We start from the raw sequence: 56862 nt of genomic DNA, 5'->3' as shown, positions 1-56862 counted from the left end.
CTCCACGAAGCTTCTCCACCTCACCAAGATCCACAGACCGCAGCATGCACCGCCACGACCACAAGATCAAATCAACCTAACGAAGTACTACTAGGGGTTGATGAACAGATGATTTGGCCGGCGGTGGTTCGGTCGACTGTCAAGACCGGCCACGATCGTGAGGTTTTCGCCGTCTACCCGTACCGGTCAGCCTGTCCCCAGGACGTGTGGGGGCAGCTGATCGCGGGGGCCTCGGCGGACGTCTTCCTTGCCGGATACACGAACTACTTCGTGTGGTTGGAGCAGCCGGCGATCCTGCAGACACTTCGCCGCAAGGCTGCTGAGGGCTGTCGCATCCGGTTTCTCATGGGCGACCCCTCGTCGGAGACGACCGTCCAGCGGGAGCGCGTCGAGGACGTTGCGCTGACCGTGTCCACGCGGATCCGGATCACCCTGGAGCATCTCGCCAAGCTGGCGGACGTGACAGGGGTGGAGGCACGGTTCAGCGCTCCCGAGGACGGTCCCAACCATGTCGGTCTCAGCGTCTTCCGCTTTGATCACGACGCACTGGTGACCCCGCACCTGGCACGCGTCGTCGGCCACGACTCACCTATGATGCATCTCCGACGCCAACACGACGACGGCCTTTTCGATCGGTTCGCCGCACACGCTGAGGAACTCTGGGAGCGCGGCGTCCCGACGTTCTAGCCGCTCAGGTCGGGTGGCAGCACGCGCTGACCTCCGGCCCGGGGCACGGCGTCCCGAACTGCCCCTCCTCCGACGAAGCGGCCCGCCCCGGGAATCGGATCCCGGGGCGGGCCGTCGGTCCTCGGCGCGTCGGCACCGCCGTGCGGGGCGCCGAGGACCGGCACGGTGTCAGGCGACGGGCGGGAACGCCTCGGCGTCGGGCTTGAGCAGCTGACCGGGCGCGGGCGCCTTCTGGTTCACCAGGTAGTCGGTGACCAGCACGTTGAGCGCCTTGCTGCGGCCGACCGCGCAGTGCTCGACCACGTCGACGGAGACCAGCACGGCGTTGCCGAGCTGCCGCTGCATCCGCTGCGAGAACTGGTAGTTGGTCGCCGGGTCGTAGAGGTTGCCGATCACCATGACCGGGGTGGCGGTCCGGCGGTTCCACGGGCCTGTGAAGCGCTCGGCGTCACGTGCCGGGGCCGGCCAGCTGGAGCAGGTGGGGCCGTCGAAGGCCTGGTAGCGGCCGAAGGTCGGGGACTCCTTCTCCCAGGCCCGGGCGAGACCGACGAACACCCGCGGGTTGGACGGGTACGGCTTGTCCTGGCAGTTGACGCCGTAGTACGAGTCGTCCGACGAGTACGGGGTCTCCGGCAGGGCCTCGCGCAGCGCGTTCGGGGCGGTCACCGCGAGCACGTTGGCCGCCTCGGAGCCGGCCGGGGCGGCGGCTGCCGCCAGGCCGTTCACGGCGGGCGCCCGGAGCACGTCGTCCAGCGCCTGGATCGACTGGGCGAGCGGCGCCTGGAGGCGCTGCGCGTAGAGCGAGCTCGCCACCTGGCTGGTGAAGCTGGAGAGGGTCACCTGGGAGCCGTTCGGCAGCGTGACCGGGCTGGTGCGCAGGTGGTCGCGGATCGCGTCGAACCTGGCCCGGGTGTCGCCCGCACCGAAGGCGCAGCGCGGCGCGCCCGCGGCCTCGCAGCGCTTGAGGAACTGGTCCAGGGCGAGTTCGAAGCCGGCGGCACGCTGCTTGTCGTACTCGACGCCGTCGCGCATGCGCAGGTTGGGGTCGACGTTGCCGTCGACGATCACCGCGCGCACCTTGTTCGGGTACATGCCCGCGTAGGTGGCGCCGATCAGGGTGCCGTAGGAGAAACCGGCGAAGGTCAGCTTGGCGTCGCCGACGGCCCGGCGCATCCGGTCGAGGTCCCGGACGACGTTGATGGTGGACATGTGCTCGATCAGCGGGCCCGCGTTGCGGGAGCAGGCGTCGCTGTAGTCCTCGGTGGCGTCGATGGTCTCGTTTATCTCGGCCCTGGTGACGGGTACGCCGACCATCCGGTCGTTGACGGCGGCGGCCTCCTCGTCGGTGGTGAAGCACTTGAGCGGGTTGCTGCGCGCGACCCCGCGCGGGTCGAACCCGACCAGGTCGAAGCGGTCCTGCACGTCCTTGCCGAACCGGGTCGTGGTCGCCCACAGGTAGCCGCTGCCGCCCGGGCCGCCGGGGTTGAGGAACAGCGAGCCGATCCGCTTGGCCGGGTCGCCCGCCCGGCGGCGCATCATGGCGATGCCGACGGTCTCGCCGTCGGGGTGGTCGTAGTCGATCGGCACCGGGTAGACGGCGCAGTCGTAGATCTTGGGATCCGGCTGCGTCGGGTCGGGGTTGCAGGGCTTCCAGTCGACCGATGCCACCTTGGCCTCGGCATTCGGGCCGGGATCCGGCGCGGCCACGGCTGCGGCGGCGCTGCCTGCGACGAGGGCGAGGGCACTGGCGACCGCCAGGGCCGCGCTGGTGAGACGGGACACGAAACCTCCTCAGGTTCTACAAACCCGCACAGCCTGTCAGCCCTCGGTCAAGAGGGGAAGACCACGAACGGCAGAAGATTCTTCCGGTTGTCCGTCGACACGGCGTCAATCTCCTCTTGGATCGCCCGATTGACGGGACATCACGCGGTGTTGCCCTCACGCGGTGTCGCCCTCACACCGCGCCGTGGCCGGTCCTGCCGCTCTGCACCGCCGCGCCGGCCGGGTACACCCTCGTCGGCTACCGGCCGGCGAACGACGTCCGGGCGCCGCTGCTCGCCTTCCACACCTTGGTCGTGCTGCGACCGCCCGGCAGGGCGGCGGCCGGAGCGGCGATCGTCGCGGCCGCCCGGACGGCCGGCGCGGTCACCGCCGTGTCGCTCCGGTTCTCCCTGGCGCAGACCGCGATCCGTCTGGGCGTGGTCCGGACGTTCGGCGAGCGGACCGGTCAACTCGCCTTACGGGAAAGACAGTTGTCCGAGCTGACCGGCAGGTTGCGGGAGGAGCGGGCGGCCCGCGCCTGGCACGCCGTCACCGAGGAACGGGTCCGGACCGCCCGCGAGCTGCACGACGTGGTGGCGCACCACCTGTCGGCGATCTCCGTCCAGGCCGGGCTCGCCGAGTAGGTCGTCGACTCCGACCCGGCGACCGCGCGGGCCTCGCTCACCACCATCGGCAGCACAGGCCGGGAGACCCTGGAGAAGATGCGGGGCCTGTTGCACGTCCTGCGGATCGCCCCCGACCCGAGCGACGGCCGGGGACCGCCGAGCCTCCGCCGGAGGTGTCGCCCGCGCCGCCCCCGCCGGGCGCGCCGGGCGCCCCGCCCACCCTGGGCGCACCCGACGTACCGCGCGAGCCGTACGGCCCCGCGCCCGGACCGGCCCGGCTGCCCGAACTCGTCGAGCGCACCCGGGCGATGGGCCTCGCGGTGGAGCTGAATGCGGTCGGCACACCGCACCCGCTCGCGCCCGCCGTCAACCCATCGGTCCAGGAAGCGGGTTCACGCCTCACCGACCGGCGGCGGCCGGAGCAGGCACCGGGCCGGCCGGTACCGGGCCCGTCCGCCACGGGCGGTCCCGCTCCGCCCGGCGCACGGCCGGGCCCATCGCGCAGCCGGCCGCCAGGAAGATCCCGCCGAGCAGCAGCCAGCCCGGCGCGCCCCCGTCCAGCAGCAGCGTCGTCAGCAGCAGCGGACCGGCCGTCCGCGCCACCGCGACGCCCGTCCCGAAGAAGCCCTGGTACTGGCCGAGCCGGTCGGCCGGCGCCAGGTCGAAGCCGATCTGCCAGGACCCGGCCGACTGCTTCATCTCGCCGAGCACCAGGAGTGCCGTCGCCGCCACCAGCAGCACCGCCGTCGCCCCGACCGGAACGCCGGCCGCCGTCACCGCGAACACCGCGCAGGACGCGAGCAGGATCGCCCCCGACCGGCGGACGGCACGGACGGCCGACCGGAGACCGGTCACGGCCCGCGCCGTGCGGACCTGGAAGAGCGTCACGCCCACGGTGTCGAGCACGAAGAGCACCGGCCCGAGCCAGCCGAGCCGTGGCTCCCGCTCCGCGATCCAGAGCGGGAGCACCAGGCTCAGCAGCGGCATCCGCAGCAGCAGCACGGTGTTGACCAGCGTCACCACGGCGTACCGGCGGTCGGCCAGCACCGCGAGCCCGGGCCCGTCGCGGCCCGCCCGGCCGGCCTCCGGCACGGCCTGCGGAACGGCCTCCGGCACGACCTCCGGCAGGCGGCGCAGCACCAGTCCCGCCACCAGGAAGCCCAGTGCGGTGAGCGCGAACGCGGCAAGGAAGGCCGTCCTGGTGCCGACGGTCAGCGCGACGCCGCCGAGTGCGGCACCGACCGCCAACCCGGCGTTGAGCGTCGACTGGAGCCGGGCGAGCACCCCGGTCCGCTCCTCCCCGGGGACGAGCCCGCCGATCAGTGCCTGACGGGCGGCGGCGAGTCCCGACTGCGCCGTCGCGTAGAGGCAGGCCGCGCCGAGGAACGGCAGGAAGGAGCGGACGACCAGGAAGGAGGCGACGACGGCCGCGGTGGCGAAGGCGAGCGTCACCGCGACGCCGCGCGGCCCGCGCCGGTCGGCGAGGTGGCCGAGCGGAACGCCGGCCAGCGACCCGATCCCCCAGGCCACCGCGAGGCCGAGGCCGAGCCGGGTCGGCGAGAGGCCGACGATCCGGGTGAAGTACAGCGCCGAGCTCGTGTAGTACGCGCCGTCGCCGATCGCACTGACCAGCTGGGCTGCGGCGAGGATCCGTCGGGGTCCGACGGCCGGAAGGGGGCGAGGTTTCACGATGCTCCTGGAAGGCGGTCCCGGTCGTTCGACCTCAGGCTAGGGCGCCGGCGGACCACCCGGCAGCGCCAATGACCGTGCGGTTCCCTGGGCCACTTGGCGACCGGCGGACCTGGGAGCTGTGCCTCCGCCGACGCCCCGACCACCCGCGCCGGACCCCCTGCGCCGACCCCCGTGCCCGACCGCCGGCGCGTGTCGGACGGTGCGCGGGGACCGGCGCCGACCGCACCCGCGCCCGCCCCGGGAACGCACGTGCGCCCCCGCCCGAGCATCACCCGGACGGCGGTACCGGGCACACTCCGGCCGTGCCGCGTACCGTCCGTGCCCGCCCCATCCGAGCTCCGGTCAGTTGTCCGATCCGGACTAAAGTGCCCGTGTTGACCGGCCAGTAAGGCGCTCCTATGCTCATCCGCGTTCGCGAACGTGGACACGACCAATCCTGTCCGCGCACACGAACACCGTTCACGCTCGCGTCCGCGAAACCGTTCCCGTTCGCGTACCCGAAGACCGTCCGGCACCGGGGCCGGGGCCCACGAAGGCCCGCCCCGCCGGAGCCGTCACCGGCTCGAAGGGCTCCCGCCATCAGCACCTCCACCGCACCCCCGGACGGCATCGCCGAGCAGCCTCCCTCGTCCACCGGACGCCGCCGCTTCCTGACCTACCTGCTCGCCGCACCCACCCTCACCGTCGCCGCCCGGGCCGGTCTGGACGCCGCCGCACCGACCGCCGCCCGGGCCGCGGTCCGTGCCGCCGCGCAGGTCGCGGCCCCCGTCACCGGACCCGCTGCCGGACCCGCCGCCGCACCCGCCACCGCCCCCTCGCAGTTGCTCGGCCTGCCCGGCGTCCCGGACATCCTCGACCTCGGCGACGCGCTGCTCGTCGCGGGCCTGCCCACCGCCCACCTCCTGGTCCTGGAGATCACCGCCGCCGGCCGCGCCGTGCTGCACCTCCCCAGGCTGGAGGTCGGCCAGGGCCTCACCACGACGGTCGCGATGCTGGTCGCGGACGAGCTCGACGCCCGGCTCGGCGACGTCGACATCCCGCTCTCCGACGGCCGCCCCGACCTGCTGTTCGGTCAGCTCACCGGTGCCTCCAACTCGGTCCGCACCCTGTACGACCCGGTCCGCGCCGTGGCCGCCGCCGCCCGCGCGCGGTTGGTCACCGCCGCCGCCCGCCGCTGGTCTCTGCCGGCCGGCACGCTGCGCACCGCCGACTCCGCCGTCCTCGCCCCCGACGGCCGACGCGCCGGCTACGGCGAACTCGCCGCCGCAGCCGCGCTCATCGCCGCCCCCGCGGTGCCCCCCACCCCCAAACCCGCCGAACAGCGACGCCTGGTGGGCCGCCCCACCCGCCGGATCGACGCCCGCGACATCGTCACCGGCCGCGCCCGGTACGCCGGCGACCTCGCCGTCCCCGGCGCGGTACCCACCGTGGTCGCCCGCCCCACCACCATCAACGGCACGCTCGCGAGCCTGGACGCCTCCGCCGCCCGCACCATGCCCGGCGTGCTGGGCGTGGTGACGATCCCCAGCGGCGTCGCCGTGCTCGCCGAAACCTTCGACCAGGCCCTCAAGGCCCGCGACGCGCTCCGGACCTCCTGGCACCCCGGGCCCGTCGCCGCGCTCTCCGACAGCGACATCCGGGCCGCCCTCCGCGCCGCCCACGCACCGTTCCTCGTCCCGCCCCTGCTCACCCAGTACGTGGACGGCGAGTTCGACTTCGCCTTCGTCAACCACGCGCCGATGGAGGTGCTCACGGCGGTCGCCGACGTCCGCCCGCACCGCGCGGAGATCTGGTTCGCCTCGCAGACCCCGATCGTGGCCCAGCAGACCATCGCCGCCGAACTCGGCCTTCCGCAGGACGCGGTGACCGTGCACGTGGTGCGCGGCGGCGGCTCCTTCGGCCGGCGGCTCTTCTTCGACGCCGCGCTGGAGGCCGCCCTGATCTCCCGGGCCGCCGGCCGCCCGGTCAAGCTGATGTGGACCCGCAACGACGACATGCGGCACGGCCGGATGCGCCCCGCCAGCCACCACCGGATCCGCGCCACCTACGGCCTCGGACAGGTGCTCAGCTACGAACACCGGGCCGCCACCGTCACGACCGACTTCGGCCACGGACTCGGCGAGGCCCTCACCGCCGCCGGCTTCCAGCTCTCGGCCGCCGGAATCTCGCTCGCCCAGGCGTTCTTCCTGCTGAGCGAGAAGAACCCGTACAACGTGGGCATCCCGGCTCAGTTGCTCGCCGAGGTCCCGCTCAAGATGCACACCGGCAGCTGGCGGTCCGTCTACTCGGGCACCGTCCGGGTCGCCGACGAGATCATGACGGACGAGCTGGCCCGCCGCTTCGGTCAGGACCCGGTCGCCTTCCGCCGGGCCATGCTGCGCGACGCCCGCGGCCGGGCCGTCCTCGACAAGGCCGCCCTGGCGGGCCGCTGGGGCCGTCCCATGCCGGCCGGCCACGCCCAGGGCATCGGCTACCACGACGAGAACGGCGGCCGCGCCGCCTACCTGGTCGAGCTCGACGCCACCGACCCTCGGCAGCCACGCGTCACCAAGGCCGTGATCGCCGCCGACGTCGGCACGGTGATCAACCCCACCGGCCTGGAGGCGCAGCTGACCGGCGCGCTGGTGGACGGCATCTCGGTGATCCTCCGGGCGGGCAACCACATCGACCACGGCGCCGTCCGCGAGGGCAGCTTCGGCGACTTCCGCTACGCCCGCCAGCGCCACACCCCGCCGGTGGTGGAGATCCACCTCCTGCCGCCGAGCGGACCGCCCGGCGGCGCGGGCGAGCTGGGTGTGCCGGCCGCGTCGGCCGCGGTCGCCAACGCCTACGCCCGGGCGACCGGGACCAGCCCGCGGTCCTTCCCCGTCAACTTCTGAGCCGCGCCCTCCCGCCCCGCGCACCTCCTCGCCCGAACCCGGCCCACGAACCCCGGCCCACGAACTCCGGCCCACGAACCCGAAGGACACCCCGTCCCCCATGCCCAGCCACACCTTCGTCCTCAACGGGCAGCCGGTCACCGTCGAGGCCCCGGACGACATGCCCATGCTCTGGGTCCTGCGCGACAAGCTCGGTGTCACCGGTCCCAAGTACGGCTGCGGCGTCGGTGTCTGCCGGGCCTGCACCAGCCACCTGGACGGCGACGAGTTCCAGCCCTGCACGGTGGCGGTGAAGGACTGCGCCGGCCGGCGTGTCACCACCATCGAGGGGCTCGCCGACGGCGACACCCTGCACCCCGTCCAGGAAGCCTGGCTGGAGTGCGACGTCGCCCAGTGCGGCTTCTGCCAGCCCGGGCAGATCATGACCGCCGTCGCCCTGCTCCGCCGCACGCCGGCTCCCACCGACGCCGACGTCGACCAGATCCAGAACATCTGCCGCTGCGGCACCTATCCCCGCATCCGGGAGGCCATCAAGCGCGCGGCGGCCCGGACCGCGTCCGGCACCTGAACCGGCCCGGGCCGGGGGCTCCGGCCGCGCGCCGTTCCCGCAGGAGACACCCCTAGCCATCGATGGTCTAGTCCACCTAGGGTGAGCTGCCGTCAGGATCACCGAACCGAAGGGTGGGATGACGATGCTCCGGCGCCGTTCCCTGCTGACCGTCGCGGGCCTGGGCGGCGCCGCGCTCGCCCTGCCCACCGCCGTGGCGCAGGCCGCACCGGCCGCCGCACCCGCTCCTGCGGCCCGGCCCGGTACACCCCGGCCGATCGACCTGCCCGAGCCGACCGTCCGGCGCACGGTCGGGACGGTGTCGCTGCACCTCGTGGACCAGGACCGGCAGGACCCCTTCGTGCCGGGACCGCGCGAGCTGATGGTGCAGCTCTGGTACCCGGCGCTCGGGAACGGCGGCGCGCCGCGCGCCGCGTACACCACGACCCGGGTGGGCGCGGCCTTCGAGGAGTCGCTGCCGGTGGATCCCGGCACCATCGCGGCCCTGCGCCCGACCGCCCGCACCGGGGCGCCCGCCGTACCGGACCGGCTCCCGCTGCTGCTGCTCGGCCACGGCCGCCAGGGCGGGCGGAGCAACTGCACGGCGCTGGCCGAGGAGTTGGCGGCCCACGGCTACCTGGTCGCGGCGATCGACCACACCTACGACGCGGCCGCCGTGGAGTTCCCGGACGGACGGCTGGTGCGCAGCGTCCTGGAGGCGGATCCGGCCGACTGGGACGCCGCCGAGCGCAAGGAGGTCTCCGCCCGGGTCGGCGACCTGCGGTTCGTGGCGACCGAGCTGACCACCGGGCGGACCGCCCGACGGGCCGGGCTGCCGCGCGCCGACCGGCGCCGGATCGGCGCTTTCGGCCACTCCATGGGCGGTTCGGCCGCCGCCGAGGCGGTCCGTCAGGACAGCCGGTTCGTGACAGGGCTCAACCTCGACGGCGGCTTCTTCGGCTCACCGGTCGCCGAGGAGGGCCTGGACCGGCCGTTCCTGTTGCTCACGTCGCTGGCCGACCACGACACCTGGCAGCGCTGGCGCCAGCACCAGCGCGGCTGGGGGCGCCAGTTGCAGTTGCGCGGTGCCGGGCACCTGAGCTTCACCGACCTGCCGCACGCCGCCGGCCCGGGCCACCTCGCGGATCACCTGCCGGCGGACGTCTACAGCGACCTGCTCGGCACCGTCGCACCGGAGCGGGCCACGGCGGTGACCCGCGCGTACGTCCGGGCGCACTTCGACCGCTTCCTGCGCGGTCGGCCGTCCCCGTTGCTGGAGGCGCCCTCGCGGCGCCATCCGGAGATCGCGTTCGTCTGGAGCCGGGGCTGACCGGACCGGGAGGGGCGCGGGACCGGCCCGGGACGCGTCCGCACAGGACGCGTCCGTCCCGGACGGCCCGCCGGCACCGGCACCCCGCGCGTCAGCCGGCGGACTCCGGGTCGCGCCCGAAGAACGCGACGAGCCGGTCGTACACCGGCGCATCCTCGTCGACCTTCACCTCCGCGCCGAACGAGCGGCCCTCCTCCTCACTCCCCCGGTACTCCGGCCGCAGCGCGCCGCGCCCCCAGGCCAGGGACGCCCGGGCGACCTCGTGGTCGAGGCCGTCCGTGGACTGACCGGTGGCCTTGGCCAAGTCCCAAGCGTGGACGGCGAATTCGGCGATCTGCTGGTCCACGGGGAAGCGGGCGGGCAACTCGCCCGCGCCGGGCACCTGGATGACCCCGTCGAGATCCCCGGCCTGTCGCCAGGCGGCCACCAGCCGCTCCGCGCCGGCCTCGAAGCGGTGCAGCCAGTCCTCATCGACCCGCTCGAAGGACGCCGACCAGTCCGGTGTGCCGCCCTCGGCCCGGACGGTGAACTGCTCCAGGTCGAACAGGAGATGACTGATCAGCTGTCCGACGTCCCAGGACCGGCAGGCGGTCGGGTGACCGGCCTGCTCGGCGCCGGCGCCGTCGATCAGGCCGGCGGTCTGGGCGAGCGCACGGGCGAGCAGCTCGATCGGGTCTTCCGCTCCGGTCATGACGCACCTCTCGGATCACTCGGGACCCGCACCCGGGCGTGCGCCCGCGTGCTGGTCCCCGCATACGTGGTCGGACCGGGCGATCGTAAACGGGACCACTGACAACCGGCCCGGAGCAACACCCCGGGCCGGTCGCCCGGGTGCCGTTGCGTCAGACGGCGAAGCCGCCGTCGACGGCTATCTCGGCACCCGTGACGTAGCGGCCCTCCTCCCCGGCCAGGTGGGCCACCGTCGCGGCGACGTCGGCGGCCCGGCCGAAGGAGCCGAGCGCGGTGAACCCCGCCTGGAAGGCGGCCGACGGCCCGTCCGCCGGGTTCATGTCGGTGTCGATCGGGCCCGGGTGGACCACGTTGGCGGTGATCCCGCGCGGGCCGAGCTCACGGGCCAGCGCCTTGGTGAGTCCGATCACCGCGGCCTTGCTGGTCGCGTACAGGCTGCCGCCGGGGAAGGCGGTGCGCTTGGCGATGCAGCTGCCGATGGTCACGATCCGACCGCCCTCGGTCAGGTGGGCAGCGGCGGCCTGGGCGAACAGGAACGGCGCGCGGACGTTGACCTCCAGCACCCGGTCCACGTCGTCCAGACCGATCTCACCGATCGGCCCGAGCACGCCCACCCCGGCGTTGTTCACCAGGATGTCCAGCCGCCCGAACCGCTCGGCGACCGCCGCGACCACGGCCCGCACCTCCTGCGGGTCCGCACTGTCCGCCCGGACCGCCCACCCGCGGCGCCCCATCGCGGTGATCTTCGCCGCCACCGCCTCGGCCCGCTCCGCGCTGCCGAGGTAGGTCAGTGCGACGTCCGCGCCGTCCTCGGCCAGCCGGAGCGCCACCGCCTCCCCGATGCCCCGGCTGCCACCGGTCACCAGGGCCACCTTGCCGTCGAGCTTCGCCAGCACAGTCGTCGTCATATCGTCGGAACTCCTTGCCTCGTTCGTGGACATGACTCGATCCTCGGGCCTCGCCGTCCGGGACTCCGGCGGTATTCGGACGTCGCGTTCAACGTTCAACAATCAGCACACGACCCCCCGCCTCCACGACCGGCCGGCCCGGCCCGACCGGCGGACACGCCGAACGGCCGCCCCCGGGCAGGGGACGGCCGTTCGGAGGTTCCGGAAGCCACGTCTCGCGGGCGTCCGCGCCCGGACCGCCGGGCCCGGGGGGCCTGCCCGGGGGCGGTCCGGGCGACGGGCCCGGATTGCGGCAGCGGAGCGCCGAGCACGACCCGGGGGCCGCGGCGCCACCGGTGCACCGTTCGTCAGGGCGCGATCCTCCCGGAGCGCCGGCCTTCAGCGGCGGCCTTCAACACGCGGGCCTCCGGGGCACGGACCCCCGGGGCACGGACACCGGGCGCACGGGCTCCCGGCGCACGGGTCGTCAGGGCTGCACCGCTCGCCCCGGCTCAGACCGTCAGGGTCTGGCCCGGGAAGATCAGGTTCGGGTTGCCGCCGATCGCCCGGGCGTTCTTGGCGTGCAGGCTCGTGGCGTCGGTGCCGAACTTGGCCGCGATCCCGCTCAGCGTGTCACCGCTCCTGACGGTGTAGCTGCCGCCGCCGGTGTTCTTCTCGGACGCGGCAGGCCTGGCCGGCTTCGCGGCCTCCTGGGCCGGCGCCTTCCGGGACTGCGGCTTCTGGTCCTGCGCCTGCTGCGGCTTGGCGGCGGGCTTCGCGGCGGGCTTGGCCGCCTGCTCCTTCGCCGGCTGCTGCGCCTTGGGCGCCGGAGCGGCGGTGTCGACGGCGGCCGGGGCACCGCCCCTGGCGAGGCCCGCCTTGGCCGAGCAGACCGGCCAGGCGCCCGGGCCCTGCGAGGAGAGGACCTTCTCGGCGACGGCGATCTGCTGCGCCCTGGTCGCCTGGTTGGCCTGGGCCGCGTACGCGGTGCCGCCGAACGCCTTCCAGGTCGAGGGGGTGAACTGCAGTCCGCCGTAGAAGCCGTTGCCGGTGCTGATGCTCCAGTTTCCGCCGCTCTCGCACTTGGCGACGGAGTCCCAGGCGGAGGCGGGTGCGGCGGAGGCCGAGGTGGCCGTGACGAGGCCGGCCACCGGCAGGGCCGCGACGGCGGCTCCGGCCACGACAGCCATCCGGACACGGTTGCGCTTGGTGGCGCCGGTACCCGAAGTGGTGCTGTCGGCAGCGGTGGCAGCGGCGGTCTCGTGACGGGGATCCATGGAAGTCCTCTCGACAAGCCCCGGGCAGGCATGCGGAACCAGGCCCCTGCCGGGGCCGGTTGTCGCTCCCTCACTCGATGGGCGGTCGCACACGTGTCCGACGTGGCGCGCCGCCCCGGCCACCCCCGCTCGCCGACGGCCTCTTCGAGCCGGCCGGTTCGGCGGACACGGCCCTCGCGCCGGTGGTCAGTCGGCGGGCCGTGCGTCGGGGGTGAACCCGGGTGGTGCTCGTTGCACCGCCAATGAAGCTACGGGCGCTACCGGGCCGCTTCAAGCAGTTCTTGGACGTCGCAGGTCAGTTGACTGTTACCGGCGGTATTGATCATGAAAGCGTCCCCGATTCGACCGGATTCGACCGCATATTCAGGCCCAAACGATCGATTTCCGTGCCCTCGCTCACACCGAACGGGCTGTGAGGGTTCCCACATCGTCCACAGGGAGCCACCGCCGCCCGACGCTCCGTCACCGCCGCGATCGGAGTTCCCGGTTCCGCGAGCCGTCGACGTGGCGTTCACCACGCCCACTACCCAGCGTCACCAAAAAGCCACTCAGATCACCGCACGCGATCAGTCCGTACCAGGACGACATGCGCCGTCAGAACCCGTGCGGCGGACGGCCGAAGGCGTTCTGACCGACCTTCGGGGGCGGCCGGCGCCCCGTCAGGAACCCGCTACCGCGCGCCGTCCAGGCCCGCGTCCCGGGCCAGCAGCGCCGCCTGCACGCGGTTCTCGCACCCCAGCTTGGCGAGGATCCTGCTGACGTACGTCTTCACCGTCGCCTCGCTCATGTGGATCCGGGCGCCCGCGTCCGCGTTGGACAGCCCCTCCCCCAACAGCGCCAGCACCTCCAGCTCACGCCCGGTCAGCACCTCCAGCCGCCGCCGGGCGTCCGCCCCGCGCGCGGCGGCCGGGCCGGACCGCCCGGCGGCCAGCGAGTCCACGATGTGGCGGGTGGCGGCGGGCGAGAGGAAGGCGTGTCCGGTGGCGGCCGCACGGACCGCCTGGATCAGCTCGGCCGGCGCGGTGTCCTTCAGCAGGAAGCCGGCACCGCCGTCGCTCACGGCGCGCAGCACGTTGTCACGCTCCCCGAAGGTGGTGAGGATCAGCGCCCGCGCGCCGGGGGCGCTCCTCGGCAGCTCGGCGAGCGCCGTCAGTCCGTCCATCACCGGCATCTGGATGTCCAGCAGGACGACGTCCACCCGGTGCGCGCGGGCGAGTTCCAGGGCCTGCCGGCCGTCGGAGGCCTCGGCCACCACGTCGATGTCGTCGGCCGAGGACAGGATCATCCTGATTCCGGCCCGGATGAGCGGCTCGTCGTCGGCGACGAGGACTCGGATCACTGCTGGTCATCCCCTTGGGCTGGTCCTGACGGCGTGGCACAGGATCCCCCCGGTGCTGCCGGGGACCATCCTCACACCTCCGCGCACCGACGCGGGACCGGCCGGCGCGGGACCGGCCGGACCTCCCGGCCCGGCGGGTTCCGCACGACGGCTCCGCACGACGGCTCCGCGTGGAGGCTCCGCGTGGCGGGCGGTGTCAAGGCGACACGTTGTAGTGCTTCTTCTCCACCAGCACACCGTCCTTGAAGCAGAACCGGACGACGTTGTCGCCCTCCCAGCCCTCGCCATCGGTGTCGGAGAGGAAGTAACGGCAGGAGGAGTCGGCCGGCGGGGTGGGTCCGCCCCGCTCCAGGTCCTTGGTGAAGAAGCTGTTGCCCGGCGGGAGCATCCGCCTCACGTCCGCCTCCGCCGTGCCCACCTCCACCGAGTCGTACAGCGGCCGCCGCACGGTCGAGTCGTCGGTGGCCCGGATGAAGGCGACGACGCCCCACACCACCAGCCCGAGCACGGCGAGCAGCACCACGGCCCCGCCGATCGCGCAGCCGATCGCCGGGCTCCGCCGCCGAGGCGGTGCGGCCTCGACCGGCGGAACGCCGTCCAGCGCCCAGTCCGGCACCTCCCCGGGAGCACCCGTGCCTCCGCCGACGGGACCGCCGGCGACGCCCCCGGCCCCTTCCGCCCCCTCGTACGGCAGCACGGCGGCCAGCCGGAACCCGGCCTCCGGCGTCGGCCCGGCGTGCACCATGCCGCCGACCAGCCGGGCCCGCTCGCGCAGTCCGGTCAGCCCCTGCCCGCCGCTGACGACCGCGGTGGCGCGCCCGGCGCGCACGCCCACGGGCTCGGGCGCTCCCGGATTCACCACCTCCACCACCAGCGCGTCCGGCTCGTACCGGAGCGCGATGTTGATCGGCGCGCCCGGCGCGTGCTTGTGCGCGTTGGTGAGCGCCTCCTGAACGATCCGGTAGGCCGCGTGCCCGGCGGACGCGGCGAGCGGGCGCCGCTCGCCGTCCCGGACGAAGGCGACCACCGTGCCGGCCGCCCGCGAGGACTCGACCAGCTGCTCGATCCCGTCCACCCCACCGGCGCCGCCGACGCCCGGCCCGGCGCCCGCTCCCGCCGCCGCACCCGCGACGGCCGGCGCGGCGGTCGACTCGTCGTGCAGCACGCCGACCACCTCCCGCAGCTCCCGCATCGCGGCGACCGCGGCCAGCCGGAGCACGCCCACCGCCTCGCGCTGCCGGTCGCTGAGGGTCCGGTCGACCTCCAGGGCCCCGGAGTGGACGGAGATCAGGGCGAGCTGGTGGCCCAGGCTGTCGTGCATGTCCTGGGCTATCCGGTGCCGCTCGCGCAGCCTCGCCTGGTGGGCGACCATCGCCCGCTCGCGCAGCAGCTGCTCGTTGCGCTCGCTCAGCGCGTCCATCAGCGCCCGGCGCTGCGCCCGGTACCGGCCCCAGAGCGCGGGCAGCACGGCGAGCAGCAGGAACCCGCCCAGCGAGAGGCCGACCACCAGCTTGACCGGCGCCTGGTCCATGTCCTTCACCACGCTGGACGCGGTGATGAGGACGAAACCCACCGTGAAGGAGCCGGCCAGGACACCGACCCTGGTCACCCGGGCACCGGCCGACCAGCCTGCGCAGACCAGCAGCGGCAGCGGCCCCCCGCACCAGCCGCTGGCCACCGCGGTCGCCACCAGGACGGTCGCGGGCAGGCCCCGGCGCAGCAGGAAGAGGACGGCGACGAGGGGAGCGACCGGGACGGCCAGGCCGCTCCTGCTGAGCACCTCGATCATCAGGGCGAGCCCGCCGAGCAGGATCGCGCCGATCCCCTCGCGCAGCACCAGCCCGAGCCGCCACGGACCGGGCAGCGCGGTTCGTACCGCCTTCGACCAGGCTCTTGCTATGACGTCCACCCAGTGAGGCTAACGAACCGGACGGCGTGACCGCCGCCACCCTTCGTCGCCGGCCGGTCCGACGAAAGTCGCGCACCCGGCGGACGCTCGGCGGGGCCCCCGCCTCACCGGTAGGCGGTGAGCAGCAGCGCCACGTCGTCGACCCGGTGCGTCGAACCCACCTCGTGCAGCAGCCGCTCCGCCAGCCGGTCCAGGACCTCGACGCCGTCGTCGGCCGACCCCGCCGCCGCGCCGTGGCCCGCGACCGCGGCACGCAGCCGTTCCACGCCCTCGTCGATCGCCGCGGCCGGGTCCTCCACCAGCCCGTCCGTGTACAGCACGAGCAGTGAGCCGGGGGCCAGCCGCAGCTCACTGACCGGGTACTCGGCCCGGTGGTCGACGCCGAGCAGCGGCCCGCCCGCCACGTACAGCGCCTCCGTACGCCCGTCCGGGTGGCGCAGCACCGGCGGGAGGTGTCCCGCCCGGGCCACCAGCGCGTGGCCGTCGCCCGGTGTGAGCCGGATCAGGCAGCAGCTGGCGAGCAGCCCGGGGTCGAGGTCGAGCAGCAGCTGGTTGGTCCGGGCGAGCACCTCGTCCGGCGGGTGGCCGACGGTGGCGAAGGCCCGGACGGCGCTGCGCAGCTGGCCCATGGTGGCGGCCGCGCCGACGCTGTGGCCCTCGACGTCGCCGATGACGAGGGTGAGGTCACGCCCGGTGACGATGGCGTCGTACCAGTCGCCGCCGATCTCCATGCCCTGGGTGCCGGGCAGGTAGCGGGCGGCGATCCGGACCTCGTCCAGGCGCGGCAGCCGGTGCGGGAGCAGCGCCTGCTGGAGGCCGCGGGCCAGGGCGAACTCGGCGTCGTAGAGGCGGGCGCGTTCCAGGGCCTGGGCGATGAAGCCGCCGAGGGCCGTGAGCAGGCCGCGTTCCTCCAGCGTGAACGAGCGGGCCCGGTCGAAGCCGAGGATGCAGCTGCCGACCGGGTGGCCGGAGGCGATCAGCGGCAGGAAGGCCCAGGCGCCCATCTCGTCCAGTTCGATGCCGGGGTAGGCGGCGGCGAGCTGGCCGACCGACTCGAAGAAGATCGGGGTGCCGGTGCTGAGCGTCTCGGCGCCGGGCACCCGGGCGCCGATCGGGGTGCCCTCGAAGTGGTCGAGGAAGCCGTCCGGGTAGCCGCTCTGCGAGACGAGGTGCAGGCGCCGGTCCCGGACGGCGTAGATGGCGAGCTCCTGGCCGCCGAGGGCCGGCAGGATCTCGTCGGCGACCGCCCGGCAGACCTCGCGGACGGTGACGGCCTCGCTGAGCGCGCTGGCCAGCTGCAGCAGGTGGTACATGACGCCGAGGCCGGTCCAGGTGCCGGGCGCGGGCTCGGCGGGCGGTTCGGCCGCGCCGGGCGGGGGCACCGCGGCGACCACCCGGCCGGTGACGCCGTGCGCGTCCGGGTAGAGCGAGAAGGCGAGCCAGTGGTCCGGCGGACGCCGGGCGAGGAAGGCGGTGGGCTGCTGCGAGAGCAGCGAGGCCCGGTAGCGGTTCTCGTACACCGGGTCGGACAGCCAGGGCAGCACGTGCCAGGGGTGGTGGCCGAGCAGGTCCTCGCGGCGGGTCTGGAGCAGCAGCTCGACGCTGTGGTTGGCGAAGGTGATCCGGCCGTCCGGGTCGAGCGAGAAGACGCCGTCGCGCAGCCGTTCCACGGCGGCGGCGGCGGCCGTCCCGGTGCGGGTGTCGAGGACGGCGCCGACAAGGCGGCTGCGGCCGTCCGCACCGCTGCCGGGCACCCGGGCCCACAGCTCGACGGGGTACGGGTGCCCGTCCCGGTCCAGGACGCGCAGGCGGGCGGCGAGCACGTGGCCCCGGTCGAGGGCGCCGCGCACGGCGGTCCGGAACTCCGGCAGGTCGCCCGCGGCGATCCGGCCGGCCAGGGTTTCGGCGCGGCCGTCGAAGTCGCCGGGAGCGAGGCCGAAGATCTCGCAGAACTGGTCGTCGGCGGACACCTCGCCGGTGACCACGTTCCAGTCGAACAGTCCGACCCGGGTGGTGGGCGCGGACGGCGGGGTCAGTTCCACCACGGTGGTGTCGCCGTTGGGCTCGACCGCGCCGCCGGCCGCCTCCAGGCCGGCCAGGCCGTTGGCGAGGCGGTTGGCGACCGTCCGCAGGTGGCGCCGCGCGCCCTCCGGCACCCCGTCGTCGGAGGCCGGCCAGAGCACGCTGAGCACCCCGTACGTGTCGTCGCCGGTGCGGATCGGGACGCAGGCCGAGGCGAAGTCGTAGGGCATGCCGACGGCCAGCTGGGGGAAGCGCCGCATCATGTCCTCGGTGTCGGACAGCGTGACCGTCCGCCCGGTGCGGTAGGAGACCGCTGCCGGCAGCGGCCCGGCGGCGGCGACCCGCCGGAACGGGCTGATGATCGACAGCGGCACGCCGGCGATGGCGCAGAGCACCAGCGAGCGCCGGTCGCGCGAGCGGAGGTGGACGGTCGCGCCGTACGCGTCGGTGGTGCCCAGCACCCTCCGGACGGCGGCCGCCAGCAGGGCGTCGCGTTCCTGGGCCGCGCCGTCCGCCCCGCCCGGCCCGGTCGCCACCGGCCCGGCGGGTCCGGCCGGATCCGCCCGGACGGGGGCAGCGTGCTCCCGGGGGCGGTGCGGGTCGGATCGCGCGTCCCGGGCACCACCGCCGCTCGGTCGCGGACCGGGCGGGTCCGCCGGCACACCCTGGCGCATCTTCTCTTGCTACGCCGGGCCCCAGGGGCTGTCAAGGCGAACCCACCGGACGCACCGGTCACACGGCCCCCGGGGTGCCCGTGCACCCCGTCCGCGTCACCATCGTCACCATGACCCGCAGCACCTCCGGCCCGACGCCCCCGACCACCGTCGTCAACCTCAAGGGCCACCGCGACGACCCCGCCTACGCCGACGTCGTCTACGTCGGCCGGGCGATGCACCGAGGCGGCTGGCACCTGGCCGCGTCGCCGCTGCACTGCCCGTGGCGGCCGGGGCCGGACCTGCCCAGGGAGCAGATGCTCGCCGACTACCGCGCCTACCTGCTCGCCCGTCCCGCCCTGCTCGCCCTCGTCCCCGGCCTTCGCGGCCACCGCCTGGGCTGCTGGTGCGCGCCGCTCCCCTGCCACGCCCAGGTCATCGCCGACCTCGCCGACCACGGCGTCCCCGCCTGAGCGGGCCGGCGGCGCCGCACGCGGGGCCGGCCGTGCGGTTTGGATATCCTCCGTGGACAGTGCAGCGCAGTGCTGCCCCGGGGGGAACGAGTACCGAGCCATGCCGTCCGTACCGTCCGAACGTTCCGAGAGTGCCGGGCGCGAGCCCGGCGAGGCGTCCTGGCAGTGGGACGGTGAGGGCGGCGGCACCGACGGCGGGCGGGCGGACGTGCTCAGTGGCGGGGGCGGCGGGGAGCGCGGACCGGGGCCGAGCCGGCGGCGGCTGCTGCTGGGTGCCGGGGTGCTGGCCGCGGGCGCCGCGGTCTGGGGGGTGTCGCGGTCGTCGGGCGGGCCGGAACCGGCGCCGCCGAAGCCGCTGCCGCTGCCGACCCGGGTCAACGGGCCGGAGCCGCTCTGGACGTACCGGGGACCCGCGCCCATGACGCCGCTGCGGCTCGACGGCCGGCCGAACGCTCCGGTCCACCTCTCCGGGGACGCCCTGCGGGTGCTCGACCGGGACACCGGCGCCGTGACCCGCACGATGGAGTTCCCGGTGTCCAAGGGCGCGCCGGCCGACAGCCCGGTGATCGTCGGCGCCGGTCGCGTCTTCACCACCTCGCCCGGCCACATCGACGCCCGCACGCTGATCGGCCCGTTCGCCGACTGGAGCATGCCGTTGCCCGAGGAGCTGGGCGACCGGGTCATCCTGCTCGGCTGCGACGGAAGCCTGCTCTACGGCCGGGCCGAGAGCCGCCCGCTCGGCCCGGGCGGCAGGCTGTTCGCGGTGAACGCCACCACGCACACCGTGGTCTGGTCCCGCCCGGCCGCCGAACGCGGCGAAGGCCTGGTCGCCGTCCTCGACTGGTCCGGTCGCCTCCTGGCCCGGGACTCGGACCCGACCGCCGGGGTCTCCCTGCTGGACGGCGCCACCGGCCGCCGGCTCTGGGGGGCGGCGGGCAGCGCGGCGTGGTCCGCGATCGACCTGGAGAACCTGTACCTCCCCGACGGGGCGGCCGGTGTGCGGGCCCTGCGCCACGCCGACGGCGTCCCGCGCTGGTCGATCGCCCCCGGCCAGGGCGAGGAGTGGCGCGCCCTGCCTCCGGTGAGCGACGGCACCCAGGTCTACGTCCTGCGGGACAACGGGCTGGTCACCGCCCATGCCGTGGCCACGGGCGAGCAGCTCTGGCGGCACGAGCTGCCGTTCCGCCTCGACCGCCGCACCCGCCCCGTGCTGGCCGGCGCCGAGCTGATCGTCCCCGGCCCGGCCGCCGACGGCCTCCACCACCTGGAGACCGTGTCCGGCCGGGAGTCCCGGAGCTTCAGCGACTCCGGCCCCGGCGTCGACGTCTGGTCGGTCTTCACGGACGGCGCGAACCTCTACGGCGGCCACGACAGCGTCCTGTACGCCATGGGCCCGCTGCCCGTCCCGTGACTGTTCGCCGAGGACGAACGACGGCCGGCCCGGCGCCCGCCCGCCCCCACGGCAGGATGACCTCGTGGACGACTCCGTGAAGATTCGCCCGATCTCGTTCGACCGGCTCGTCGAGCTGCTCGCCGAACGGATCGCCGCCGCACCCGGGGCCGACGGGCGCCGGCAGCGGGTGGCCGTCGACGGGGCGGCGGCGGCCCGGCCCGGCGCGCTCGCCGACGCCCTGGTGGAGCCGCTGCGGCTGCGCGGCCGCCCGGCCCTGCGGGTCTCGGCGGCCGACTTCCTCCGCCCGGCCTCGGTCCGGCTGGAGTACGGCAAGCAGGACGCCGACGCCTTCCACGACCTCTGGCTCGACGACGGCGCCCTGGCGCGCGAGGTACTGGACCCGTTGGAGCCCGGCGGCACCGGACGGGTGCTGCCGAGCCTGCGCGACCCGTCGACCGACCGTTCCACCCGCGCGCCGTACGTCACCCTGCCGCCCGGCGGCGTCCTACTGCTGGACGGTGCGCTGCTGCTCGGCCGGTGGCTGCCGCTGGAGCTGACCGTCCACCTGTCGCTCTCCCCGGCGGCGCTGGCCCGCCGCACCCCGCCCGAGGAGCGGTGGACGCTGCCGGCCTTCGCCCGCTACGAGGCGGAGACCGTCCCCACCGAGGCGGCCGACCTCACCGTCCGTGTCGACGACCCCCGCCACCCGGCCCTGGTCGAGCGCCCCTGACGCCGGACGGCCCGTTCACCGGCCGCGCCGTGCGCCCGCCGGCCGGGCCGCCGGGGCCGGCCCGCGCTGGCAGTACGGGCACCAGAACGCCACCCGTTCCTGCGGCGGGACGCCCTGGCTCGCCGTCAGGACCTTCGTCCCGCAGCGCACGCACGGCCGGTCGGCCCGGCCGTAGACCCAGTGCTGGTGGCCGCGCCGGGTGTCCCCGGTGGTGACGTGGCCGGAGCGCAGCTTGTTGGCGTCGAGGAGCTGCCGGGCCCGGTCCACCAGCCGCTCGGGGCGGGTCAGTTCGCCGACCGGCGTCCACGGCGTGACACCGGCCAGGTAGCACAGCTCGTTGGCGTACACGTTGCCGATGCCGGCCAGGTTGCGCTGGTCGAGGAGGGCCTCGGCGAGCGGCCGGACGGGGTGGGCGAGCAGGCGGCGGACCGCCTCCGCCGGGTCCCAGCCGGAGCCGAGCAGGTCGGGTCCGAGGTGGCCGACGGCCCGCTCCTCGTCCCGGGTGCGGAGCAGCTCGACGACGGGCAGCCGGTAGCCGACGGCGGTGCCGCGTTCGGTCCCCAGAACGGCCCGGATCTGCCAGGCCGGTCCGCCGGCCCAGCGTTCGCCGGGGCGGTAGACCTCCCAGCGGCCGTCCATCCGCAGGTGGGTGTGGAGGGTGAGGCCGCCCGCCAGGCGGGTCAGCAGGTGCTTGCCCCGCGGGGCGACCTCCAGCACCCGGCGGCCGGTCAGGTCGGCGGTGGCGTGCGCGGGCACCCGCAGGTCCGCGGTGGTCAGCAGCTGTCCGGCGAGGGCCTCGTGCAGGCGGGCCGCCGCGCGGTAGACGGAGTCACCTTCTGGCATGCCTCCATCGTGCCTCCGTACGGCGGCCCGCCGCACGCCCGGCTACGCGGCGGTGCCCGCGCCGGCGGCCCCTTCGCGGACGACGACCACCGGGCAGGGCGCGTGCTCGGTGAGGTGGCGGCTCACCGAGCCGAGCAGCGCTCCCGAGAACCCGCCGAGACCCCGGCTGCCGACGACGAGCAGCGCAGCTCCGGCGGCGGCCTCCAGCAGTGTCTGCGCGGCGTTGCCGGGCATGACCGACTCGGCGATCCGGACGCCGGGGTCGTCACCGACGACGCGGGTGACGCTCTCCGCGAGCGTCTTCCCGGCGAGTTCCTCGGGGTTGAAGTCGGGGGCCGGCACGCCCGCCCCGATCCAGCCGTAGAAGGCCGGGTACTCCCAGGCCGCGATGGCCTGGACGGTGCCGCCGACCAGCCGGGCGTAGTCGACGCCCCAGCGCAGGGCCTGCTCCGAGGCGGGCGAGCCGTCCACGCCGACGACGATCCGGGGGTTCGCGCTGTTGGCCATACCGCTGCTCCTTGCTCGACTGCTCTCCCGACTGCACTGCTGTCCCCTCGAACATAGATCAAAGCGGACAAACAGTCGCCATTTGCCACGCCGGGAGCCCCGGATACTTTCGAACCCTGTGCGATCCGGGCCCGGCGCCGAGGAAGTCGAGGACAGCCGGGCAGCCGGACCGACGGACCGCCCGTCGGACCGTCGGCCGGCCGGGCCGAAACGGCACCGGCGGGTGCGCGGCCCGATGGCCGTGCACCCGCCGGTGTTCCGGGCGGCGGTCGCCGCGGACCGTCAGGTCCGGTAGGCGGCCCAGGAGCTGGCCATCCTGGCGACCTGACCGGCGGTGAACTGCGTCATGCAGGAGTCGTACGTGTAGTCCATGAAGTTGTGGATCGGGTCGACCCCGGTGGTGGTGCAGGTGTCACGGCCGGCCGGGCACTGGTAGGCGGCGCTCTTCTCGGCCGGAGTGTCCGAGACGTAGTCGCCCTGGCCGCTGCAGCCGCCCTGGAAGGTGTGGTAGAGCCCGAGCCAGTGGCCGACCTCGTGGGTGGCGGTGTCGCCCTCGTTGTAGTTGGTGGCCGAGCCGCCGGGGAACGAGGTGTCCAGGACGACCACGCCGTCGTCGGTCGGGTTGGACTGGTAGGAGCTGGGGAAGGTCGCCCAGCCGAGCAGCGACTGGCCGAGCTTGGCGGTGTAGAGGTTGAGGGCGCCCGCCTTGCCCTTGCGCAGCGCGCTCTTCATCGACCGCTCGGCGGAGGAGCCCGGGGTGATGCCGTTGTACCAGGTGGCGTTGTCGGTGTAGTCCGTGCCGGCCAGCTGGAACTGGAACTGGCTGGGGGTGTTGCCCGCACCCTGACCGCCGTACGCGGCGTTCAGGACGGCGATCTGCTTGGTGATCGTGGCGGCCGACAGCTTGCCGGTGGTCCCGGAGTGGACGACGTGCACGTACACCGGGACGGTCGTGGTGGCCGCCAGCGTGCCGGGGGCGAGCAGGGCGTTGCCCCCCGGGGAGAGCGCCAGCTGGGTGACCCGGGCCTGGAGTTCGGCGTCCATGGCCTTGGCCTGGGCGTCACTGACGGCGTTGGGCTCCTGGCCGGCGGAACCGCCGGCGGGCTTGCGCGCGGCGGCGTCCTGGCTCGCGTCACCGGTGCACTCGGCGGCGGCGACCGGGGCCCCGGGGGCCGCGGTGGCGGTGGAGAACGTGGAGGGGGCGGCGAACTGGGTGAGTCCGAGGGCCGCGGTGAGGGCGGCCGCACCGAGGAACCTTGCGGCGGCACGCGAGGGCACGCGAGCAGAACGACGCATCTGCGCTCCTGAGGGGGAGTTGTGGGGGACGGCGGTTGAGGGGGGCCGCCGAGCTCAGGCTACGCAGAGTCGCGTGTACGCGTCAGACTCGTTCCGGCCTGGAACTTCTGACGACATATCAGACATAATCCGGAAGTTTGAGCGGTCCGACCCGGCCGCACATCGAGCATTTCCCGTCGCGCGCATGCGCACAGTACCGGCCCCGGTCTGTCCGAAAGTTGACGCCCCGTCGGCTCCGTGGAGCGGCGACGGCCCTCGCCGAGACTACGACGCCACGAAGACGATCTCCCGGAGGGCGCGCGCACCGGCCCGGTCGAGTACCACCGCCGAGGCGCAGCCGGCCGGCGGCTCCCCCGTCCCCGCCAGCCGCCGGCGCAGCCGCCGGCCGGCCTCCCGGTGCCGGGCGAAGGCGTACGCGGAGACCGCCTGGCCCCGGGCCTGCTGCCCCTCGCGGGCCTCCTCTGCGCTGGCGTCCAGCAGGATCAGGTGCACCCGCCTCCCCTGCCGCGCGGCCTCCCGGACCAGCCACTGCCGGACGTACGGCACCGCCCCGCAGTCGTGCACCGCGAGCGGGCCGCCCGCCAGCACCGCGCGCCGCAGCCGACGGTAGTGGGCCACCCGGACCGCCGGCCGGTAGACCGCGTAGGGCAGCCAGCCGGGCACCCGGGCCGCGTACTCCTCGCGGACCTGCTGCGAGTCGACCAGCAGGGTGCGGACGCAGCGGCGCATCAGCGTGCTCTTCCCGCTGCCGGGCAGCCCGGAGACCACCAGCAGGTCCCCCGCCGGGTAGTGCAGCACGGCCGGCCGGGCCCGGCTCTGCCGGAGGTCCTGCAGCCCGCGGGGGCGCAGCACCGTCCCGGCGGGCTCCGGCGACACCCCTCGACAGGCCGTCCGCGGCGCCGGCACCCTGGCGCCGGACTCGCCCCCGGCCTCGGGCGGCGCGACCGCGGCGCCGGGCCCGGCCGATGCCCCCGCGGTCGCGCCCGCCGGCGCCCCGGGCCCGGGCTCGCCGCCGGTCCCGTTCCCCGACCGACTCACCGGCTCCGCCCCGGGCCCGGCCGCGGGCCCGGAATCGGCCGGTCCGGACAGGTCCGGCATCCCCAAGACCCTGACGTCCGCCATCGGCTCTCCCCCTGACTCCCCGCCGGCCCGAACGCTGCCCGGCTCCGTCTCCCGAAGAGCCTTCCCCCTTCAAGAGAAAGTAAAGACTAGTGGTCAGCCCCGGTCCGGGCCGAGTCCTTTACCGCTCCAGGAACGTCACAGAAGCGCACCGGGCACGTCACAGCGCCCCGGCCGGGCACGGCTGGGCCGGAGGCCCGGGGAGGCTCGGCGGCCCCCCCGGGACGCGTGGCGGCGGCTCCCCCGGCGCCGGGGCGCGCGTCCGGTGGAGCCGCCGGGCCGCGGCCGGACTCAGCCCAGCTGCGGGGCGATCCGGGAGGCGATCAGCTCCAGGTGGTCCAGGTCGTCCAGGTCCAGGATCTGCAGGTAGACCCGCCGGCTGCCGACGGCGGCGAACCGGCCGAGCCGCTCCACCACCTCGTCGGGCGTGCCGGCCAGGCCGTTGGCCTTCAGCTCGTCCACGTCACGGCCGATCGCCGCGGCCCGGCGGGCCACCTCGGCGTCGTCCCGCCCGACGCAGGCGACCAGGGCGTTGGAGTACACCAGGTCGTCGGCCTGCCGCCCGGCCCGCTCGACGGCCGCGCGGACCCGGCCGAACTGGGCGGCGCTCTCCTCGACCGAGACGAACGGCAGGTTGAACTCGTCCGCGAAGCGGGCGGCCAGCGCCGGCGTGCGGGTCGGGCCCTTGCCACCGACCAGGACCGGGATCTTCTGCTGGACCGGCTTCGGCAGCGCGGGCGAGTCGGTCAGCCGGTAGTACTCCCCGGCGAAGTCGAAGGTCTCCCCGAGCTTGGTGTTCCACAGCCCGGTGACGATCGCCAGCTGCTCCTCCAGCCGCCCGAACTTCTCCTTCGGGAAGGGGATGCCGTACGCGCTGTGCTCCTCCTCGTACCAGCCGGCGCCGAGGCCGAACTCGACCCGGCCGCCGCTCATCGCGTCGACCTGGGCGACCTGGATGGCGAGCACGCCGGGCAGCCGGAAGGTGGCGGCGGTCATCAGGGTGCCGAGGCGGATGGTGCTGGTGTCCCGGGCCAGGCCGGCCAGGGTGATCCAGGCGTCGGTCGGGCCGGGCAGGCCGCTGACGTCGCCCATCTTCAGGTAGTGGTCGGAGCGGAAGAAGGCGCTGAAGGCACCCAGCTCCTCGGCGGTCCGGGCCACCCGGAGCAGGGTGTCGTAGTCGGCGCCCTGCTGGGGTTCGGTGAAGATTCGAAGATCCATACCGGCCATTCTGGTACAGACCACCCCGTGCTCATACCCGTTTCACCGATTCCGGCGGCGGTCGGGCCGGTGAACGGCCGGCGACCGGAGCGGCGCCGGGACCGGGCCGGCGGGGGTCCGGCCCGGGGACCGGGCGCCGGCGGGCGCGGTGACCGGCCGGTCCCCGACGGGCTCGGACGGCCGGGCCGCGGGGTGGCCAAGGTCTCAACACGGAACCGCAACGAGGGGCCGTTCCCGCCGCCCCGCTCGCCTACCGTGGACGGATGTTCGCCACGCCCGACGGATCCCACCGGGGTTCCCCCGACGACTCCGACCCCTCCCACCGGCCGGCCGGCTGTCCGTTGCCCGGGATCGTCGCCGCCTTCACCCCCCGGCTCGCCGAGTTCGCCTTCGAGCCGGGCTTCGTGGCGGCGGTCGACCAGCACACCGCCGAGCTGCGCGAGCTGCTGTACGCGCAGGGGCCGGAGCTCTCGCCCCGGCCCCTCGACCGCGAGGAGCTGTCGGACTACGCGCTGGGCTTCCTCGACGCGCTCACCGAGATCGGCTGGCGCGAACCGGTCGGGTACGACTTCGCCGTGTACCGGCTGACCGCGATCTGCTGGCTGGTCCGGGAGCAGGGTCTGCTGCCCGCCTGAGTCCGGCACGCGCGGTGACCCTCCCGGTGGGCCCGGTCACCGCGCGGCGACCGGGCCCGGCGGACCGGCGCTCAGCCCGACTGCCCGCCCGGCCGGCCCGGGTCGATGCCCGGAGCCGGCGGTCCGGCCGGGGTGGCCGGGCGGACCGGCTGGTTGGCCAGCGCGTCCTCCCGGCCCGCCTGGTACGCGTTGCCGCGCAGCTTGGCGGTCTCCTTCTCGGCACCGTCCAGCCACCGCTCCCAGCGCTGGCGCATCGGAATGATCAGACCGCCGCCCACGCCGACCACCAGGATCCCGGCGACCGAGGCGAGCACCGCGATCAGCAGCGGACCGGTGATGGCGGTGGCGATGCCCGCCTGGCCGAGCGCCGCGATCACACCGAGGGCGACGATGAAGGCCCAGGCGACGGTGGCCACCGTCCGCCCGTAGGCGGCGCCGGCGAGCGCGTTGCGGACGATGTCGCGGACGGCGTTGGCGATGGCCATCGCCACCACCACGATGACCACGGCCACGATGCCCTTGGGCAGCCAGCCGACGATGCCGTTGATCATCACGCTGATCGGGTTGGGGCCGAAGACGCCGAAGGCGAGCTGGAGCGCCATGAGCAGGATCGCGTAGTAGACGATCTTGCAGACGATCCCGGTCATGTCGTACTTGGAGCCGCTCAGGTACCGGGCGATCCCGCCTCGCTCCGCCACCTTCTCCGACCCGATCCGGCGCAGCCCCCGGTCCAGCAGTTTCGCGATGGCCTTGGCCACGAACCAGCCGATGACCAGGATCGCCAGAAAGGCGATGAACTGCGGAATAAACTTGGCGACTTTCGACCAGGCTTCGGTGAATCCCGATCCGAAGTCGACAGATAGTGCGAGCTGCTGAGCCACGAAGTCCTCCACTCGGCGACGCTGCGCCCTGAGCGGCGCGCGGAACACCCCCACCTTTCGTGGATAGCAGCTCCACCGGCCGCCCGCGCGCGCCCGGCACCGGCGCTGAGCCGCCCGGGTGAACCCGACGGCCTCACCCGGCGCGTACAGTTGCGGTCCACGAAACGGACGGCGAAAGCGGTACAGGGTGGGCGGCAACGGTACGGGCGGACACCGGGCGCTGGTCTGGCAGGAGCGGCCCGAGCAGCCGGGCGCCGCGGTGCTGGTGCTGCACGGCGGCGAGGAACACAATCTCTCCCGGCCCGGCCGGATCAACCCGCCCGGCCTGCGGATGGCCGGCTTCGTCCGCGCGCTGCGCCGCGAGACGGCCGGCGCGGGCGTGGCGATCGGCACCGTCCGTTACCGCCACCGGGGCTGGAACGGCGAGCGCGCCGACGCCGCCCGCGACACCCGCGCCGCCCTCGACGACCTCGCCGAGGAGCTGGGCAAGGTCCCCACCGTCCTGATCGGCCACTCGATGGGCGGCCGCGCCGCCCTGCGCACCGGCGGTCACCCCCAGGTCAGCGGCATCGTCGCCCTCGCCCCCTGGTGCCCCGCCGAGGACCCCTGCGAGCAGCTCGCCGGCCGCGACGTCCTGATGCTGCACGGCGACCGCGACCGGGTCACCTCCCCCGCCGACACGCTCGCCTTCGCCGCCCGCAGCCGCGCCGCCGGGGCCCGGGTCTGCGGCTACACCGTCCTCGGCAGCGGCCACGCCCTGCTCCAGCGGGCCGGCGACTGGCACCGCGCCGCCGCCCGTCTCTCCGCCGGACTGCTCCGCCTGCGCGACCTGCCGCCGGAGGTCACGGCCGCCCTGGCCCTGCCCGCCGACGCCACCACCGCCCTCGGCCTCCCGCTCCCCGCCCAGCCCCGCACCGCGGCGCCCCGCCACCCGGCCCAGCCCCTCCCCACGGACGCCTGAAGCCCGCCCCGGCCCACCCGCTCCCCGGTCCGGACGCTCCCCGGTCCGGACGCTCCCCGGTCCGGACGAAGCCGCCCGGCCCCGCCGGGGCGCCGAGTGTTCTGACGATTCGTCGGCGGATCTTCGGAGGGGACCAGTGACCGAAGCGGTGACGATCGATCTCGGGGACGGCTCGACCGTCCGGGCCGAGGTGATCGGCGAGCTGAACTTCCGGCAGCCGGACGGCACATCGGCCGACGGACCCGAGTTCGGCGACGCCGGCCTCCGGGACGGCCGACGGGCGGCGCAGCTGGGGAGCGCGGCGTCGACTACCGGGGCGGCCCCGGGTACGACCGGGTCGCCCGCCTGATCAGCACCGTCTCGTCCGTCGCCGACCGCGTGCGGACCAAGGTCCCCGGCACCGAGGTCCGCGGCCGGCTCTACCTGTCGGTCCCCTTCGACGAGAAGGACGAGGCCCAGAAGGAGGTCGGGGCCCGCTGGGACCAGAGTGCCCGCCTCCGGTGGCTGCCCCCGACGGCCGGGAGCGCCCCGCGGGCCGGCGGGGCACCGGACCTCACGCCGCTGGGTCTCGCCGTCGAACTGGAGACGTACCGGCCGAGCGGCGAAGGCCGAACCGACTTCGCCCGCGCGGAGGGGACGGTCCGGGAGCTGCTGCTCGACATCATCGACGCCGCTTCCGTCGAGGGGAGCGTGGAACAGCCGCGTTCGTCGTTCGGGGCGGATCTCCCGGTCACCCTCGCCGCCACGGCCGACCCCGTCGCAGCGGCCGGACTCGTCATCGCGGGGCTGTCGTCCGGTCTGGACCGCATGCAGCCGGCGCTGACCGAACCGTGGCCCCACCTCGTCGGCGTCACCGTCTTCTCCGGTCCGGCACCGGCCCGGGCGCCAGGGGCGGAGGCCATGAGGGCGCAGCTCGTCGAGGCCGACCACAGCCGGACCTCGGACCCCCTCGCGGTCCTGTCCGTCTCCGGGCCGGTCCTGGAACTGATCCGGGAGCGGCTCGGCGGCCGGTGAAGCACCGGCTTCACCGAAGTCCCCCCGGCCGGGGCGGATCCGCGCACGGGCGGCACGACCCACACCTTCACCGGCAGCACCCTGCTCCTGGGCCGGGCCCCGGCCGGCTCCGCGGGGGGAGACCGGCCCGGCCCGTGGTGACGGGCCCCGGCCGCTGCGCGACCGGTCCGCCCCCGGCGGTCAGGCCAGCCGCTCGATCAGTGCGGCGGCGAGCGGAGCGGCGGAGGCGGGGTTCTGGCCGGTGACCAGGTTGCGGTCGACGACCACGTGCGGGGCCCACGGCTCGCCCTCCTGGACCAGGACGCCGGCCTCGGTGAGGCGGTCCTGGAGCAGCCACTTCGCCCGGTCGGCGAAACCGGCCTGGGTCTCCTCGGCGTTGGTGAACGCGGCGACCCGGTAACCGGCGAAGGCGTTGGCGCCGCCCGCCGTCGTGGCGGCCAGCAGGGCGGCCGGGCCGTGGCAGACCACGCCCAGCGGCTTGCCCGAGGCGAGGGCGTCGGCAAGCAGCCGGCCGGAGACCGGGTCGACCGCGAGGTCCTCCATCGGCCCGTGGCCACCCGGGTAGAACACGGCGTCGTAGTCGTCCGCACGCACGTCCTCCAGCCGGACCGGACGCTGCAGCCCGGTGAACGCGGCGAGGGTCGCGGCGACGTGGTCGGCGCCCTCCTGGCCACCGTTGACCTCGGGGGCCAGGCTGCCCCGGTCGACGGTCGGGACGACGCCGCCCGGGGTGGCGACGGTGACCTCGTGGCCCGCCGCCCGGAACGCCTCGTACGGGGCGGCGGCCTCCTCGGCCCAGTAGCCGGTGGGGTGCTTGGTGCCGTCGGCCAGCGTCCAGTGGTCGGCGCCGGTCATCACGAAGAGGATCTTCGACATCGGGTTGCTCCGAAGGGGTTCAGAGGGAAGGGGTTCAGGGGGGAGCGGGCCCGGGTGGGACGGGGTGACGCTCCGCGGTTCCCGACGCGCCGGGCCCGGACCGCCCGTGCGGCGACGGGCCGTCAGCGCGGTGACGAGATCGACAGTAGGGCGGCGGCGCGCGCGGGACCAATGGAGAATCCGATGTCCGGTATCGGGATCCCGATGGCCGCCGGGGGGCCGACCTGACCGGTGACCCCCGGGTGGCGGTCCCTGGACTGGCCCGGTGCCCAGCTCCATGATCAACTCCCGCGCGGCCGGGAGAGCGGCCGTCCTGCTCGGCGCGTCCGCGACGGCGTGCGACGTCCTCGACACACCGGCCTCACCTCCGGGGACCGTCGCGGCCGTCGCCGTGACCCCGGCCGTACCCGCTCCGCCGACGACCCCCGCGACGGCCCCCGTCACAGAGCCCCCGGCTGCTTCCCCGACGCCCCGCCCCACGGAGCCCGGGAGCACCCGGGCCCCGAGCGCCCCGCGCACGACCCCGCCGGCGGCGGACGCGGGCGGGGCGCCGGCTCGCCCGGGCGGCACGACGACAGCGCCTACGACGACCTCTCGCCCGAGGGCAGGGCGGCCCACGACACCCAGAACTGCGCGCAGATCCCCGGGAAGAGGAAGGGCAGCTGCAACGAGCCGCACCGCAGGTGCAAGGAGCACGGCGCCACCGCGACCTCCGCCGCCGGTGTGGCACTCACCTGCCGGACGGCCTCCTGGGACGGCCGACTGCGCCGGCCGGCCGCCGGGGAGTGATCCCGCGACCGGGGCCCCCGGCCCGGCGAGGACCGCGCCCAGGGCCCCGGACCGGCATCCGTCAGCCCGTGCAGGTGGTGGCGGGCTTCTCGTCCAGGAAGCCGTACTTGAGGAGGGAGGACACGTAGTACGGGTCCGTGCCCAGCTCCGCGGGCTTCAGGGCGGCGTCCTCCTTCAGCCACTGCTGGACACCGCCGCCGGGCTGGGCGAAGGCGGCCGCGATGTGGCCCTGAAGGACCTTGAACTCCTTCACCACCACGTAGCAGTGGTAGCTGTCCTGGGGCACGCCCTGCGCGTCCGGGATCGGGTTGAGGCTGTCCGGCGGGATCGCCCGCGCGGAGTACGCGGTGCCGGCCGTGGACAGGTAGCGCCCGCCCGAGGATCCGAAGCGGTCGAGCTTCGTGTCCTTCGGCACCGTCGCCACGGCCTGGTCGACCGTGCCGTTGACCTCGCGGAACCCGTCCGCTGCCGGGTACTTCCAGTCCAGGCCGTCGCGGTACCAGGAGAGGAACTGCTGGGGCGTCAGCCCGCCGAAGCGGTAGTAGCCGTTGAGCAACTTGCCGACCGGTCCGGTCGGCAGGGTCCGGGGGCCCAACTCCTTGAACCCGCAGTAGAACTTCTTCTTGTCGTCGTCGGTGGGCCGGTACTGCTCCCTCGGACAGTCCGTGGGCTCCGCCTCCACGGAGGCCACCGCGGCGGCGGCGCTCTGGGTGGCGGCCGTACCCGTCACCAGCAGGGCTGCGGCCATGGAGAGGGCGGCAAGGGTTCGAGAACGCATGGAGCGATGCCTCCGGGTGGTGGTCAGAGACCAGGGTCGGCGCGGGAGCGCGGAACGGCTCTGTCAGCACCGGAAGTTACACATCACCACGACATCACTTCGTGGACGAAACGCTCCGGCGCCCACCCTTCACCCGTTCGGCAGCTCGGGCCGACGGGACCGGCACGAGCACGTGCGGAGGCCGTCCGGGCCGGTGACCGCACGGTCGACCGGGCGGGAGGTCGTGGCGGCCGGCGCGCCGATCTCGACGGTGCCCCCGCTGTTCGTCCTCGCCCTGCCGGGCAGACCCATCGTGGGGCCGCACCGCTCAGCCGCACCGCTCAGCTGTCCCGCTCACGCCCGCTCACGCCGTTCTCACCGATGGGAGCACCCGCCATGGCAGATCCCCGCCCGTCCGACCCCCACCCGCCCGCCGCCGTCCCCCGGTTCCCGGCCGGCTTCCTCTGGGGCGCGGCCACCTCCGCCTACCAGGTGGAGGGCGCCGCCGCCGAGGACGGCCGCACCCCGTCGATCTGGGACACCTTCTGCCGCGTCCCGGGCAGGGTCCACCGGGGCCAGACCGGCGACGTCGCGACCGACCACTACCACCGCTACCGCGACGACGTCCGGCTGATGGCCGAACTCGGTCTCACCGCCTACCGGTTCTCGGTCTCCTGGTCGCGGGTCCGGCCCACCGGGCGCGGCCCCGCCTCACAGCGCGGTCTGGACTTCTACCGCCGCCTCGCCGACGAGCTGCTCACCGCCGGGATCACACCGGTCGCCACGCTCTACCACTGGGACCTGCCCGAGGAGTTGGAGGCGGCCGGCGGCTGGCCGGAGCGCGCCACCGCCGAGCGGTTCGCCGAGTACGCCGCGCTGGTCGGCGAGGCCGTCGGCGACCGGGTCCACCGGTGGACGACCCTCAACGAGCCCTGGTGCAGCGCCTTCCTGGGGTACGGCTCCGGCGTCCACGCCCCCGGCCGCACCGACCCGGTGGCCGCCCTGCGCGCCGCCCACCACCTCAACCTGGGCCACGGCCTGGCCGTCCAGGCCCTGCGCGCCGCCCTGCCGGCCGGGGCCCTGCTGTCGGTGGCGCTCAATCTGCACGCGGTGCGTCCGCTCACCCCGTCCGCGCCGGACCGGGACGCGGCACGCCGGATCGACGCCGTCGGCAACCGCGTCTTCCTCGGGCCGATGCTGGAGGGCGCGTACCCCGCGGACCTGCTGGCCGACACCGCCCGGCTCACCGACTGGTCCTTCGTCCGGCCCGGCGACCCGGCGGCGGTCCACCAGCCGCTGGACTGGCTGGGCGTCAACTACTACACGCCCACCGTGGTCTCCGCGACCACCGAGGGGGCCGAACCCGCGCGCCAGGACGGCCACGGCGGCGGCCAGGTCTCCCCCTGGCCGGGCGCGGACCGGGTGGGCTTCCACCGGGCACCGGGCGACGTCACCGCGATGGACTGGGCGGTCGACCCGTCCGGCCTGCACGAGCTGCTGACCGGGCTGGCCCGGCGGTACCCGGGGCTGGCGCTCGCGGTCACCGAGAACGGTGCGGCCTACGAGGACGCGGTCGGCGCGGACGGCGCGGTCGACGATCCCCACCGCAGCGCCTACGTGCGCGCCCACCTGGCGGCGGTGCACCGGGCCGTCACCGACGGCGCGGACGTGCGGGGCTACTTCCTGTGGTCCCTGCTGGACAACTTCGAGTGGGCGTACGGGTACGAGAAGCGCTTCGGGCTGGTCCACGTCGACCCCCGGACCCTGGCCAGGACCCCGAAGTCCAGCGCCCACTGGTACGGGCGGGTCGCCCGCAGCGGCGAACTGCTCCCCCTCGACGGGGCGTAGCCGGCTCCCGGCCTCCGGTCCCCGACCTCCGGGGCCGCGACGGCCGGGCCCGGGCCGGCCGGGGTCCTCTCACGGACGGACGGGAACCAGGGCGGTGAGGACCCGCCGGGTCTTACTCTCGGGGTTCCCGGAGGGAATCCCCCGGACCCGCACGGCCGATTCGAGCTTCCGCTGCTTGCGCGCGACCCGTTCCGCGAAGGCGTCGGGTTCCTCGTCCTCCTTGGGCTTGACCCGGATCGAGACTTCGAGGAAGTCCAGACCGCCGACCGCCCACCGCTCCAGGTCGGCCTCCAGGTCGTCGAGCGGCACGTCCTCGGCCTTGGTGGAAGCGATCGGGCCCAGCGCGACAAGCCCGTCGATCCGCACGCCGGGTGCGCACCCGCGGAGGAACTCCCGCTGCCGGACGCCGAGCGGTGCGGCGGCGTCCGCCCCGGGCGCCACCGCGTCCAGCAGCGCCGCCTGCGGGTGCGTGCCCGTCGCGGACGCCGCGAGCGTCCGGCGGCTCCCCGCCAGGTCCTCCTCGATCCGGTACTCGAACGACTCCTCCTCGAACGGGCGGGTGAACGGCCCGACCAGCTGTTCCTCGGTGCACGGGCGCAGCTTGACGGTCAGCTCGTCCGGGGTGTCGCCGCTCCGGAGGCGCACGATCACCCCGCCGTCCAGCAGGGGCAGTCGTCCCTCGGCGACGCCGTCGCGGCCCTCGGCGAACCAGATGAGTCGCTTCCGCGTACCGCCCCGGGGTTCACCCAGGGCCGCCAGGGCCTCCTGGACGTCGCCGTCGACATTGACCTTGATCTCGACCGGAAGGATCATCACCCTGCTCCCGTCACGCACCGTCACACGTCGCCGGGAGAGGCCGGCGCCGGGCCGGGGTCGGGCTGTTCACGGGACACGCCCGGAGGCTCGGTGACGATTCCCCCGCGCTCACGCAGCCGCACGGTTCCAGGATATCCGCGCCGCCCTGGACCGCAGTTCGGCGGGCCCGGGGGCCCTGCGTCGCGGGCCGCCGCTGCTGCCGCCCCGGGCCCGGCGCTGGTGCAGGCGGGTGGCGCGCGGCCGTCCGGCGTGAGGGCGGAGGCGATCGGGGGCAGGCGTCCCTCATGGTGCAGATCGGATACACGATGATGACCGAGCAGCGAGCCCCCCGTGACCTGGTCGCGGACGTGGTGCGCGCCGAGCAGGCCGGGTTCGACTTCTCGGTGATCTCGGACCACTACTTCCCCTGGCTGGACGAGCAGGGCCACGCGCCCTACGCCTGGGCGGTGCTCGGAGCCGCCGCGCAGGCCACCTCCCGGATCCCGCTGATGACCTACGTGACCTGCCCGACGTTCCGCTACCACCCGGTGGTGGTGGCCCAGAAGGCCGCCACCCTGCAGCTGCTGTCCGAGGGCCGCTTCCGGCTCGGCCTGGGCAGCGGGGAGAACCTCAACGAGCACGTGGTCGGCCAGGGCTGGCCGAGCGCCGCGGTGCGCCACGCGATGCTCGCGGAGGCGGTGGAGATCATCCGGGCGCTCTTCGACGGCGGGTACGTGACCCGGCACGGCCAGTACTTCGACGTCGAGGGCGCGCGGCTGTGGGACCTTCCGGACCTGCCGCCGCCGATCGGGGTGGCGGTGTCCGGGCCCGCCTCCGGGAAGCTGGCCGGCCGGCTGGCCGACCTGGTGATCGCCGTCGAGCCCGACCCGGACCTGATCGCCGGGTTCGCGCGGCACGGCGGGGCCGGCAAGCCCGCGGTGGGCCAGTTGCCGGTCTGCTGGGACCGGGACCGGGACGCCGCCGTACGACGGGCGCACGAGCAGTTCCGTTGGTTCGGCGGCGGTTGGAAGGTCAACGCGGAACTGCCGGGCACCGCGGGTTTCTCGGCCGCGAGCCGGTTCGTCCGGCCCGAGGACGTCGCCGAGGCCGTTCCCTGCGGCGACCGGGTCGAGGACTTCGTGGAGGCGGTGCGCCCGTTCGTGACCGCCGGGTTCGGGGAGGTCGCCCTCGTCCAGGTCGGCGGCGAGAGCCAACCGGCTTTCCTGGACTGGGCCGAGGGCACGCTGCTGCCGGCGTTGCGCGCCGCGTTCTGAGCGCGGCGGCCCGGGGGCACCCGCCCGGCGGGCCGTGGTGCCGGGCGCCGCAGCGCCGGGGGCTGCCGGGGGCTGCCGGTCCCCCGGCTACGGAACGTCGAACTCGGCCCAGACCACCTTGCCGGGGCGGCCGGGGCGCGGCGCGTGCCCCCACCCGCCGGCGAGCAGCGCGACGGCGTACAGTCCGTGGCCGCCGAGCTGTCCGGGCGCGTGCGGCACGCGCGGCCGGGGCGGCGCGTCGGAACCGTCCAGCACCTCGATGCGGAGGGTGTGCGCGGTGGCGGACAGGACCAGCTGGTCCGGCCCCCCGGCGTACCGGCAGGCGTTGGTGACGAGCTCGGAGACGACGAGCAGCACGTCCTCGGCCCGCGCCTGCTGATCGGGGTCGGTGGTGGGCAACCAGCCCCAGTCCTCCAGGGCCGACCGGGCGTGGTCCCGGCAGCGCCCGACCACCCCCGGACCGCCGCCCGGGGTCAGCCTGCGGGTCTGCCCCGTGGCCGGAAGCCCGGACAGGACCGGCCGGCTCTTCGTCCGGTACTCACTGACGCTCATCTGTCCTCACTCCGACGCGACCCTTTCGACACCCTGCGGCTCCCTGTGACCGGAGGGGCCGGGTGACACGCCCGGCCCGCCGACCACCGGTTGTCCACCCGCGGGGGTCTTGTGCCCCGAGGTGCTCCGGAAACACCGCCCGGTGACCGGCCGGGCGCGTCGCGGGGCCCGTCGCGGGGCCCGTCGCCCGGCACGCCCGGCACGGCCGGCGGTGCAGCCGGGGGCGGGGCGAAAACGGTCGCCGCCACCGAAACACCTCCGAATCGTGGAGAAAAAGTGAAGATCGAGTGGGCATTTGGCGAAGTTAGGTCTGTTCGGGTCGAGGCCGGGCACGTGAGTCCCGTCGTCACCCGCGAATGATCATCAGCAGAGGAGAGAGAGCATGCCGACCGTCGTGTCCCGCCCTTCGACCACTGCCCGCACCCACCGCCCTTCGGCCCCCGGCGCGGTCGGACCAGTCTCGACCGGTGACGAGGTGACCTGCCCGGCCGACCTCGCCCGGGTCGCCGAGCAACTGGGAATCGCCGCCACCCTGCCCTCGGCCACGTGCCCGGCCGACGCGCGCGAGCTGTCCAGGGCGCTGTTCGCCCGGCTGCGCGCGGCCGAGGAGGGCACCGCCGAGTACTCGTACGTGCGCGGCACCCTGATCGAGCTCAACATGGCGCTGGTGAAGTTCGCGGCGAGCCGGTTCACCCACCGCAAGGAGCCGATCGAGGACATCGTCCAGGTCGGCACGATCGGCCTCATCAAGGCCATCGACCGTTTCGACCCGTCCTTCGAGGTCGAGTTCTCCACGTTCGCGCTGCCCACCATCAGCGGGGAGATCAAGCGGTTCTTCCGTGACACCGGATGGATGGTGCACGTGCCGCGCCGCCTCCAGGAACTTCGCCTGGTGCTGGCCAAGACCAGCGACGCCATGGAGCAGGTGCTGGACCGCGTCCCCACCCCCGGCGAGCTGGCCGCGCACCTGGACCTCACCGAGGACGAGGTGCGCGAGGGCCTGATCGCCTCCCAGGCGCAGAGCGCCGGCTCCCTCGACGCCCCCGCGCCCGGCAACGGCGGGGCGGACGGCGGCGACGCGCTGGGCGACCGGATCGCGCAGGAGGAGAGCGCCTACGAGACCGTGCTCTGCCTGGAGACCCTCAAGCCGCTCATCGCCGCCCTGCCCGAGCGCGACCGCACCATCCTGTCGCTGCGGTTCGGGGCCGAGCTGACCCAGCTGGAGATAGGCCGGCGGCTGGGCATCTCGCAGATGCACGTGTCCCGGCTGCTCACCCGCATCCTGTCCGGTCTGCGCGCCGAGCTGCTGGCCGAGGCCTGACGGCGCCGGGGCGGCCCACCGCCCCCCGGGCGTGAAACCGCGATCCGCGGGCAGGCGCCGACCATGAGTGGCGAACAGATGGAGAGGGAACGGAAGTACGACGGCGGACGGCCGCTCCGGCGGTTCGAGGACCTGCCGGGCGTCGCCCGGGTCGTGCCCGGCGAACCGCACGACCTGGACGCCGTCTACTACGACACCCCGGACCTGCGGCTGCTGCGCCGGCGCATCACCCTGCGCCGGCGCACCGGCGGCCAGGACGCCGGCTGGCACCTCAAGCTGCCCCGTGACGGGGACACCCGCGAGGAGATCGCGGAACCGCTCGACGCCGGTGCACCCGGCCAGGTGCCGTCGGCACTGGCGCCGAGGCTGGCGGTGTTCGTGCGGGGCGGCGCGCTCGCACCCGTCGCGCACCTGCACACCCGCCGGCGCCGCGAGCTCCTGCTCGACACGGCGGGGACCACGCTCGCCGAGATCGCCGAGGACCGCGTCACCGGCCAGGTCTTCGACCGGCCGCGGACGCCGCGCGGGACCGGCTCCGCGCCCGGTGCCGGCCGGGCCGCCGGCACCCCCACCCAGCTGACCGCCTGGACCGAGACCGAGGTCGAGCTGGCGGAGGGCGGCACCGCACTCCTCGACGACGTCGAGGCCGCGTTCACGGCGGCGGGCGGGAGCCGCTCCCGCTACCCGTCCAAGCTCGCCCGGGCACTGGGCGAAACCCGGCAGCAGGCCCCGGACCGGGTGCCACCGCGCCCCGGAACGCCCGGCGCGGTGGTGGGCGCCGCCCTCCGCGAGCAGGTCGGGACACTGATCGCGCGGGACCCGCGGGTGCGCCTGGACGAGCCGGACGCGGTGCACCGCATGCGGGTCGCGGCCCGACGGCTCCGCAGCCTCCTCAAGGCCCACCGCCGGCTGTTCGACCGCGGGCGCGTCGAGGAACTGGCCGCCGAGCTGCGGTGGCTCGGACGGTCGCTGGGCCTGGCGCGGGATCAGGAGGTGCTCGGCGAGCAGCTGGTCGCCGCAGTGGACGAGCTGCCCCCGGAGGTGCCGCGCGGCGACCTGCGCGCCCGGCTCGCGGCGCGGTACGCCGACCGGTACCGGGAGGCCTGGGAGCACGCGGTGACCGATCTCACCACCCCGCGCTACTTCGCCCTCCTCGACGCGCTGGAGGCCTTCGCCGACGATCCGCCCCTCACCGGGAAGGGCCGCGGCGGCGACGCCGCCGGGCAGTTGTCCCGCACCCTGCGCCGGGAACAGCGCCGGACGGTGGAGCGGCTCGACGCCGCGCTCGCGACCGCCCCCGGGCCCGAGCGCGACGGCGCGTTGCACCATGCGCGCAAGGCGGCCAAACGGGCCCGCTACACGGCGGACAGCGTCCGCCCGGTCTCCGCCGGGCGCGCCGAGAAGTTCTCCCGGCGGATGAAGGCCCTGCAGCGGGCCCTCGGGGACCACCAGGACACCGTGATCGCCCGCGGGGCCCTCCTGGACGCGGGGACCGGACCCTCGGACGGTGACGCTCACGCGTTCGCCTACGGGGTGCTGTACGGACTCCGGCGGGACGCCGCCCGGGCGGCCGAGGAGCGCCTGCCCGACCTGTACCGCCGGGCCCGCGGGCGCAAGCTCACCGACCTCGGCTAGCCGGCGGCGGGCAGCTCGTCGATCACGGTTCTCCGGCGCGTGACCGCCCCCGGACGGCCCCGGTCGGACGTGTGCCCGGTCACTTTCCGTCGGTGCTACGGAAGTCGCCCTCGGCCGAACGGGTGCGGTACGGTCCGGAACGGTACGGACAGGTGCCTGACACGGCTTCGGCGCGGCCCTTCGGTCGGACGTGCGGCTGGATCGGGTGTTGACTTGCGACGGGCCGTGCGGCCTGTCGCCCTACAGAGGAAGGCGACGTCCTCGATGGCTGGCACGACGAAGCCCCAGGCTCAGCACGCGGCCGACGGCGGCACGGCGCAGGTCGGTGAACCGGATCTGCGGCGCCTCCTGGCCGGGCTGACGGCCGTGCGCGACGGAGACTTCGGCACCCGCCTTCCCGACGACGCCGACGGCCTGTTGGGCGAGATCGCCACCGTGTTCAACGGCATGGTCGACCAGCTCTCCCTCTTCACCTCCGAGGTGACCCGGGTCGCCCGCGAGGTCGGCACCGAGGGCAGGCTCGGCGGCCAGGCCGAGGTGCCCGCCGTGTCGGGGACGTGGAAGGACCTGACCGACTCGGTCAACGCGATGGCCGGCAACCTCACCAGCCAGGTCCGCGACATCGCCCAGATCGCCACCGCCGTCGCCAAGGGCGACCTCTCGCAGAAGATCACCGTCACCGCGCGCGGCGAGATCCTCGAACTCAAGAACACCGTCAACACGATGGTCGACCAGCTGTCCTCCTTCGCCGACGAGGTGACCCGGGTGGCGCGCGAGGTCGGCACCGAGGGCATCCTGGGCGGCCAGGCCGACGTCAAGGGCGTGTCGGGCACCTGGCGCGACCTGACCGACTCGGTCAACTTCATGGCGGGCAACCTCACCGCCCAGGTCCGCTCCATCGCCCAGGTGGCCACCGCCGTCGCGGAGGGCGACCTCTCGCAGAAGATCACCGTCACCGCGCGCGGCGAGATCCTCGAACTCAAGACCACCATCAACACGATGGTCGACCAGCTGAGCGCCTTCGCCGCCGAGGTCACCCGGGTCGCCCGCGAGGTCGGCACCGAGGGCAACCTCGGCGGCCAGGCCACCGTCCGGGGTGCCTCCGGCACCTGGAAGGACCTCACCGACAACGTCAACGTGATGGCCTCCAACCTGACCGGACAGGTCCGCTCCATCGCCCAGGTGGCCACCGCCGTCGCCAAGGGCGACCTCTCGCAGAAGATCAACGTGGAGGCCAAGGGCGAGGTCGCGGCGCTCGCCGGCGTCATCAACACGATGGTCGACACGCTCTCGGCCTTCGCGGACGAGGTGACCCGGGTGGCCCGCGAGGTCGGCACCGAGGGGACGCTCGGCGGGCAGGCACGGGTCCCGAACGTGGCCGGCACGTGGAAGGACCTCACCGACAACGTCAACTTCATGGCGCACAACCTCACCAGCCAGGTCCGCAACATCGCCCAGGTGACCACCGCCGTCGCCCAGGGCGACCTCACCCGCAAGATCGACGTCGACGCACGCGGCGAGATCCTGGAGCTCAAGACCACCATCAACACGATGGTCGACCAGCTGAGCGCGTTCGCCGCCGAGGTCACCCGGGTCGCCCGCGAGGTCGGCTCCGAGGGCCGGCTCGGCGGCCAGGCCGAGGTGGAGGGCGTCTCCGGCACCTGGAAGCGGCTCACCGAGAACGTCAACGAGCTGGCCGGCAACCTCACCCGGCAGGTCCGCGCCATCGCCGAGGTGACCGGCGCCGTCGCCGAGGGCGACCTCACCCGCTCGATCACCGTGGACGCCTCCGGCGAGGTCGCCGACCTCAAGGACAACATCAACTTCATGGTGGAGTCGCTCCGCGAGACCACCCGGGCCAACGACGAACAGGACTGGCTCAAGTCCAACCTGGCCCGGATCTCGGCCCTGATGCAGGGCCGCCGCGACCTCGCCGTCGTCGCCGAACTGATCATGGACGAGCTGACGCCCCTGGTGTCCGCCCAGTACGGCGCCTTCTACCTCGCGGAGGACAGCGGGGACACGACCGTCCTCAACCTGATCGGCTCCTACGCCTTCCCGGCCGGCTCGACCCCCACCCGCTTCAGGCTCGGCGAGTCCTTCGTCGGCCAGGCCGCGCGCAGCCGGCGCACGATCGCCGTCGACTCCCTGCCCGCGGGCTACGTGACCATCTCCTCCGGCCTGGGCCGGGCCGAGCCCGCCTCCCTGATCGTGCTGCCCATCGTGGTCGAGGGCCAGGTCCTGGGCGTCATCGAGCTCGCCGCCGTACGCGACTTCACCTCGGTGCACCGCGCCTTCCTCGACCAGCTGATGGAGACCATCGGCGCCAACGTCAACACGATCGTCGCCAACTCCCGCACCGACGAACTGCTCGGGGAGTCCCAGCGGCTGACCGCCGAACTCCAGGTCCGGTCGGAGGAGCTCCAGGCCCGTCAGGAGGAACTGCAGTCCTCCAACGCGGAACTGGAGGAGAAGGCCGCGCTCCTCGCCGCACAGAACCGGGACATCGAGACCAAGAACCTGGAGATCGAACAGGCCCGGCAGGAGCTGGAGGACCGCGCGCACCAGCTGTCGCTGGCCTCCAGCTACAAGTCGGAGTTCCTGGCCAACATGAGCCACGAGCTGCGCACCCCGCTCAACAGCCTGCTCATCCTCGCCCAGCTGCTCGCCCAGAACCCGACCAGGAACCTGACGGCCAAGCAGGTCGAGTACGCGGGCATCATCCACTCCGCCGGCTCCGACCTGCTCCAGCTGATCAACGACATCCTCGACCTCTCCAAGGTCGAGGCGGGGAAGATGGACATCACCCCCGAGCGGATCCCGCTGCGCAAGCTGCTCGACTACGTCGAGGCGACCTTCCGACCGCTGACGAGCCAGAAGAGCCTGCGGTTCACGGTCGAGACCGCGCCGACGATGCCGGCGGAGCTGCTCACCGACGACTACCGGCTCCGGCAGGTGCTGCGCAACCTGCTCTCCAACGCGGTCAAGTTCACCGAGAAGGGCGGCGTGGAACTGCGGATCGAGGTCGCGGACCACGCGCACGTGCCGGAGGTCGCCCGCCGCGACGACGGCCCGGTGATCGCCTTCCACGTCGTGGACACCGGGATCGGCATCGAACCCCAGCACCTGGAGAGCGTCTTCGGGGCCTTCCAGCAGGCGGACGGCACCACCAGCCGCAAGTACGGCGGCACCGGGCTGGGTCTGTCGATCAGCCGCGAGATCGCCTTCCTCCTCGGAGGTGCGATCACCGCGGACAGCGTGCCCGGCCGGGGCAGCACCTTCACGCTCTACCTGCCCGCCTCCCGGACCGACTTCGTCGAACTGAACGCCCAGAACTCGCGGACGGCGCTGGAGAGCGGTACCGGCGAGGCCGCCGGCGCAGCGGACCGGGTCGAGACCCCGGCACCCGCCGCGCCGCCGGAGACGGTTCAGCCCAAGCGGCTGCTCGTCATCGAGGAGCGTCCGCGCGGCCTGCTGTCACTGGTCGCGGAGAGCGCCGTCGCCGACCTCACCGGCCCCTCCGGCCTCGGGGACCCGCGCACGACCGTGGAGGTCACCACCACGGTGAGCGCCCACGAGGCGGCGGCGACGCTGGCCTCGACCCCGTGCCACTGCGTGGTCCTGGAACTCGACCTGCCCGGTGGCGCGGCCCTGGACTTCCTGGAGGAGATGGCGCGGGACGCCGCCCTGCACGGCGTGCCGGTCCTCGCGCACAACAACCGGCGGCTGGGCGCCGAGCAGGAGCGTCTCCTGCAACAGCGGGCCACCCTGCAGCCGCTCGAACTCCTCTCCAGCCTGGACGAGTTGCGCGAGCGCATCGCCCTGCACCTGAGCGCGGACCAGCCCGGTGACGTGCTGCCGCTGGTACGGAGCGGGGATCCCGCCGTCGCGCTCGCCCAGGACGTCGACGGCTCCCTCGCGGGGCGGACGGTGCTGGTCGTCGACGACGACGACCGCAACCTCTACGCGCTGACCGGGATCCTGGAGCTGCACGGCATGCGGGTGCTGCAGGCCGAGAACGGACGCGCGGCGATCGAGGCCCTCACCGCGCACCGCGGCATCGACCTGATCCTGATGGACGTGATGATGCCGGAGATGGACGGCTACGCCGCCACCGCCGCGATCCGGGCGATGCCCGAGCACGCGGATCTGCCGATCATCGCCGTCACCGCCAAGGCCATGGTCGGAGACCGGGAGAAGAGCCTCGCCTCCGGCGCCACCGACTACGTGACCAAGCCGGTCGACGCGCTCGACCTGATCGCCCGCGTCGAGCGGTGGCTGCGGCTGTAGCCGCCCGCCGTGCCGGTGGAACGCACCGCGACGCCGAACGACCACGCCAGCGGAGGAGAGACGATGCACGACCCCCGACAGCCCCGGGACGCCGAACGGCAGCAGCTCCCGCAGGCCGCGCGCGGTCCGGCCACGGTGTCCGGGGCGGCAGCGGTGCCCGGACAGGCAGCAGGGTCGGGGCAGACAGCAGGGTCGGGGCAGGTCGCGGGGGCGGTCGCCGTGCCGGCCTCCGTCGTGTCGCCGCGTGAACCGGCGGACGGGGCCGCCGGCAGGACGTCCCTGCCGGCGCCCGGCAGCGCGGTGGGCCGGCTGACGTCGACCGTCGACCGGCTGCGCCGCGAGCTCACCCGGGCCCACGCCCAGGCGGACGGCCGGGCGCTGGTCGAACTCGCCAAGGGGATCCTGGTGGAGCGCCTGGGCGTCTCCCCCGCCGAGGCCGGCCGCCAGCTCGACACGCTGGCCGACCGTTCCACGCTGTCCGTCCTGGACCTGGCGGCCGACCTCGTCAACCAGGCCTCGCACGACCGGATCGCCGACGTCGCCCGCGAGTTCATGGCCTCCGCGGGCGAGCCGTCCCTCGGCGTCCGGCTGCGCAGCGCCGAGACGGGGATGCTGGGCGCCTCCGACGTCCAGGCCGTGGCGCAGTCGGTGCTGGAGCACGCGCTCCGGCCGCTCGGCGCGCAGGCGGTGGCGATCTGGGCGGCCAACTCCGACCAGTCCCTGACGCTGGCGGGCAGCGCCGGATTCGCCGACGAGGAGGCGGCGCGCTGGCGCCACGTCCCTCCGGGTGTCCCCGTTCCCGCGCGCCGCGCACTGACCGAACGGGCCTCTGCGGCCTACGAGTCGCTCGCCGCGGCGGGGCTCCCCTCCATCGGACAGCGGGAGTTCGGCGGCGGCCGGCTGGCCGTGCCCGCCGGGGCGGGCGGCCGGATCACCGGCGTCCTGGAGGTCTGCTGGAGCGGCGACCTGCCGGCGCCGTCGCAGTCGCTGCAACGGCAGTTCGAGGCCCTGGCCGAACTCTGTGCCACCGCCCTGGAGTCCCACCCGGCCACCGGGAACGGCGCCGGCGTCGACCCGCAGACGGCCGACCTGCTGGAACTCGTCCAGGGCCTGCACGACCCCTGCCTGGTCGTGCACCCGGACCTCGACGCGGCGGGCCGGACGACCGACTACCTCATCAAGCACCTCAATCCGAGCTTCGAGGACTTCGCCGGCCGCCCGCGCAGCGCCATCCTCGGCGCCCGGCTGCTGGAGGCCTACCCGCTGGCCGCCGAACCGGGCGGCCTCTTCGAGAAGATCGAGTACGTCCTGGCGACCGGCGAGTCGTTCCGCTCGCCGGGGATGAACCTCTCCGCCCTGGTCGACGGCGTCCCGCTGACCACCCGGGCCAGCGTGAGCATCACCCGCTGCGGGGCCGGCGCGGTCGTCATCTGGCGGACCGAGGACGGCGCCGCCCGCGTCGCCAGCCTGCTGCAGCACGCCCAACGCCTTGGCCGCATCGGCGGGTTCGAGGAGAACCTACACACCGGCGAGATCGCCTGGAACGAGACCCTGTTCGACCTCCACGGCCTGCCGCCGCACGCCGATCCCATCCCGCTGGACCACCTGGCGGCCCACGCGCACCCCGACGACGAGCACACCATCGGCCGGTTCCTGCGCACCCTGCTGCACCACCGGCGCCCCGCCTCCACCGCCTTCCGCCTCCAGCGGGCCGACGGCATCGCCCGGCACATCCGGGTCGTCGCCGAGCCCGTCCTCGACGCCGACTCCCGCATCACCACCGTGCGCGGCGCCTACCAGGACGTCTCCGCCCAGCACTGGACCGAGGTCGCGCTCGCCGCCACCCGCGACCAGCTCGCCCACACCGAGCAGCAGGCCGCCGAACGCAACCGGCTCGCCCTGCAGTTGCAGCACGCCATCATGCCGCCGAGCCGCGGCCCCCTGGAGCTGCACGACCTGCGGGTGGGCGTGCGCTACCGGCCCGCCGAGAAGGACCACCTGGTCGGCGGCGACTGGTACGACGCCCTGGACCTGCCGACCGGCCAGGTCCTCCTGTGCGTGGGCGACGTCGCCGGGCACGGCATCGAGGCCGCCACCGGCATGGTCGCCCTGCGCAACGCCCTGCGCGGCCTGGCCGCCACCGGCGCCGGCCCGGGCCAGCTGCTGGGCTGGCTCAACACGGTGACCCACCACCTGACCGACAACGTCACCGCGACGACCGTCTGCGCCCTGTACGAACCCCGGACCAGGACCCTCCGCTGGGCCCGGGCGGGCCATCTGCCCCCCATCCTGCTGCGCGACGGCCGGGCCACCGAGCTCCCCACCGTCTCGGGGATCCTGCTGGGCGCCATCGACCAGGCCGACTACGAGGAGGGCGAGATCCGGCTCCGGGCCGGGGACACCCTGATGATGTACACCGACGGCCTGATCGAACGCCGGGACCGTTCCCTGGAGGAGTCGCTCGACGACCTGCTGTCCATCGCCGGGAAGTCGGGCGGGCAGCCGGAGCTCGAACGCCGGCTCGACCACCTCCTGCGGTACAGCAGTTCCGACACCGACGACGACACCTGTCTGATCGGGGTCACGGTCTGCTGAGCCGGTCCCGTCCGGTGCGGACCGACCGGTGCCGCCCCGAGCGGTGGGCATTGAGCGGTGCCGTCTCGAACGGTGCCGACCTGTTCGTCACGGCCGGCAGGTGTGAGGTCCGCGGTCCGGGGCAGCCGAGGGTCGAGAACGCGTCGGCCGGGAACAGCTCGGCGGGCACCGGGAGAAAGGAACCGACATGAGCAGCATCGACATCTGGGAGTTCCGCTCGACCTCCGGCCACGTCGCCGGCACCGACCTGGTGGGCTTCCACGTGGAGGCCACGGACGGAGCGATCGGCAAGGTCGACCGGCACTCCCCGGAGGCCGGCTCCGAATATCTCGTCGTCGACACCGGTCCGTGGATCTTCGGCAAGCACGTCCTGCTGCCGGTCGGCACCATCGTCCGGGTCGACCAGGAGGACGAGAAGATCTACGTGGACCGGACGAAGGCCGAGATCAAGGACGGCCCGGAGTTCGACCGGGAGAAGCACGAGGACGCCGACCTCGGGTACCGCGAGGCGTACGGCAGCTACTACGGCCCGTTCTACAGTCGCCCCATCATCTGACCTCCGGTACGCGGACGGGCGGTGGCCACCGATCAGGGTGGCCACCGCCCGTCCGCGTACCGCCGCTCCGCCGTACCGCCGGTCCGGCGGGTCAGGCCGGCGCCGCCGGCACGGCCACCGGCGACGAGCCGCCGGGCACCAGCAGGTGCGGCGCCCCGCCGCCGTCCGCCGGGACGGCCCAGACGTCGGTGCCCTTCCCGTCCCGGCCCGGCAGCGCGTAGCCGAGCGTCTCCCCGTCGAGCCAGGCCGCCTGGTCGTCCACGCTGCGCGACTCGGCCAGCGGGTGCTCGCGCATCCCGTCGAGTTCCAGGACGTGGAGCCGCCAGGGCGCGGCAGGATCGGCCGAGACCTTCTTCTTGAAGGCGATCCGGGTGCCGTCCGGCGACAGCGACGGGCACTCGACGTTCTCCCGCAGCGTCCGGGCCGTCCACGCCCGGAGGTCGCCCTCGACCAGGTGGGTCCGGCCGCCGGTCGAGACGGTGGCGTAGAAGCGGTTGTCGTCGGCGGCGAAGGTGACGCCCCAGTAGTTGACGTCGGCGGCGTGGTGACGGGTGCCGCCGACGGTCAGCGGGACGGACTCGATCGACTTGACCAGGTAGCCGGTGCGCAGGTCCAGGATCGACGTCCGGGTGGAGAAGGTGCCCGCCGCGTACGAGTCCCCCACGGCGAAGGTGGTCCAGGAGAGCAGCTGTCCGGAGGCCGACACCCGGGCCCGGTTCGGGATGCCGGGCACCGTCACCGTCTGGAGCTCGGTGAACCGCCGGTCGTACACCACCGCCTGGGTCCGCGCCGGGACACCGGGCAGCGCCCGCAGGCACAGTGCCCGGTCCCCCGCGGCGTAGAACCGGGCGCAGGACGGCCCGTCCGGCGCCCCCTGGCTGCGGGCGACCCGGCCTGTGGCGGTGTCCCGGTAGTAGAGTCCGGGTTCGTTCAGGCTGAACGAGCTCTCGGCCGCGACGAGTTGGGGCCCGCCGCCACGCTGCCTGGCGTGCAGGACGTACCCGAGCGAGCCGCCCAGCAGCACCAGGACGGCGAGGACCAGCACCGTCGAACGCGCTTTCACGCGACCTCCCTTCCCGGCAGGATCCGCCAGGCGGCGGCGAGTGCCGCGGCCAGCGCGAGTGCGCTCACCGCCAGGGCCGGACGCGGACCCCACCACGTCCAGGCCGCGCCGAACCCGGCCGCGCCGACCAGCCGGGCCAGCGCCTGGCCGGTCTGCAGGACGGCGAGCCCGCCGGCCCGTCCCTCCGGCGGCAGCACCGGCCCGGCGAGCGCCATCAGGACGCCGTCCGTGGCCGCGTAGAAGACGCCCAGGAGCACCAGGGTGAGCACCGCGGCCGGCCACCCCGGCGCCAGCATCAGGGTGAGGTAGGCCGCGAGCAGGGCGCCGTGCCCGCAGAGGAACGGGACGCGCCGCCCGGCCCGGTCGGCGATCCGGCCCGCCGGTACGGCCAGCAGCAGGTAGCACGCCGCCGCGCCGAGCGGGAGCAGCGGGAAGAGCACGGGCGGCAGATCCAGGCCCCGCTGGAGCAGCAGGTAGACGAAGGAGTCGCCGATGGTCGCGGCCCCCAGCAGCGCGGCGGCCGTGACCACCCGCCGGAACACCGGATCGCGCAGAGCCCCGCCCCTCCTCCGGGCGGGCTTCGTCCGGGCGGGCTTCGTCCGGGCAGGCTTCGGGACGACCGCAGGCACCGCAGGCACCGCCGCCCCGGCCGGGACGAACAGCACCAGCACCAGCACGCCGAGCAGTCCGACGGCGAAGCTGACCACGAACACCGCGTCGTACGCGTCCGCCGTCGCCCACAGCACCACGAACGCGACGAGCGGTCCGAGCATCGCCCCGGTGGTGTCCATCGCCCGGTGCACGCCGAACGCCCGGCCGAGGTCCTCCGGCGGTGCGCTGAGCGAGATCAGCGCGTCCCGGGGGGCCGTCCGGACGCCCTTGCCGAGCCGGTCGGCGGTCAGCGCGGCGGCGATCCCGCCCGCCGCACCACCGGCCAGCAGCAGCCCGAGCCGGGAGAGTGCGGAGAGCAGGTAGCCGACCCCGGCGACGGTCCGGTGCCGGCCGCCGCCCCGGTCCGCGAGCCTGCCGCCGAGCAACCGGACCAGCGCCGTGGCCCCGTTGAACAACCCGTCGAGGAAACCGAACTGGAGTGGTGAGAGGCCGAGCCCCAGCACCAGGTAGAGCGGCAGCACGGCGGTGACCATCTCCGAGGAGACGTCCGTGACCAGGCTGACCGCTCCGAGCGCGATGACCGTGCCGGGGACGCGCCGCCCCACCCCCGCGGGGCGGGGCGGCGCGTCCGGACGGCGGCCGGTGGTGGCCAGGTACATCATCAGTGGCAGCTGTACTTCGGGCTGCTGTCCTTGACCTGGCCGTCGGTTCCGACGTAGCTCCAGCCGTACCCGGAGTCGGTGAAGTCCAGCTTCAGCACGCCGTAGTCACCGCTGATCCGCTTCTGGCTGTTCGGCTGGACCTGCTCGATCGGGTACGGTTCGGCACCGCCCATCCCGCCGACGATCTCGACGATCCCGTCCGCGGTGGCCTTCCCGTCCGGGTCCTGCGGGGCGAACCGCTCGTAGTGGTGGTCGTGCCCGTTCAGCACCAGGTCGGCCCTGGCACCGTAGAGGATCTTCCACACCGGCCGGGAGACCGGGTCGTTGCCGTGCCCGCCCGAGGAGTACAGCGGGTGGTGGAAGTAGGCGGCGACGCACTTCTTCGCGTTGGCCGCCAGGTCCGCCTTCAGCCAGTCGATCTGGGCGCTCTGGTCGAAGGCGTTGGAGTCCAGCGCGACGAAGTGCCAGTTGCCCTCGTCGAAGCTGTACCAGCTCTTCCCCTGCGGGTAGGCGATGCTGCCGAAGTAGGACTTGTACCCGGCGAGCGAACCGGCCGGGTCGTAGGTCTCGTGGTTGCCCGGCACCGGGCGGGTCTTCGCCTTGAAGGCCCCCCAGGTCTTGTCGTAGTAGTTCCGGAAGTCCGACAGCCGGGCGTCGTCGTACTGGTTGTCACCCATCGTCAGGTAGAACTTCGGGTTGATCTGCTGGGCGAGCGCGGCCGTCTTCGGGTGCGCGCAGCCGCTGTCCGAGGCGGTGCACTGCGCGGCGATGTCACCCGCAGCGACCACGGTGAACGCCCCGCCCGGCGGCGGCCCGCCGTCCAGCACCCCGTAGACCTCCATCTCGAACAGCGAGTACCCGTAGGACGTCCCGCGCGCCGTTCCGTAGATCCGGACGTAGCGGCCCTTGGCCGCCAGCCCCGTCCACTCGTCCGTCCCGCCGTTGCCGGCCTTCTCCTCGGCCACCGTCGTCCAGGTCACCCCGTCCGACGACACCTCCAGCCGGTACGCCTTCGCGTACGCGGCCTCCCAACTCAGCTTCACGCGGCCGACGCCGGCGTTCCCGCCGAGGTCCACCTGCAGCCACTGCGGGTCCTTCCCCTCCACGCTCGCCCACCGCGTGGTGGCACTCCCGTCGAACGCCTTCCCCGCCGCGTACGACGACCCCTCCGTGGACGAGGCCGTCGCGGGCTTCCCCTGCGAGATCAGCGGATCGGCCGCCGCTCCCGCCCGCCCGGACCAGCCGAGCAACAGGCCGCCGAGCAACGTGAGCACGGCGGCGAACACTCCGACACGAACAGGCCTTGCCGAGACACCCAGACGCATCCCTGGACTCCCTGACCTTGAGAAACGGTGAGAGCTGGACACCGGCGCGCACCACACACGACGCCACCGGCCAAGCGGCAACCGCACCACCGCGGCGGCCGGGACAGAGCTCTCACTGAGCGCGTCACGCCCCGTCCGGCAGGGGCGCCGCGCCAAGCCGCCAGCCGACAGCGTAGTAGAAAGTAAAGTTTCCTACCAATAGTCGAGCAGCACCGAACTTCCGTACGATTCAGCAGCGTTGGCACCCCGCCGGCTCGCCCGGCCCCTCCTGCCCCTCCGGTCCCACGGGTCCGTCGGCGACCGCCACCCCCACCCGTCCGGCCACCCCGCCGGTCGGCGGGTGACGGCGGGCCGGTCGGCGGGCTATTCCGGCCGGACCTCGCCCGCCTGGAGCCCCTTCTCACCCTCGACCGCCACGAACGTCACCTGCTGGCCCTCGAACAGGGACTTGAAGCCCTCCGCCTGGATCGCCCGGAAGTGAACGAACAGGTCCGGTCCGGACTCCGGAGTGATGAAGCCGTAGCCCTTCTCGTCGTTGAACCACTTCACCGTGCCGTTCTGCCGCTCTGCCACAGCCACTCCACTCCACTCAGAAGATCCACCGAACCCGACACGGCGATCATGGCAGAGCCCGGGTTCACCGCGAGGCTGCGACGCAAGGGCCGGCAACCCCTTCGGCGGGCGGCTGCCCGGGCCGGTGGCGCGGCGGCGGCCTGCCAGCCCGGGGGCCGGCCGGCGTCCGGACGCCGCCGTCAGTCGCGCAGGTGCCACCGGACCGGCAGCTGCTTGAGACCGTTCTGGAAGTTCGACACCAGACGGGCCGGCGCCGCACCGGGGACCAGCGCCAGGCCGGGCAGTTCGGTGAGGACCTGACGGAGCAGCGCCGTCATCTGCAGGCGCGCCAGCTGCGCGCCGACGCAGAAGTGCGGGCCGTGACCGAAGCTGACGTGGTCGTTCGGGGTGCGGGTGACGTCGAAGCGGTCCGGGTCCGGGAAGACCGCCTCGTCGCGGTTGGCGGACGCGTGGTAGACCACCACCTTGTCGCCGCGGCGGATCCGCCGGCCGCCCATCCCGACGTCCCGGGTGGCGGTGCGCCGGAAGTCCACCACGGGCGGCCAGTAGCGCAGCATCTCCTCGACCGCCGAGGCGGTCAACTCCGGCCGGCTCACGAGCAGTCGGTACTGCTCGGGGTGGCTGAGCAGCGCGTGCACACCGCCCGGCAGCCCGTTGCGCACCGTCTCGTTGCCGGCCACCGCGAACAGGAAGAACATGGTCTCGAACTCCGCGACGCCGAGCCCGCCCTCCCGCATCCGGGCCAACAGGCTTCCCGGAAGCGGCCGTTCGGCGAGGGCGTGGGCGTAGGCGAACATGTCGGCGAGGGCGGCACGCGAACGCGGGTCGACCGGGCGCCCGTCCGGGGCGGTCCGGCCGACGGGGCGGTGGGCGAGCGCCGCCCGGCCGAGGTCGGTGAGCGTCTCCGGGTCGACCGTACGGGAGTCGGCGTAGTCGGCGTCCTGGTAGCCGATCACCCGGTTCGCCCAGTCCTGCAACAGCTGCCGGTCCTGCTCCGGGACACCCATGACCCGGGCCAGCGTCCGCACCGGCAGGTCGGCCGCGAGCCGGACGAAGTCCGTCCCGCCCCGGGCCCGCACCTGCCGGACGGCGTCCGCGGCGTGCCGCTCGATGTCGGCGGCCAGCTCGCGGAGGGTACGCGGGGTGAACGCTCCCGCGACGATGCGGCGCAGCCGGGAGTGGTCGGGCGGGTCCTGGTTGAGCATCATCGTCCGGGCGAAGTCGAGGTCCGCCGCCGTACCCGGATCCCGGATCTGCGTCGCGCCCAGGTGCGAGGAGAACACGTCCGGGCTGCGGAGCACGTGCTTCACGTCCGCGTGCCGCAGCACCGCCCAGTACCCGGGGCCCGACGGCCACGCCCCCACCGCCGGCTCCTCGACCCACCACACGGACCCCTGCGCGCGCAGCTCCCGGAACAGCTCGTACGGCACGCCGTCGGCGTAGGTCCCGGGGAGGAAGATCCGGTTCACGTGTGCCTGGTCGGGGGTCACACCGACCGACCGTACGGCAGCCCCGGCCCGCCCGCCAGGACGCCGTGCGCGCCCGGCCCGGCGGGCCCCCGGCCCGCCGGGCGGAGGCGTCCGGGGCTCCCGCCGGCCCCCGGTGGCGGCGGGCCGCGCGCCCGGTAATTCGCTGGCACCCGGCACGGCGGGGCCGCCAGGGTGGGTGCCATGGCAGAACCCCCGTACCGGATCCGCGCCGCCCACACGGCGTCCACCGTCACCGTCTACCAGGCGTACCCGCCGGAGATCGGCCTCCCGGCGGCCCGCGACGGCCGCTTCCCCGCCCAGTGGAAACGGGACCGCATGACGTGGGTCAAGCCCTCCTTCCTCTGGATGATGTACCGCTCGGGGTGGGGGACGAAGGAGGGCCAGGAGACCGTCCTCGCCGTCGAGATCGGCCGCGAGGGGTTCGAGTGGGCGCTGGAGCACGCCTGCCCGACGCACTACGAACGCGGGCTGCACCCGGACCGCGCCACCTGGAAGAGCCTGCTGCGGCGTGCGCCCGCCCGGGTCCAGTGGGATCCCGAACGTGATCTGGACCTGCAACCGCTGCCGTACCGTTCGCTCCAGCTCGGCCTCGCCGGGATCGCCGCCCACCGGTACGCGGAGGAGTGGACGGTCGCCGTCACCGACGTGACGGCGCTCGCCCACCGGATCCGGCAGTGCGTACGCGACGGCGATCCGGAGGGCGCTCGCCGGCTCCTGCCGGTGGAACGCCCCTACCCCGTCCCCGCCGGGGCCCTGGCCCACCTGCACCGGTGACCCCGGCAACCGGGAGGGCCGCGCCCGACCCGCCGTCATGACGGCGGGTGGAACGGCGGCATACGATCGGCGAATGTCGCAACGCAACGCATCCTCGCCCCCGGCCACGGCACCGGTCACGGCACCGGCGGCCCGCTCGGCACGCCGGCCCAGGGGCTCCGTGCTGTCCGTCGGCTCGGTGGACTCGGTCCTCTCGATCGGCTCGGTCGGGTCCGTGCTGTCGATCGGCTCGGTCGGCAGCGTGCTGTCCGTCGGTTCGGCCGGCTCGGCACTGTCCGCGCTCTCGGCCGGGTCGTGGCTGAGCCTCGGCTCGCTGCTGTCGGCCGGCTCCCGCTGGTCGGTGCTGTCCTGGCGCTCCCGGCGCGGGCTGATGGCCTCCGGCGCGCTGGCGGTCTGCGCGGTCACCGCCGGGGCGGCCGTGGCCGTCGGCGGCCGGCCGCGGCGGCGTGCCCGCTAGCCGGGCGGCCGGGCGGGGAGTGAGGCCGTCGTGATCCGTCGGATCGTTCGCAATCCCGGGGCCTGGTACGTGGCCGCCCTGTCCGTCATGTGCCCCGTCCTGGTGCTGCTGCCGCCCGATCGGGTGCTGGCGCTGCGGGAATGGGCGTCGACCAATCTGGCGAACCTGCACCCCTGGCCGTCCGGCCATCCGGTCGAGTCGCTGGTGGTGTCGGCGTTCGTGCCGCAGGACAGCCCCTGGGTGTGGCCGGTGTTCGCGCTGTCCGTGTGCACGGTCGTCTCGGCGCTCGGCGCCCGCCGCGCGGTGGTGTCGCTGGCGCTCGCGCAGGTCGGTGCGACCCTGCTGACGGAGGCGCTGGTCTGGTGGCGCATCGACCACGGCGCGCTGCCCGCCTCCGAGGCCCACACGCTGGACACCGGCCCGTCCTACGTCGTGGTCGCGGCGATGACGGTGGCTGTCCTCCGGGCCCGTCCGGTGTGGTGGCGGGCGGTGTGGCTGGTGATGCTGCTCGTGGCCGCCCCCGCCCTGCTCGACGGGCTCGGCGAGGGAGCGGTGGCGGCCGTCGGCCACGTGCTCGCCTTCGCCGCCGGACTCGTGGTAGCGGCCGTGCACCGGTTCCGTCACTCGCCTCCGGCCCGCCCCGCACCGGAGGCCGTCCCCTCGCCCCCGGCCCCGGCCCGCACCTGACCGCCCCGCCCCGGTCCGACCGTTCCGGGGCCGTACCGCACGCTCCCGCGGTACGGGCCGGGGCGGTACGGTGCGGCCCGACGCGGTACGGCGCGGGGCGGTCGGACCGGCAGCGGGACCCGGCAGGCGGCTCCCGCTGCCGTTGCGGGCCGGCCGCGCGGGGCTCAGCATCCTGAGCATGACGACCGAGGAAGACCGGATCAGGGCGCTGGTGCAGGACTGGGCCTCGGCGGTCCACCGGGGCGATCTCCCGGGCGTCCTCGCGGACCACGCCCGGGACATCGTGATGTTCGACGTGCCGCCGCCGTACGAGGGTGTCCGGGGCATCGACGCGTACCGCGACACCTGGCCGCCGTTCTTCGAGTGGCAGGCCCAGGGAGCCGCGTTCGAGATCGAGGCGCTCGACGTCACGGCCGGCGCGGACGTCGCCTTCGCCCACGCCCTGCTGCGCTGCGGCACACCGGCGGACCTCGCCGAACGGCCCGCGCAGCGCCTGCGGCTCACCCTGGGCCTGCGCAAGGAGGACGGCCGCTGGGTCGTCGCGCACGAACACCACTCCTTCCCGGACGCCACCGGAGCGGAGTAGCGCCGCCCCCTGCGTCGGCCCGGCGCAGCCGGACCGGGGCCGGGGCCGAGGAGCGGTGAGCGGCGCACCGACCTCGCTCAGCCGGTGATCAGCGGTTCGTAGGAGGTGCCCTCCGACGTGAGGATCAGGACGAAGTCGCCGCCCGCCCCGGTGGCCACCTCGCGGAGACGGGCCAGGACCTCGGTCTCGCCCGGCAGGTCGAGGCCGAGCGCCGCAGCCGCGTCGTCCCGGCGCGCCGCCAGGTCCGGCAGGTCCGCCAGGTACTCGGCGGCCGACTCCGCGCTCTCCTCCGCGGTGAACGAGGGGCAGTCGCGCCACCAGGGAGCGACCAGGAGGAGCTTCAGCAGCTCCGGCAGGCCGTGCGCGACCAGCGCCGCACCGCCTTCGGAGTCCGCGTAGAGCACCGGACGTTCCTCCCCGCCGGTCCCGCAGAAGAAGTACGTGCCGCCTGCGCCGTCGCCCGCGAAACCCTCCAGGGCCGCGCCCGACGCGAGGTGGACGTCCTCGACGTGGTCCCCCCGGTCGAGCTCGAAGTCGCCCGGCCAGGCCAGGAAGCGGGCGGCCTCGTCGTGCTCACGGACGGCGTCGATCAGCGATGGCATGAACGGCACCCTAGCGGCCGGGCACGACAGCCACCCCCGGCCGGACGCCCCGGGTCTGCGGGGAAGGGCGGAGGGGCGGAGGGGCGGACCGTGTCCGAATGTGACAGGGAACCGTCATTGCCGCCACCGGCCGCACCGGGCGAGGATGAACGCATGCCCACTCCGCACCGTGTCGTCATCGCGGTCTTCCCCGACGTCGACCTCCTCGACGTCACCGGCCCGGCCGAGGTCTTCGCGCTGGCCAACCGGGAGACCGCGGGCCGCGCCGGCTACCGGGTCCGCCTCGCCGGGCCGACCGTCGGTGCGGTGCGCACGTCGGCGGGCGTGCGGCTGCTCACCGACGTGGCCTTCGAGGACGTCGGCGGGCAGGTGGACACCCTGCTGGTGCCGGGCGCGGTCGACATGACCGACGACGGCCCGCGCGCCCGGATCGACGACGCCGTCGTGTCCTGGGTCAGGGAGACCGCCCCGCACGCCCGGCGGGTGGCGTCGGTCTGCGTGGGCGCGCACCTGCTGGCGGCGGCCGGCCTGCTGGACGGGAGGACCGCCACCACCCACTGGTCGACCGCCGACCAGCTCGCCGCCGACCACCCGGGCGTCACGGTCGACCCGGACCCGATCTTCGTCCGCACCGACCGCGGCCGGCTGTGGACCGGGGCCGGGATCAGCGCCTGCCTGGACCTCTCGCTGGCCCTGGTGGCCGAGGACCTGGGCGAGGAGGCCGCCCTGGCGGTGGCCCGGCAGCTGGTGGTGTACCTGAAGCGGCAGGGCGGGCAGAGCCAGTTCTCCGTCCCGCTCAGCCGCCCTCCCGCCGGCCGGCGGGACATCGACGAGCTGTGCCTCTGGATCGCCGACCATCTCGACGAGGAACTGTCCGCGCCGGCGCTGGCCGCCCGGATGTGCCTCAGCGAGCGGCACTTCGCCCGCGTCTTCAAGCAGGAGACGGGCACCACTCCGGGCGCGTACGTCGAAGCGGCCCGCGTCGAGGCGGCCCGGCGCGCGCTGGAGGCCACCGACGATCCGCTCGACCTGGTCGCGTCCGCGTCCGGGCTCGGCTCCGCCGAGACGCTGCACCGGGCGTTCCGGAGGCAGCTCGCCACCACCCCGGCGGCCTACCGCCGCAGCTTCCGCACCCGGACGGTCTGACCACCGGCCCGTCCGACCACCACGCCGGCCACCACACCGGCCACCGCCCCGTCCGCCCCCGCGCCGGCCTGACGCGCGGCGGGCCGGCCCGCCATGTCCCCCTCCGGGGCGGCCCCGCACCGGGCCGGCCCCCCCCCCCCCGGCCCCCACAGCCGGGGCCCCCCCCCCCCCCCCCCCCGAAAACAACCACCCCCCGAAAGCCCCCCCAAATACACCCCCCCCCCCCCC

General features: G+C 74.5%; 49 protein-coding genes. 25 read left to right on the top strand and 24 right to left on the bottom strand.

Annotation, left to right across the window (positions count from 1 at the left end; all coding sequences use genetic code 11):
- The coding region (locus tag ABZY91_RS20560) for an XRE family transcriptional regulator (RefSeq protein WP_355404208.1) at positions 1 to 687 on the top strand (687 nt) is incomplete at its 5' end.
- A gap of 168 nt (positions 688 to 855) precedes the next feature.
- Here ABZY91_RS20560 and ABZY91_RS20555 read toward each other — a convergent pair.
- Positions 856 to 2469, bottom strand: coding sequence for an alpha/beta hydrolase (locus ABZY91_RS20555; protein WP_355404206.1), 1614 nt, complete (start codon positions 2467 to 2469; stop codon positions 856 to 858).
- 116 nt (positions 2470 to 2585) lie between these two features.
- Here ABZY91_RS20555 and ABZY91_RS20550 point away from each other — a divergent pair, with 116 nt between their 5' ends.
- On the top strand, positions 2586 to 3092 hold the full coding sequence (locus tag ABZY91_RS20550; RefSeq protein WP_355404204.1) for a histidine kinase: 507 nt from the start codon (positions 2586 to 2588) through the stop codon (positions 3090 to 3092).
- A 381-nt stretch (positions 3093 to 3473) separates the two neighbouring features.
- Here the strand turns inward: ABZY91_RS20550 and ABZY91_RS20545 are convergent, their stop codons facing one another.
- Entirely contained in the window at positions 3474 to 4763 is a 1290-nt protein-coding gene (locus ABZY91_RS20545; RefSeq protein WP_355404202.1) for an MFS transporter, read from the bottom strand.
- Positions 4764 to 5164: 401 nt separating this feature from the next.
- On the opposite strand from ABZY91_RS20545, the gene ABZY91_RS20540 reads away from it, so the two are divergent.
- The 3 genes from ABZY91_RS20540 to ABZY91_RS20530 all read left to right on the top strand — a co-directional run bounded on the left by ABZY91_RS20540 (position 5165) and on the right by ABZY91_RS20530 (position 9522).
- The gene (locus ABZY91_RS20540; protein ID WP_355404200.1) at positions 5165 to 7645 is read left to right on the top strand and encodes a molybdopterin cofactor-binding domain-containing protein; all 2481 of its coding nucleotides are present in this window, start codon (positions 5165 to 5167) and stop codon (positions 7643 to 7645) included.
- Between the two features lie 100 nt (positions 7646 to 7745).
- Positions 7746 to 8213: a (2Fe-2S)-binding protein gene (locus tag ABZY91_RS20535; protein WP_329951132.1), complete on the top strand. Its 468-nt coding sequence runs from the start codon at positions 7746 to 7748 to the stop codon at positions 8211 to 8213.
- 118 nt (positions 8214 to 8331) lie between these two features.
- Positions 8332 to 9522, top strand: a complete 1191-nt coding sequence (locus ABZY91_RS20530; RefSeq protein WP_355404198.1) for an alpha/beta hydrolase — start codon at positions 8332 to 8334, stop codon at positions 9520 to 9522.
- A 91-nt stretch (positions 9523 to 9613) separates the two neighbouring features.
- Here the strand turns inward: ABZY91_RS20530 and ABZY91_RS20525 are convergent, their stop codons facing one another.
- The 6 genes from ABZY91_RS20525 to ABZY91_RS20500 all read right to left on the bottom strand — a co-directional run bounded on the left by ABZY91_RS20525 (position 9614) and on the right by ABZY91_RS20500 (position 18182).
- Complete coding sequence (locus ABZY91_RS20525) at positions 9614 to 10213, bottom strand: TIGR03086 family metal-binding protein (RefSeq protein WP_355404196.1); 600 nt, start codon at positions 10211 to 10213, stop codon at positions 9614 to 9616.
- A gap of 151 nt (positions 10214 to 10364) precedes the next feature.
- Complete coding sequence (locus ABZY91_RS20520) at positions 10365 to 11120, bottom strand: SDR family oxidoreductase (protein ID WP_329951135.1); 756 nt, start codon at positions 11118 to 11120, stop codon at positions 10365 to 10367.
- A gap of 491 nt (positions 11121 to 11611) precedes the next feature.
- Positions 11612 to 12376 carry a transglycosylase family protein gene (locus tag ABZY91_RS20515; protein WP_355404194.1) on the bottom strand — a complete coding sequence of 255 codons (765 nt, stop codon included), beginning with the start codon at positions 12374 to 12376 and terminating at the stop codon, positions 11612 to 11614.
- Positions 12377 to 13046: 670 nt separating this feature from the next.
- Positions 13047 to 13715: a response regulator transcription factor gene (locus ABZY91_RS20510; protein WP_329881779.1), complete on the bottom strand. Its 669-nt coding sequence runs from the start codon at positions 13713 to 13715 to the stop codon at positions 13047 to 13049.
- Between the two features lie 196 nt (positions 13716 to 13911).
- Entirely contained in the window at positions 13912 to 15624 is a 1713-nt protein-coding gene (locus ABZY91_RS20505) for a histidine kinase (protein WP_355404192.1), read from the bottom strand.
- Between the two features lie 104 nt (positions 15625 to 15728).
- Positions 15729 to 18182, bottom strand: coding sequence for a SpoIIE family protein phosphatase (locus ABZY91_RS20500; protein ID WP_355404190.1), 2454 nt, complete (start codon positions 18180 to 18182; stop codon positions 15729 to 15731).
- Positions 18183 to 18430: 248 nt separating this feature from the next.
- Here ABZY91_RS20500 and ABZY91_RS20495 point away from each other — a divergent pair, with 248 nt between their 5' ends.
- The 3 genes from ABZY91_RS20495 to ABZY91_RS20485 all read left to right on the top strand — a co-directional run bounded on the left by ABZY91_RS20495 (position 18431) and on the right by ABZY91_RS20485 (position 20895).
- Positions 18431 to 18772: a DUF4326 domain-containing protein gene (locus ABZY91_RS20495; RefSeq protein ID WP_355404188.1), complete on the top strand. Its 342-nt coding sequence runs from the start codon at positions 18431 to 18433 to the stop codon at positions 18770 to 18772.
- Positions 18773 to 18872: 100 nt separating this feature from the next.
- On the top strand, positions 18873 to 20183 hold the full coding sequence (locus tag ABZY91_RS20490) for a PQQ-binding-like beta-propeller repeat protein (protein WP_355404186.1): 1311 nt from the start codon (positions 18873 to 18875) through the stop codon (positions 20181 to 20183).
- A gap of 76 nt (positions 20184 to 20259) precedes the next feature.
- The gene (locus ABZY91_RS20485) at positions 20260 to 20895 is read left to right on the top strand and encodes a uridine kinase (protein ID WP_355404213.1); all 636 of its coding nucleotides are present in this window, start codon (positions 20260 to 20262) and stop codon (positions 20893 to 20895) included.
- 15 nt (positions 20896 to 20910) lie between these two features.
- Here ABZY91_RS20485 and ABZY91_RS20480 read toward each other — a convergent pair whose 3' ends face one another.
- The 5 genes from ABZY91_RS20480 to ABZY91_RS20460 form a co-directional block, all read right to left on the bottom strand.
- The gene (locus ABZY91_RS20480; protein WP_355404184.1) at positions 20911 to 21738 is read right to left on the bottom strand and encodes a DNA-formamidopyrimidine glycosylase family protein; all 828 of its coding nucleotides are present in this window, start codon (positions 21736 to 21738) and stop codon (positions 20911 to 20913) included.
- Positions 21739 to 21780: 42 nt separating this feature from the next.
- Complete coding sequence (locus ABZY91_RS20475) at positions 21781 to 22245, bottom strand: universal stress protein (protein WP_329951140.1); 465 nt, start codon at positions 22243 to 22245, stop codon at positions 21781 to 21783.
- A gap of 282 nt (positions 22246 to 22527) precedes the next feature.
- Positions 22528 to 23541, bottom strand: coding sequence for a zinc metalloprotease (locus tag ABZY91_RS20470; protein ID WP_329951141.1), 1014 nt, complete (start codon positions 23539 to 23541; stop codon positions 22528 to 22530).
- Between the two features lie 264 nt (positions 23542 to 23805).
- Positions 23806 to 24417, bottom strand: coding sequence for an AAA family ATPase (locus ABZY91_RS20465; protein ID WP_355404181.1), 612 nt, complete (start codon positions 24415 to 24417; stop codon positions 23806 to 23808).
- 534 nt (positions 24418 to 24951) lie between these two features.
- Positions 24952 to 25878: an LLM class F420-dependent oxidoreductase gene (locus ABZY91_RS20460; protein ID WP_329881770.1), complete on the bottom strand. Its 927-nt coding sequence runs from the start codon at positions 25876 to 25878 to the stop codon at positions 24952 to 24954.
- 263 nt (positions 25879 to 26141) lie between these two features.
- On the opposite strand from ABZY91_RS20460, the gene ABZY91_RS20455 reads away from it, so the two are divergent.
- Positions 26142 to 26513 (top strand): DUF6401 family natural product biosynthesis protein, encoded by a 372-nt coding sequence (locus tag ABZY91_RS20455; protein ID WP_329951143.1) that lies wholly within the window; start codon positions 26142 to 26144, stop codon positions 26511 to 26513.
- Between the two features lie 71 nt (positions 26514 to 26584).
- Here the strand turns inward: ABZY91_RS20455 and ABZY91_RS20450 are convergent, their stop codons facing one another.
- Positions 26585 to 27394 (bottom strand): hypothetical protein, encoded by an 810-nt coding sequence (locus ABZY91_RS20450; RefSeq protein WP_355404179.1) that lies wholly within the window; start codon positions 27392 to 27394, stop codon positions 26585 to 26587.
- A 187-nt stretch (positions 27395 to 27581) separates the two neighbouring features.
- Between ABZY91_RS20450 and ABZY91_RS20445 the strand changes: the two genes are divergently transcribed.
- The 3 genes from ABZY91_RS20445 (at position 27582) to ABZY91_RS20435 (ending at position 29369) form a co-directional block, all read left to right on the top strand.
- On the top strand, positions 27582 to 28355 hold the full coding sequence (locus ABZY91_RS20445; protein ID WP_355404177.1) for an alpha/beta fold hydrolase: 774 nt from the start codon (positions 27582 to 27584) through the stop codon (positions 28353 to 28355).
- A 136-nt stretch (positions 28356 to 28491) separates the two neighbouring features.
- Positions 28492 to 28704 (top strand): hypothetical protein, encoded by a 213-nt coding sequence (locus tag ABZY91_RS20440; RefSeq protein ID WP_355404174.1) that lies wholly within the window; start codon positions 28492 to 28494, stop codon positions 28702 to 28704.
- Positions 28705 to 28733: 29 nt separating this feature from the next.
- Positions 28734 to 29369: a DUF5710 domain-containing protein gene (locus ABZY91_RS20435; protein ID WP_355404172.1), complete on the top strand. Its 636-nt coding sequence runs from the start codon at positions 28734 to 28736 to the stop codon at positions 29367 to 29369.
- A gap of 180 nt (positions 29370 to 29549) precedes the next feature.
- Here the strand turns inward: ABZY91_RS20435 and ABZY91_RS20430 are convergent, their stop codons facing one another.
- The gene (locus ABZY91_RS20430; RefSeq protein WP_355404170.1) at positions 29550 to 30245 is read right to left on the bottom strand and encodes a type 1 glutamine amidotransferase domain-containing protein; all 696 of its coding nucleotides are present in this window, start codon (positions 30243 to 30245) and stop codon (positions 29550 to 29552) included.
- A gap of 336 nt (positions 30246 to 30581) precedes the next feature.
- Between ABZY91_RS20430 and ABZY91_RS20425 the strand changes: the two genes are divergently transcribed.
- Positions 30582 to 31034 (top strand): hypothetical protein, encoded by a 453-nt coding sequence (locus ABZY91_RS20425; protein WP_355404168.1) that lies wholly within the window; start codon positions 30582 to 30584, stop codon positions 31032 to 31034.
- Between the two features lie 61 nt (positions 31035 to 31095).
- Here ABZY91_RS20425 and ABZY91_RS20420 read toward each other — a convergent pair whose 3' ends face one another.
- Positions 31096 to 31812 carry a TNT domain-containing protein gene (locus tag ABZY91_RS20420; protein WP_355404166.1) on the bottom strand — a complete coding sequence of 239 codons (717 nt, stop codon included), beginning with the start codon at positions 31810 to 31812 and terminating at the stop codon, positions 31096 to 31098.
- Positions 31813 to 32187: 375 nt separating this feature from the next.
- Between ABZY91_RS20420 and ABZY91_RS20415 the strand changes: the two genes are divergently transcribed.
- Complete coding sequence (locus tag ABZY91_RS20415; protein ID WP_355404164.1) at positions 32188 to 33639, top strand: GH1 family beta-glucosidase; 1452 nt, start codon at positions 32188 to 32190, stop codon at positions 33637 to 33639.
- 69 nt (positions 33640 to 33708) lie between these two features.
- On the opposite strand, the gene ABZY91_RS20410 is transcribed toward ABZY91_RS20415, so the two are convergent.
- A complete protein-coding gene (locus tag ABZY91_RS20410) occupies positions 33709 to 34452 on the bottom strand; it encodes a hypothetical protein (RefSeq protein WP_355404162.1) in 744 nt (247 codons plus the stop codon).
- 287 nt (positions 34453 to 34739) lie between these two features.
- Between ABZY91_RS20410 and ABZY91_RS20405 the strand changes: the two genes are divergently transcribed.
- Positions 34740 to 35708, top strand: a complete 969-nt coding sequence (locus tag ABZY91_RS20405) for an LLM class F420-dependent oxidoreductase (RefSeq protein ID WP_355404160.1) — start codon at positions 34740 to 34742, stop codon at positions 35706 to 35708.
- 87 nt (positions 35709 to 35795) lie between these two features.
- Here the strand turns inward: ABZY91_RS20405 and ABZY91_RS20400 are convergent, their stop codons facing one another.
- A complete protein-coding gene (locus tag ABZY91_RS20400) occupies positions 35796 to 36260 on the bottom strand; it encodes an ATP-binding protein (protein WP_355404158.1) in 465 nt (154 codons plus the stop codon).
- 382 nt (positions 36261 to 36642) lie between these two features.
- Here ABZY91_RS20400 and ABZY91_RS20395 point away from each other — a divergent pair, with 382 nt between their 5' ends.
- The 5 genes from ABZY91_RS20395 to ABZY91_RS20375 all read left to right on the top strand — a co-directional run bounded on the left by ABZY91_RS20395 (position 36643) and on the right by ABZY91_RS20375 (position 46657).
- Positions 36643 to 37581 carry a SigB/SigF/SigG family RNA polymerase sigma factor gene (locus tag ABZY91_RS20395; RefSeq protein ID WP_329881754.1) on the top strand — a complete coding sequence of 313 codons (939 nt, stop codon included), beginning with the start codon at positions 36643 to 36645 and terminating at the stop codon, positions 37579 to 37581.
- Between the two features lie 63 nt (positions 37582 to 37644).
- The gene (locus ABZY91_RS20390) at positions 37645 to 39216 is read left to right on the top strand and encodes a CYTH and CHAD domain-containing protein (protein WP_355404156.1); all 1572 of its coding nucleotides are present in this window, start codon (positions 37645 to 37647) and stop codon (positions 39214 to 39216) included.
- A 264-nt stretch (positions 39217 to 39480) separates the two neighbouring features.
- Complete coding sequence (locus ABZY91_RS20385; protein WP_355404154.1) at positions 39481 to 43506, top strand: HAMP domain-containing protein; 4026 nt, start codon at positions 39481 to 39483, stop codon at positions 43504 to 43506.
- A 63-nt stretch (positions 43507 to 43569) separates the two neighbouring features.
- On the top strand, positions 43570 to 46101 hold the full coding sequence (locus tag ABZY91_RS20380; RefSeq protein ID WP_355404152.1) for a SpoIIE family protein phosphatase: 2532 nt from the start codon (positions 43570 to 43572) through the stop codon (positions 46099 to 46101).
- 187 nt (positions 46102 to 46288) lie between these two features.
- On the top strand, positions 46289 to 46657 hold the full coding sequence (locus ABZY91_RS20375) for a PRC-barrel domain-containing protein (RefSeq protein WP_329951158.1): 369 nt from the start codon (positions 46289 to 46291) through the stop codon (positions 46655 to 46657).
- A 91-nt stretch (positions 46658 to 46748) separates the two neighbouring features.
- Here the strand turns inward: ABZY91_RS20375 and ABZY91_RS20370 are convergent, their stop codons facing one another.
- The 5 genes from ABZY91_RS20370 to ABZY91_RS20350 form a co-directional block, all read right to left on the bottom strand.
- The gene (locus ABZY91_RS20370; RefSeq protein WP_355404150.1) at positions 46749 to 47720 is read right to left on the bottom strand and encodes a hypothetical protein; all 972 of its coding nucleotides are present in this window, start codon (positions 47718 to 47720) and stop codon (positions 46749 to 46751) included.
- The gene (locus ABZY91_RS20365; RefSeq protein WP_355404210.1) at positions 47717 to 48991 is read right to left on the bottom strand and encodes an MFS transporter; all 1275 of its coding nucleotides are present in this window, start codon (positions 48989 to 48991) and stop codon (positions 47717 to 47719) included. Before ABZY91_RS20365 ends, ABZY91_RS20370 begins: the two co-directional genes overlap by 4 nt.
- A gap of 2 nt (positions 48992 to 48993) precedes the next feature.
- Positions 48994 to 50268, bottom strand: a complete 1275-nt coding sequence (locus tag ABZY91_RS20360; protein WP_355404148.1) for a discoidin domain-containing protein — start codon at positions 50266 to 50268, stop codon at positions 48994 to 48996.
- 414 nt (positions 50269 to 50682) lie between these two features.
- The gene (locus ABZY91_RS20355; protein WP_329951161.1) at positions 50683 to 50892 is read right to left on the bottom strand and encodes a cold-shock protein; all 210 of its coding nucleotides are present in this window, start codon (positions 50890 to 50892) and stop codon (positions 50683 to 50685) included.
- Positions 50893 to 51071: 179 nt separating this feature from the next.
- Positions 51072 to 52382, bottom strand: a complete 1311-nt coding sequence (locus ABZY91_RS20350; RefSeq protein WP_355404146.1) for a cytochrome P450 — start codon at positions 52380 to 52382, stop codon at positions 51072 to 51074.
- 180 nt (positions 52383 to 52562) lie between these two features.
- Here ABZY91_RS20350 and ABZY91_RS20345 point away from each other — a divergent pair, with 180 nt between their 5' ends.
- The 4 genes from ABZY91_RS20345 to ABZY91_RS20330 all read left to right on the top strand — a co-directional run bounded on the left by ABZY91_RS20345 (position 52563) and on the right by ABZY91_RS20330 (position 54886).
- Positions 52563 to 53156: a DUF4291 domain-containing protein gene (locus tag ABZY91_RS20345; protein WP_355404144.1), complete on the top strand. Its 594-nt coding sequence runs from the start codon at positions 52563 to 52565 to the stop codon at positions 53154 to 53156.
- Between the two features lie 73 nt (positions 53157 to 53229).
- Positions 53230 to 53613, top strand: coding sequence for a hypothetical protein (locus ABZY91_RS20340; RefSeq protein WP_355404142.1), 384 nt, complete (start codon positions 53230 to 53232; stop codon positions 53611 to 53613).
- 30 nt (positions 53614 to 53643) lie between these two features.
- Complete coding sequence (locus ABZY91_RS20335; protein WP_355404140.1) at positions 53644 to 54300, top strand: rhomboid-like protein; 657 nt, start codon at positions 53644 to 53646, stop codon at positions 54298 to 54300.
- 178 nt (positions 54301 to 54478) lie between these two features.
- Positions 54479 to 54886 carry an SgcJ/EcaC family oxidoreductase gene (locus ABZY91_RS20330; RefSeq protein WP_329881742.1) on the top strand — a complete coding sequence of 136 codons (408 nt, stop codon included), beginning with the start codon at positions 54479 to 54481 and terminating at the stop codon, positions 54884 to 54886.
- A gap of 77 nt (positions 54887 to 54963) precedes the next feature.
- On the opposite strand, the gene ABZY91_RS20325 is transcribed toward ABZY91_RS20330, so the two are convergent.
- The gene (locus ABZY91_RS20325) at positions 54964 to 55488 is read right to left on the bottom strand and encodes a hypothetical protein (RefSeq protein WP_355404138.1); all 525 of its coding nucleotides are present in this window, start codon (positions 55486 to 55488) and stop codon (positions 54964 to 54966) included.
- Between the two features lie 153 nt (positions 55489 to 55641).
- Here ABZY91_RS20325 and ABZY91_RS20320 point away from each other — a divergent pair, with 153 nt between their 5' ends.
- Positions 55642 to 56634, top strand: a complete 993-nt coding sequence (locus ABZY91_RS20320) for a DJ-1/PfpI family protein (RefSeq protein ID WP_355404136.1) — start codon at positions 55642 to 55644, stop codon at positions 56632 to 56634.
- Positions 56635 to 56862 lie beyond the last annotated feature (228 nt).

The sequence above is a fragment of the Kitasatospora sp. NPDC002965 genome (assembly GCF_040611255.1).
Classification (GTDB): domain Bacteria; phylum Actinomycetota; class Actinomycetes; order Streptomycetales; family Streptomycetaceae; genus Kitasatospora.
This window is presented reverse-complemented; position numbering and strand designations above follow the sequence as displayed.

Bases quoted from the DNA above. Each gene is read 5' to 3' on its own strand.
- ABZY91_RS20515 (WP_355404194.1), bottom strand. From the start codon at position 12,376: ATGGATCCCCGTCACGAGACCGCCGCTGCCACCGCTGCCGACAGCACC.
- ABZY91_RS20395 (WP_329881754.1), top strand. From the start codon at position 36,643: ATGCCGACCGTCGTGTCCCGCCCTTCGACCACTGCCCGCACCCACCGC.
- ABZY91_RS20540 (WP_355404200.1), top strand. From the start codon at position 5,165: ATGCTCATCCGCGTTCGCGAACGTGGACACGACCAATCCTGTCCGCGC.
- ABZY91_RS20405 (WP_355404160.1), top strand. From the start codon at position 34,740: ATGGTGCAGATCGGATACACGATGATGACCGAGCAGCGAGCCCCCCGT.
- ABZY91_RS20320 (WP_355404136.1), top strand. From the start codon at position 55,642: ATGCCCACTCCGCACCGTGTCGTCATCGCGGTCTTCCCCGACGTCGAC.
- ABZY91_RS20455 (WP_329951143.1), top strand. From the start codon at position 26,142: ATGTTCGCCACGCCCGACGGATCCCACCGGGGTTCCCCCGACGACTCC.
- ABZY91_RS20460 (WP_329881770.1), bottom strand. From the start codon at position 25,878: ATGGATCTTCGAATCTTCACCGAACCCCAGCAGGGCGCCGACTACGAC.
- ABZY91_RS20325 (WP_355404138.1), bottom strand. From the start codon at position 55,488: ATGCCATCGCTGATCGACGCCGTCCGTGAGCACGACGAGGCCGCCCGC.
- ABZY91_RS20530 (WP_355404198.1), top strand. From the start codon at position 8,332: ATGACGATGCTCCGGCGCCGTTCCCTGCTGACCGTCGCGGGCCTGGGC.
- ABZY91_RS20480 (WP_355404184.1), bottom strand. From the start codon at position 21,738: ATGCCAGAAGGTGACTCCGTCTACCGCGCGGCGGCCCGCCTGCACGAG.
- ABZY91_RS20410 (WP_355404162.1), bottom strand. From the start codon at position 34,452: ATGATCCTTCCGGTCGAGATCAAGGTCAATGTCGACGGCGACGTCCAG.
- ABZY91_RS20535 (WP_329951132.1), top strand. From the start codon at position 7,746: ATGCCCAGCCACACCTTCGTCCTCAACGGGCAGCCGGTCACCGTCGAG.
- ABZY91_RS20415 (WP_355404164.1), top strand. From the start codon at position 32,188: ATGGCAGATCCCCGCCCGTCCGACCCCCACCCGCCCGCCGCCGTCCCC.
- ABZY91_RS20490 (WP_355404186.1), top strand. From the start codon at position 18,873: ATGCCGTCCGTACCGTCCGAACGTTCCGAGAGTGCCGGGCGCGAGCCC.
- ABZY91_RS20390 (WP_355404156.1), top strand. From the start codon at position 37,645: ATGAGTGGCGAACAGATGGAGAGGGAACGGAAGTACGACGGCGGACGG.
- ABZY91_RS20380 (WP_355404152.1), top strand. From the start codon at position 43,570: ATGCACGACCCCCGACAGCCCCGGGACGCCGAACGGCAGCAGCTCCCG.
- ABZY91_RS20365 (WP_355404210.1), bottom strand. From the start codon at position 48,991: ATGTACCTGGCCACCACCGGCCGCCGTCCGGACGCGCCGCCCCGCCCC.
- ABZY91_RS20375 (WP_329951158.1), top strand. From the start codon at position 46,289: ATGAGCAGCATCGACATCTGGGAGTTCCGCTCGACCTCCGGCCACGTC.
- ABZY91_RS20430 (WP_355404170.1), bottom strand. From the start codon at position 30,245: ATGTCGAAGATCCTCTTCGTGATGACCGGCGCCGACCACTGGACGCTG.
- ABZY91_RS20525 (WP_355404196.1), bottom strand. From the start codon at position 10,213: ATGACCGGAGCGGAAGACCCGATCGAGCTGCTCGCCCGTGCGCTCGCC.
- ABZY91_RS20520 (WP_329951135.1), bottom strand. From the start codon at position 11,120: ATGACGACGACTGTGCTGGCGAAGCTCGACGGCAAGGTGGCCCTGGTG.
- ABZY91_RS20400 (WP_355404158.1), bottom strand. From the start codon at position 36,260: ATGAGCGTCAGTGAGTACCGGACGAAGAGCCGGCCGGTCCTGTCCGGG.
- ABZY91_RS20420 (WP_355404166.1), bottom strand. From the start codon at position 31,812: ATGCGTTCTCGAACCCTTGCCGCCCTCTCCATGGCCGCAGCCCTGCTG.
- ABZY91_RS20470 (WP_329951141.1), bottom strand. From the start codon at position 23,541: ATGCGTCGTTCTGCTCGCGTGCCCTCGCGTGCCGCCGCAAGGTTCCTC.
- ABZY91_RS20475 (WP_329951140.1), bottom strand. From the start codon at position 22,245: ATGGCCAACAGCGCGAACCCCCGGATCGTCGTCGGCGTGGACGGCTCG.
- ABZY91_RS20495 (WP_355404188.1), top strand. From the start codon at position 18,431: ATGACCCGCAGCACCTCCGGCCCGACGCCCCCGACCACCGTCGTCAAC.
- ABZY91_RS20340 (WP_355404142.1), top strand. From the start codon at position 53,230: ATGTCGCAACGCAACGCATCCTCGCCCCCGGCCACGGCACCGGTCACG.
- ABZY91_RS20385 (WP_355404154.1), top strand. From the start codon at position 39,481: ATGGCTGGCACGACGAAGCCCCAGGCTCAGCACGCGGCCGACGGCGGC.
- ABZY91_RS20345 (WP_355404144.1), top strand. From the start codon at position 52,563: ATGGCAGAACCCCCGTACCGGATCCGCGCCGCCCACACGGCGTCCACC.
- ABZY91_RS20330 (WP_329881742.1), top strand. From the start codon at position 54,479: ATGACGACCGAGGAAGACCGGATCAGGGCGCTGGTGCAGGACTGGGCC.